At 72.5% G+C, this 49,575-nt stretch carries 45 protein-coding genes (1 of these 45 only partly in view); 28 read left to right on the forward strand and 17 right to left on the reverse strand.

Annotated features, from left to right (window positions below):
* On the forward strand, nt 1-645 hold the 3' portion of the coding sequence (locus AAD528_RS07665; RefSeq protein WP_345751480.1) for a TetR/AcrR family transcriptional regulator. The gene continues 9 nt to the left of window position 1, outside the view; 645 of the gene's 654 nt are visible here — the last part of the coding sequence; its start codon lies off the left edge, out of view; its stop codon occupies nt 643-645.
* Between the two features lie 96 nt (nt 646-741).
* On the opposite strand, the gene AAD528_RS07670 is transcribed toward AAD528_RS07665, so the two are convergent.
* From AAD528_RS07670 to AAD528_RS07680, 3 genes are all read right to left on the reverse strand, one after another.
* A complete protein-coding gene (locus AAD528_RS07670) occupies nt 742-1,740 on the reverse strand; it encodes an o-succinylbenzoate synthase (RefSeq protein ID WP_345751481.1) in 999 nt (332 codons plus the stop codon).
* A gap of 130 nt (nt 1,741-1,870) precedes the next feature.
* Nucleotides 1,871-3,037, reverse strand: coding sequence for an MFS transporter (locus tag AAD528_RS07675; RefSeq protein ID WP_345751482.1), 1,167 nt, complete (start codon nt 3,035-3,037; stop codon nt 1,871-1,873).
* Between the two features lie 4 nt (nt 3,038-3,041).
* Complete coding sequence (locus tag AAD528_RS07680; protein WP_345751483.1) at nt 3,042-3,536, reverse strand: GNAT family N-acetyltransferase; 495 nt, start codon at nt 3,534-3,536, stop codon at nt 3,042-3,044.
* A 71-nt stretch (nt 3,537-3,607) separates the two neighbouring features.
* On the opposite strand from AAD528_RS07680, the gene AAD528_RS07685 reads away from it, so the two are divergent.
* On the forward strand, nt 3,608-4,423 hold the full coding sequence (locus AAD528_RS07685) for an LLM class F420-dependent oxidoreductase (protein ID WP_345751484.1): 816 nt from the start codon (nt 3,608-3,610) through the stop codon (nt 4,421-4,423).
* Between the two features lie 64 nt (nt 4,424-4,487).
* On the opposite strand, the gene AAD528_RS07690 is transcribed toward AAD528_RS07685, so the two are convergent.
* Nucleotides 4,488-4,937 (reverse strand): DUF4188 domain-containing protein, encoded by a 450-nt coding sequence (locus AAD528_RS07690; protein ID WP_345751485.1) that lies wholly within the window; start codon nt 4,935-4,937, stop codon nt 4,488-4,490.
* 99 nt (nt 4,938-5,036) lie between these two features.
* Here AAD528_RS07690 and AAD528_RS07695 point away from each other — a divergent pair, with 99 nt between their 5' ends.
* The 3 genes from AAD528_RS07695 to AAD528_RS07705 all read left to right on the forward strand — a co-directional run bounded on the left by AAD528_RS07695 (nt 5,037) and on the right by AAD528_RS07705 (nt 7,865).
* Entirely contained in the window at nt 5,037-5,648 is a 612-nt protein-coding gene (locus tag AAD528_RS07695) for a MerR family transcriptional regulator (protein WP_345751486.1), read from the forward strand.
* A 167-nt stretch (nt 5,649-5,815) separates the two neighbouring features.
* On the forward strand, nt 5,816-6,727 hold the full coding sequence (locus AAD528_RS07700) for a 1,4-dihydroxy-2-naphthoyl-CoA synthase (protein WP_345751487.1): 912 nt from the start codon (nt 5,816-5,818) through the stop codon (nt 6,725-6,727).
* Nucleotides 6,728-6,731: 4 nt separating this feature from the next.
* A complete protein-coding gene (locus tag AAD528_RS07705) occupies nt 6,732-7,865 on the forward strand; it encodes an AMP-binding protein (protein WP_345751488.1) in 1,134 nt (377 codons plus the stop codon).
* A gap of 33 nt (nt 7,866-7,898) precedes the next feature.
* On the opposite strand, the gene AAD528_RS07710 is transcribed toward AAD528_RS07705, so the two are convergent.
* From AAD528_RS07710 to AAD528_RS07720, 3 genes are read right to left on the reverse strand one after another with little or no spacing between them, the layout of a single operon-like run.
* Nucleotides 7,899-9,005 (reverse strand): PQQ-dependent sugar dehydrogenase, encoded by a 1,107-nt coding sequence (locus AAD528_RS07710; RefSeq protein WP_345751489.1) that lies wholly within the window; start codon nt 9,003-9,005, stop codon nt 7,899-7,901.
* A gap of 52 nt (nt 9,006-9,057) precedes the next feature.
* A complete protein-coding gene (locus AAD528_RS07715; RefSeq protein WP_345751490.1) occupies nt 9,058-9,522 on the reverse strand; it encodes a MarR family winged helix-turn-helix transcriptional regulator in 465 nt (154 codons plus the stop codon).
* A 35-nt stretch (nt 9,523-9,557) separates the two neighbouring features.
* Nucleotides 9,558-11,480, reverse strand: a complete 1,923-nt coding sequence (locus AAD528_RS07720) for an FAD-dependent monooxygenase (RefSeq protein ID WP_345751491.1) — start codon at nt 11,478-11,480, stop codon at nt 9,558-9,560.
* A gap of 231 nt (nt 11,481-11,711) precedes the next feature.
* Between AAD528_RS07720 and AAD528_RS07725 the strand changes: the two genes are divergently transcribed.
* Nucleotides 11,712-12,671, forward strand: coding sequence for a 1,4-dihydroxy-2-naphthoate polyprenyltransferase (locus AAD528_RS07725; RefSeq protein WP_345751492.1), 960 nt, complete (start codon nt 11,712-11,714; stop codon nt 12,669-12,671).
* Nucleotides 12,672-12,813: 142 nt separating this feature from the next.
* Here the strand turns inward: AAD528_RS07725 and AAD528_RS07730 are convergent, their stop codons facing one another.
* Nucleotides 12,814-13,188, reverse strand: coding sequence for a DUF4229 domain-containing protein (locus tag AAD528_RS07730; protein WP_345751493.1), 375 nt, complete (start codon nt 13,186-13,188; stop codon nt 12,814-12,816).
* Nucleotides 13,189-13,270: 82 nt separating this feature from the next.
* Between AAD528_RS07730 and AAD528_RS07735 the strand changes: the two genes are divergently transcribed.
* Both AAD528_RS07735 and menD read left to right on the forward strand, forming a co-directional pair.
* Nucleotides 13,271-13,675: a PLD nuclease N-terminal domain-containing protein gene (locus tag AAD528_RS07735; protein ID WP_345751494.1), complete on the forward strand. Its 405-nt coding sequence runs from the start codon at nt 13,271-13,273 to the stop codon at nt 13,673-13,675.
* The gene (gene menD / locus AAD528_RS07740) at nt 13,638-15,356 is read left to right on the forward strand and encodes a 2-succinyl-5-enolpyruvyl-6-hydroxy-3-cyclohexene-1-carboxylic-acid synthase (RefSeq protein WP_345751495.1); all 1,719 of its coding nucleotides are present in this window, start codon (nt 13,638-13,640) and stop codon (nt 15,354-15,356) included. Before AAD528_RS07735 ends, menD begins: the two co-directional genes overlap by 38 nt.
* A 5-nt stretch (nt 15,357-15,361) precedes the next feature.
* Here the strand turns inward: menD and AAD528_RS07745 are convergent, their stop codons facing one another.
* Entirely contained in the window at nt 15,362-15,811 is a 450-nt protein-coding gene (locus tag AAD528_RS07745) for a hypothetical protein (protein WP_345751496.1), read from the reverse strand.
* 60 nt (nt 15,812-15,871) lie between these two features.
* Between AAD528_RS07745 and AAD528_RS07750 the strand changes: the two genes are divergently transcribed.
* The 3 genes from AAD528_RS07750 (at nt 15,872) to AAD528_RS07760 (ending at nt 19,352) form a co-directional block, all read left to right on the forward strand.
* Nucleotides 15,872-16,738 carry a polyphosphate kinase 2 family protein gene (locus AAD528_RS07750; RefSeq protein WP_345751497.1) on the forward strand — a complete coding sequence of 289 codons (867 nt, stop codon included), beginning with the start codon at nt 15,872-15,874 and terminating at the stop codon, nt 16,736-16,738.
* A gap of 246 nt (nt 16,739-16,984) precedes the next feature.
* On the forward strand, nt 16,985-18,109 hold the full coding sequence (locus tag AAD528_RS07755; RefSeq protein WP_345751498.1) for a glycerate kinase: 1,125 nt from the start codon (nt 16,985-16,987) through the stop codon (nt 18,107-18,109).
* A 1-nt stretch (nt 18,110) separates the two neighbouring features.
* A complete protein-coding gene (locus tag AAD528_RS07760; protein ID WP_345751499.1) occupies nt 18,111-19,352 on the forward strand; it encodes an FAD-binding protein in 1,242 nt (413 codons plus the stop codon).
* Nucleotides 19,353-19,505: 153 nt separating this feature from the next.
* Here the strand turns inward: AAD528_RS07760 and AAD528_RS07765 are convergent, their stop codons facing one another.
* A complete protein-coding gene (locus AAD528_RS07765) occupies nt 19,506-20,762 on the reverse strand; it encodes an isochorismate synthase (RefSeq protein WP_345751500.1) in 1,257 nt (418 codons plus the stop codon).
* A gap of 85 nt (nt 20,763-20,847) precedes the next feature.
* On the opposite strand from AAD528_RS07765, the gene AAD528_RS07770 reads away from it, so the two are divergent.
* The 4 genes from AAD528_RS07770 (at nt 20,848) to AAD528_RS07785 (ending at nt 24,724) form a co-directional block, all read left to right on the forward strand.
* The gene (locus AAD528_RS07770) at nt 20,848-21,387 is read left to right on the forward strand and encodes a DUF402 domain-containing protein (RefSeq protein WP_345751501.1); all 540 of its coding nucleotides are present in this window, start codon (nt 20,848-20,850) and stop codon (nt 21,385-21,387) included.
* Nucleotides 21,384-22,208, forward strand: coding sequence for a class I SAM-dependent methyltransferase (locus AAD528_RS07775; protein ID WP_345751502.1), 825 nt, complete (start codon nt 21,384-21,386; stop codon nt 22,206-22,208). Before AAD528_RS07770 ends, AAD528_RS07775 begins: the two co-directional genes overlap by 4 nt.
* Complete coding sequence (locus AAD528_RS07780; protein ID WP_345751503.1) at nt 22,205-23,263, forward strand: polyprenyl synthetase family protein; 1,059 nt, start codon at nt 22,205-22,207, stop codon at nt 23,261-23,263. The genes AAD528_RS07775 and AAD528_RS07780 overlap by 4 nt, the downstream gene beginning before the upstream one ends.
* A gap of 90 nt (nt 23,264-23,353) precedes the next feature.
* Nucleotides 23,354-24,724, forward strand: a complete 1,371-nt coding sequence (locus AAD528_RS07785) for an FAD-dependent oxidoreductase (protein ID WP_345751504.1) — start codon at nt 23,354-23,356, stop codon at nt 24,722-24,724.
* Nucleotides 24,725-24,818: 94 nt separating this feature from the next.
* Here the strand turns inward: AAD528_RS07785 and AAD528_RS07790 are convergent, their stop codons facing one another.
* Entirely contained in the window at nt 24,819-25,121 is a 303-nt protein-coding gene (locus AAD528_RS07790; RefSeq protein ID WP_345751505.1) for a hypothetical protein, read from the reverse strand.
* A gap of 351 nt (nt 25,122-25,472) precedes the next feature.
* Here AAD528_RS07790 and AAD528_RS07795 point away from each other — a divergent pair, with 351 nt between their 5' ends.
* The 4 genes from AAD528_RS07795 to rhaS are packed head-to-tail and all read left to right on the forward strand — an operon-like array spanning nt 25,473 to nt 30,134.
* On the forward strand, nt 25,473-27,005 hold the full coding sequence (locus AAD528_RS07795; protein WP_345751506.1) for a sugar ABC transporter ATP-binding protein: 1,533 nt from the start codon (nt 25,473-25,475) through the stop codon (nt 27,003-27,005).
* Nucleotides 27,002-27,997 (forward strand): ABC transporter permease, encoded by a 996-nt coding sequence (locus tag AAD528_RS07800; RefSeq protein ID WP_345751507.1) that lies wholly within the window; start codon nt 27,002-27,004, stop codon nt 27,995-27,997. Before AAD528_RS07795 ends, AAD528_RS07800 begins: the two co-directional genes overlap by 4 nt.
* Nucleotides 27,994-29,043, forward strand: coding sequence for an ABC transporter permease (locus AAD528_RS07805; protein WP_345751508.1), 1,050 nt, complete (start codon nt 27,994-27,996; stop codon nt 29,041-29,043). The genes AAD528_RS07800 and AAD528_RS07805 overlap by 4 nt, the downstream gene beginning before the upstream one ends.
* Nucleotides 29,044-29,081: 38 nt before the next feature.
* Nucleotides 29,082-30,134, forward strand: coding sequence for a rhamnose ABC transporter substrate-binding protein (gene rhaS / locus AAD528_RS07810; RefSeq protein WP_345751509.1), 1,053 nt, complete (start codon nt 29,082-29,084; stop codon nt 30,132-30,134).
* A gap of 130 nt (nt 30,135-30,264) precedes the next feature.
* On the opposite strand, the gene AAD528_RS07815 is transcribed toward rhaS, so the two are convergent.
* Both AAD528_RS07815 and AAD528_RS07820 read right to left on the reverse strand, forming a co-directional pair.
* Complete coding sequence (locus AAD528_RS07815) at nt 30,265-31,872, reverse strand: DEAD/DEAH box helicase (RefSeq protein WP_375339594.1); 1,608 nt, start codon at nt 31,870-31,872, stop codon at nt 30,265-30,267.
* 236 nt (nt 31,873-32,108) lie between these two features.
* On the reverse strand, nt 32,109-33,020 hold the full coding sequence (locus AAD528_RS07820; protein WP_345751511.1) for a helix-turn-helix domain-containing protein: 912 nt from the start codon (nt 33,018-33,020) through the stop codon (nt 32,109-32,111).
* Nucleotides 33,021-33,176: 156 nt separating this feature from the next.
* Between AAD528_RS07820 and AAD528_RS07825 the strand changes: the two genes are divergently transcribed.
* The 5 genes from AAD528_RS07825 (at nt 33,177) to AAD528_RS07845 (ending at nt 40,326) form a co-directional block, all read left to right on the forward strand.
* Nucleotides 33,177-34,631 (forward strand): aldehyde dehydrogenase family protein, encoded by a 1,455-nt coding sequence (locus AAD528_RS07825; protein WP_345751512.1) that lies wholly within the window; start codon nt 33,177-33,179, stop codon nt 34,629-34,631.
* 92 nt (nt 34,632-34,723) lie between these two features.
* Entirely contained in the window at nt 34,724-35,869 is a 1,146-nt protein-coding gene (locus AAD528_RS07830; protein WP_345751513.1) for a sugar ABC transporter substrate-binding protein, read from the forward strand.
* Nucleotides 35,870-35,946: 77 nt separating this feature from the next.
* Nucleotides 35,947-37,428 carry a sugar ABC transporter ATP-binding protein gene (locus tag AAD528_RS07835; protein ID WP_345751514.1) on the forward strand — a complete coding sequence of 494 codons (1,482 nt, stop codon included), beginning with the start codon at nt 35,947-35,949 and terminating at the stop codon, nt 37,426-37,428.
* A gap of 46 nt (nt 37,429-37,474) precedes the next feature.
* On the forward strand, nt 37,475-38,503 hold the full coding sequence (locus AAD528_RS07840; RefSeq protein WP_345751515.1) for an ABC transporter permease: 1,029 nt from the start codon (nt 37,475-37,477) through the stop codon (nt 38,501-38,503).
* 41 nt (nt 38,504-38,544) lie between these two features.
* A complete protein-coding gene (locus AAD528_RS07845) occupies nt 38,545-40,326 on the forward strand; it encodes a M23 family metallopeptidase (protein WP_345751516.1) in 1,782 nt (593 codons plus the stop codon).
* Nucleotides 40,327-40,714: 388 nt separating this feature from the next.
* Here the strand turns inward: AAD528_RS07845 and AAD528_RS07850 are convergent, their stop codons facing one another.
* A complete protein-coding gene (locus AAD528_RS07850) occupies nt 40,715-41,731 on the reverse strand; it encodes a LacI family DNA-binding transcriptional regulator (RefSeq protein WP_345751517.1) in 1,017 nt (338 codons plus the stop codon).
* A gap of 58 nt (nt 41,732-41,789) precedes the next feature.
* Nucleotides 41,790-43,496 carry a glycoside hydrolase family 13 protein gene (locus tag AAD528_RS07855; RefSeq protein WP_345751518.1) on the reverse strand — a complete coding sequence of 569 codons (1,707 nt, stop codon included), beginning with the start codon at nt 43,494-43,496 and terminating at the stop codon, nt 41,790-41,792.
* 200 nt (nt 43,497-43,696) lie between these two features.
* On the opposite strand from AAD528_RS07855, the gene AAD528_RS07860 reads away from it, so the two are divergent.
* The 3 genes from AAD528_RS07860 to AAD528_RS07870 all read left to right on the forward strand — a co-directional run bounded on the left by AAD528_RS07860 (nt 43,697) and on the right by AAD528_RS07870 (nt 47,540).
* A complete protein-coding gene (locus AAD528_RS07860; protein ID WP_345751519.1) occupies nt 43,697-44,923 on the forward strand; it encodes a sugar ABC transporter substrate-binding protein in 1,227 nt (408 codons plus the stop codon).
* Nucleotides 44,924-45,030: 107 nt separating this feature from the next.
* Complete coding sequence (locus tag AAD528_RS07865; RefSeq protein WP_345751520.1) at nt 45,031-46,653, forward strand: ABC transporter permease subunit; 1,623 nt, start codon at nt 45,031-45,033, stop codon at nt 46,651-46,653.
* Nucleotides 46,653-47,540 carry a sugar ABC transporter permease gene (locus AAD528_RS07870; RefSeq protein ID WP_345751521.1) on the forward strand — a complete coding sequence of 296 codons (888 nt, stop codon included), beginning with the start codon at nt 46,653-46,655 and terminating at the stop codon, nt 47,538-47,540. Before AAD528_RS07865 ends, AAD528_RS07870 begins: the two co-directional genes overlap by 1 nt.
* A gap of 70 nt (nt 47,541-47,610) precedes the next feature.
* Here the strand turns inward: AAD528_RS07870 and AAD528_RS07875 are convergent, their stop codons facing one another.
* Together AAD528_RS07875 and AAD528_RS07880 are read right to left on the reverse strand one after the other, a co-directional pair.
* Nucleotides 47,611-48,234 carry a GntR family transcriptional regulator gene (locus tag AAD528_RS07875; protein WP_345751522.1) on the reverse strand — a complete coding sequence of 208 codons (624 nt, stop codon included), beginning with the start codon at nt 48,232-48,234 and terminating at the stop codon, nt 47,611-47,613.
* Between the two features lie 136 nt (nt 48,235-48,370).
* The gene (locus tag AAD528_RS07880; RefSeq protein ID WP_345751523.1) at nt 48,371-48,859 is read right to left on the reverse strand and encodes a YajQ family cyclic di-GMP-binding protein; all 489 of its coding nucleotides are present in this window, start codon (nt 48,857-48,859) and stop codon (nt 48,371-48,373) included.
* Nucleotides 48,860-48,968: 109 nt separating this feature from the next.
* Here AAD528_RS07880 and AAD528_RS07885 point away from each other — a divergent pair, with 109 nt between their 5' ends.
* On the forward strand, nt 48,969-49,460 hold the full coding sequence (locus tag AAD528_RS07885) for an FBP domain-containing protein (protein WP_345751524.1): 492 nt from the start codon (nt 48,969-48,971) through the stop codon (nt 49,458-49,460).
* Nucleotides 49,461-49,575 lie beyond the last annotated feature (115 nt).

Below are 49,575 nucleotides of genomic sequence, written 5' to 3' on the forward strand. Positions count from 1 at the left end.
CAGGATGCCGCGCTGCGACCGCAGACGCGCAGCCGCGAGAACACGCGCGCCCGGCTGCTCGACGCGGCCGCGCAGGTGTTCGCCGAGGTCGGCCTCGGCGAGACCTCCGTGGAGGCGATCTGCGAGCGTGCGGGCTTCACGCGCGGCGCGTTCTACTCGAACTTCGAGTCCAAGGACCAGCTGTTCGTCGAGCTCGCGGCGCGCTTCGCCAGCCGGCAGGTCGAGGGCGTGCGCGAGCGCGTGGCCGCCATGATCGAGTCCGGCCCCGACCTGCGCGGCGACCGGGACGACATGGTGGGACTGGTCGAGGCGCTCGATGTGCCCGGCGACGTGCGCCTGGGCGTGCTGCTGATGAGCGAGATCAAGGGCCGCGCCATGCGCGACGCGAAGACCGCGGAGGCCTACCTCGCGCAGGACGCGCAGATGCTGCGCGAGGTCGCGCAGCTGCTCGAGGAGATCGCGCAGGCCAAGGGGCTGCGGCTCGCGCTACCCGCCGAGGACGCCGCCCGCACCGTGCTGACCGCGTGGGAGGGCGCCGCCGTGCGCGCGATCGCCGCCGGCCTGCCCGAGCAGGCCCTGCTCGAGGCGCGTGCCAAGGAGGTGGGCCGCATCGCCCACCTCATCATCGAGCATCCCTCTCTCTAGAAGCGGTCGCTCTGGCGGGATCGGGCCCGCATCCGCTGCACGCTCGCTTCGCTCGCACGGGGGCAGCGCCCATATCCGGTCCTCGACCGGGCGGGACTACACCGCGCCGCGGCTCTCGAGCACCGCGTGGCAGCGCTGGATGCGGGCCATCCACCAGTCCCGGCGGTCCGCCGGCGCGGCGTGGGCGTCGAGCAGCGCGGGGTCCGGGGCGATCCGGCCGACCGGGATCGCGCCGCCGCGCGGGACGAGCGGATCCGCCACCACGTCCGCCGCCAGGAGCGACGCCGTGCCGAGGCCGCAGTCGAACTCCAGTGACGGCAGCGCCGCGGCCAGCGCCGCTCCCTGCGACAGGCCGATCGACGTGTCGAGCGCGCTGGAGACCACGGCCGGCAGCCCGGCCTCGGCGACGATCTCGAGCGCGCGGCGCACACCGCCGAGCGGCTGCGCCTTGACGACGATCAGGTCCGCGGCCTCCGCCCGCGCGACCGCGAGCGGATCCTGCGCCTTGCGCACGCTCTCGTCCGCCGCGATCGGCAGGTCCCAGCGGTGCAGGCGTTCGCGCAGCTCGGCGAGCTCGTCCACCGTGGCGCACGGCTGCTCGAGATACTCGAGGTCGAACTCCGCCAGCGCGTGCGCCGCGTGCTCGGCCTCGTCGACGTTCCAGCCGCCGTTCGCGTCGATCCGGATCCGTCCCTCCGGGCCCATGGCGGCGCGCACCGCGCGGACGCGGGCGATCTCGTCCGCGAGCGACTGACCCGCCTCGGCGACCTTCACCTTGACCGTGCGGCACCCGTCGTACCGCGCCAGCACGTCGGGCACGCGCTCGGCGGGCACGGCCGGCATCGTCGCGTTCACGGGGATCTCGGCGCGCAGCGGCGCCGGCTGCGCGACGTACGCGAAGTCGAGCGCGGCCGACAGCCAGGTCGCCGCCTCGTCGTCGCGGTACTCGACGAACGGCGAGAACTCGGCCCAGCCCTCCGGACCCTCGATCAGCGCGGCCTCGCGGTGCTCCACCCCGCGGAACCGCGTCGCGAGCGGCAGCGACACCACCCGCACGGTCGAGCGGATCTCCGGCAGCGGGGGCAGCGGCGTCATGGGCCCATCCTGCCGCGTCGGCGCCTGCACCGTCTGCACGACGCAGGAGGGCATGTGACGGGCGGGGCGGATGACGGCGCGTCGCGGGCGGACGCGGAATCCGCTCCTGCGTTGTGCAGACCGGGGCCGGTCAGGAGTCCGGATGCTCCCGGTCGTGGCGGGGGATGAGGGGCCAGGACGCGGCGGGGGCCAGGGCGAGCAGCGCGAACGCGAGCGGGTAGCCGACCAGGCCGATCAGGGCGCCGATGCCGGGGCCGACCACGGCGGCGGCGACGAACTGCCCGGTGTTCTGGATGCCCAGCGCCCGGCCCGACCACGCCGGGCCGGCGAACTCGGCCACCGACGTGAAGGCCGGGCCGTTGTCGGCGACCGACACGCACGTCGCCACGACGAACGCCACGGCGGCGGGCCCGGCCCACTCCAGCCCGGCGACGGCGGCCAGCGCCAGCAGCACGGCGACGCCGGCGATCGCGACGCGGCGCAGCACCTGCACGCGGCCGATCCTGTCCGACCAGACGCCCACGGCGATCCTGCCGAGCGCGCCGGCGAACTGCGCGCCGCCGACCAGCGCGCCCGCGGCCAGGGCGGGCCAGCGCAGCTCCGCCACGAGCCAGACCAGGCCGAACGTCGACAGCGCGAACTGCGGGACGACGAGCAGGATGGACACCGCGTGGATGCGCCAGAGGAAGCCGTGCCCGACGTATGGATTGGCGGCGCGCGGAACCTCGGCGGTGCGCGCCGGCCGGCGCGGATCGCGGATCCCGACGACGCACGCGATCGCGAGCACGCCTGTCAGGATCACCGACAGCAGGATGGCGCCGCCCAGGCCCGCCGCGGACGCGAGCGGCGGCACGGCGAGCGCCGCCACCGTGACGCCGAGCGGCTGCGCCATCTGCCGGATCCCCATCGCGAGGCCGCGCCGCTCGCGCGCGAACCAGCCCACGACGAGCCGCCCGCTCGCGGAACTCGCGCTGCCGGCGGCCATGCCGCCGAGCAGCAGGAACACGCCGAGCCACACGTACCCGTCGGCGAACAGCGCGCCGAGGGCCGCGCCGCAGCCGAGCACCAGCCCCGCGGTGATCGTGACGCGCTCGCCGATCCGGTCCGCCAGCGCGCCCCACGCCACGAGCGTGAGCACGAGGCCGAGGTTCGGGGCGCCCGCGAGCACACCGGCCTCGACCAGACTGAGGCCGCGCTCGCCGTGCAGGAGCGGGATCAGGAACGCCGGCGTCGAGACGAACACCGACCCCGCGAGCTGCGCGCCGATCGCGAGCGCGAGCTGGATCCAGGGCAGCACGCGCTCAGCCGGCGGCCAGCGCCGCCAGGGCGTCGCCGTCGAGGCGCTGCACGGTCCAGCCGTCCATGCCGACGGCGCCGAGCTGCCGGTAGAACCGGATGGACGGCTCGTTCCAGTCGAGCACGCTCCACTCGAAGCGGCCGCAGCCCCGCTCCGTGCACTCGCGGGCGAGGGCCCGCATCAGCGCGAGCCCGTAGCCGCGGCCGCGATGCGCCTCGCCGACCACGAGGTCCTCGAGGTAGATGCCGTTCAGGCCCGTCCAGGTGGAGTAGTTCAGGAACCAGATCGCGATGCCCGCGACCTCGCCGCCGTTCTCGACGACGTGCGCGAACACCGTCGGGTGCTCGCCGAACAGCGTCTCGTGCAGCATCTCGGGCGTCGACGTGACGGCATCCGGCTCGCGCTCGTAGACGGCGAGCTCGACGATCAGGGCGAAGATGCCGGGGACGTCGGCCGGAGTCGCGCGGCGCAGGATGGCGCCGTCCTCGAGAGTCTGCATCCCGCCAGCGTATCCAGGGCGGATCCCCGCGATCCGCCCTCGCCGCTCTCCCGTGCCCCTAGCCTGGCGCCATGGCAGACCTCTCCTTCGACACCGACCGCCCCGTGCGCCTCGGCGTGCAGCTCGCTCCCCAGCACCACGCGTCCTACGCGGTGATCCGCGACGCCGTGACGCGACTCGAGGACATGGGCGTCGACGTCCTGTTCAACTGGGATCACTTCTATCCGCTGTCGGGGGACCCGGACGGCACCCACTTCGAGGGGTGGAGCATGCTCGCCGCGTGGGCCGAGCAGACCGAGCGCGTCGAATTCGGCCCGCTCGTGAACTGCAACAGCTACCGCAATGCCGACCTCCAGGCGGACATGGCCCGCACGATCGACCACATCTCGAAGAAGGGCGGCGACACGGGCCGCTTCATCTTCGCGACCGGATCGGGCTGGTTCGAGCGCGACTACGACGAGTACGGGTACGACTTCGGCACGGCGGGGCAGCGACTGGACGCGCTCGCCGAGGCGCTGCCGCGGATCGAGGCGCGCTGGGCGCAGCTGAACCCGGAGCCGACGCGGGACATCCCGATCCTGATCGGCGGCAAGGGCGAGCAGAAGACGCTGCGCCTCGTCGCGCGGCACGCGGACATCTGGCACAGCTTCGTGCCGGCGGAGGGCCTGCCGGGCAAGTTCGACGTGCTGAAGCGCTGGGCGGAGACGGAGCAGCGCGACCTGTCGACCCTCGTGATCTCGAACGAGCTGAAGGGCCGCGGCGAGCAGGACGCGCGAGCGCTGTTCGACGCCGGTGTGCGCCTGTTCACCTTCGGCGTCTCCGGCCCGGAGGTCGACTTCGACGGCGTGCGGCGCTGGCTCGACTGGCGCGACGCCGTCAACGGCTGACGCGAGCGGGCATGCCGGTGCCGAGCGGGCATGCCGGTGCCGCTCGGGGGTCCGGATCGGCGGGTCAGGCGGCGTCGAAGCGCTGCCGCGCGCGATCGAGCCGCGCCGTGACGGGCTTCAGGCCGGTCGCGGCGCCGAGGCCCGTGGGCGGCATGCCCACGTAGATCGACTCCGCGCGCGACACCGCGAAGGTTTCGTGCCAGATGCCGACCGCGCCCTCGGCGCCGCGGGCGCGGTGGTTGAAGGCGGCCCACGCGGGGCGGTGATGCGCCCGCGGATCCGACGCGTACGCGTACAGCTTGTCGATGCTCGTCCAGTACTGCAGCACGGTGGGCGTGCGCGGGAAGCCGAACAGGCGGTGCCCGATCATGCCGGAGTCAGGGTCGCTCGCGAGCTCCCGGATCATCGACGGCATCGCCGTGAACGTCGGCCACCACAGGTCGGGGCGCGACCACCGATTGATGCGCATGCCGATCAGGAAGACGACCAGCTCGCCGTCGTGATCGTGGGTCATCCGCCCTGTGTGCGCGATCATCCGGCCGTCTCCTCGCATAATGGTGAGTGGAACTCTCCAATAATGGGGAGTTGCACTATCCAATGTCAAGGGGTGACGATGCGGATCTCCGAACTCGCGCGCGCGACGGACGTGCCGGTCGCGACCGTCAAGTACTACCTGCGCGAGGGCCTCGTGCCGCCGGGGCGGCTGACGTCCTCCACGCAGGCGCAGTACGACGACGAGCACGTCGCGCGGCTGCGGCTCGTGCGCGCCCTGCTCGGCCCGGCGCGGCTCACGATCGCGCAGGTGCGCGGGGTGCTGGCGGCGGTCGACGAGCCCGAGCCCGATCTGTTCGTCACCCTGGGACGCGCCCAGCACGCGACCGCCCCCGCGACGGAGGCGGCCGATCCGTCGCCGGCGCTCGCGCTGATCGCGCGCGCCGGCTGGGACGTCGACCCCGCGGGACCCGAGGTCGCGCAGGTCGCGGACGCGCTCGCGGCCCTCGACGCCGCGGGCTTCGCGATGCCGGGCGCGAACGTCGACGCGTATCTCGAGGGCGTCGGGCGGATCGCCGCGTCGGAGATCGACAATCTGCCGGAGGGCTCCGCGGCCGAGGCCGTCCGCTATGCCGTGCTCGGCACGATCCTGATCGAGCCGCTGCTGCTCGCCCTGCGCCGCGTCGCCCACCAGCACGCCGCCCGGCGGCGCCTCGGGGGGCCGTCATCGTAGGTCATGTCCCACCTGCGGCCCGAATCCGCGCGACGAACGGGCGCGAAGTGGGACGCGACCGGGCGGGAACCGGCGGGAAGTGGGACATGACTCGCGGGAGTCAGTCGCGGGGGTGCCGGAGCGGCGAGCTCCTGCTTGCATATCAGGGGCGGGAATAGTCTGGAGCGGTGACCGACACCTTCGTCTCCGACCTGTTCGACGCGTCCGAGTGGGATGCCGCCCCGGGATCCGAGGCGTACCGGGACATCACGGCGCACGTGTCGAAGGACGGCCGGATCGCGCGCATCGCGTTCGACCGCCCCGAGGTGCGCAACGCGTTCCGACCCGCGACGGTCGACGAGCTGTACCGCGCGCTCGACACCGCGCGCCAGGATCCGCGGATCGGCGTGGTGCTGCTGACGGGCAACGGGCCGAGCCCGAAGGACGGCGGCTGGGCGTTCTGCTCGGGCGGCGACCAGCGGATCCGCGGCCGCGACGGCTACAAGTACTCGTCCGACGAGGGCGCCGTGACCGACTCGGCGCGCGCGGGGCGCCTGCACATCCTCGAGGTGCAGCGGCTCATCCGGTTCATGCCGAAGGTCGTGATCGCGGTCGTGCCCGGGTGGGCGGCGGGCGGCGGGCATTCGCTGCACGTGGTGTGCGATCTCACGGTCGCGTCGGCCGAGCACGGCCGCTTCAAGCAGACCGACGCGGACGTCGGGTCCTTCGACGCCGGATACGGATCCGCATACTTCGCGCGTCAGATCGGCCAGAAGCTCGCGCGCGAGGTGTTCTTCCTCGCGGAGGAGCATTCCGCGCAGCGCATGTACGAGATGGGCGCCGTCAACCGGGTCGTGCCGCACGCCGAGCTCGAGCGCGAGGCGATCGCGATGGCGCGGGTGATCCTCACGAAGTCGCCCACGGCGATCCGGATGCTGAAGTTCGCCTTCAACGCGGTGGACGACGGCCTGCCAGGCCTGCAGGTGTTCGCGGGCGAGACCACGCGCCTGGCCTATGGCACCGACGAGGCCGTCGAGGGCCGCGACTCGTTCCTCGAGAAGCGCGAGCCCGACTGGTCGCCCTTCCCCTGGCACTACTGAGCACATGAGGCTCGAACGGCTCGACGGCGACGACCCGCGCGCGGTGCTGCGGGCGCTGCGCGCGGCGCTCGGCGCGGGACCCGCGGTGGCGCTCGGCGCCGCCGGGGAGCTGCCGGAGGAGGTGCCCGCTGGGACCGCGGTGGTGGTGACGACCTCCGGATCCAGCGGCGTGCCGAAGAGCGTGATCCTGTCGCGCTCGGCGCTGACCTCGAGCGCGCTCGCGACGGCCGATCGGATCGGCTCCGGCCAGTGGCTGCTGGCGCTGCCGGCCTCGTACGTCGCGGGCGTGCAGGTGCTGGTGCGCTCGCTCGTGCAGGGGACCGAGCCGGCGATCCTGTCCGGGCGGTTCTCCGCCGCGGCCTTCGCGCATGTCGTCTCCGGCATGCACTCCTCGCACGGCGGAGAGCGCGTGCCGACGTACACCTCGCTCGTGCCCGCGCAGCTGCAGGCGCTGGTCGACGCGGCGGACGAGGACCGGGGCGTGCGGGCCGCCCTGGCGTCGTTCGAGGCGATCCTGATCGGCGGGCAGGCCCTGCCGATCGCGCTGCGCGAGCGCGCCGCGGTTCACGGGGCGCGGATCGTCCGGACCTACGGATCGAGCGAGACCTCAGGGGGCTGCGTCTACGACGGCGTGCCGCTCGACGGCGTCCGCGTCGCGACGGTGGACGGCGAGCTGCGGATCGCCGGGCCGACCCTCGCCGAGGGCTACCTCGGCGACGCGGAGCTGACGGAGCGGATCTTCGTGCGCGACGCGGACGGCGCCCGCTGGTATCGCACGGGCGACGCGGGGGCAGTCGAGGACGGCGTCGTGCGCGTGACGGGGCGGATCGACAACGTGATCGTGTCGGGCGGGATCAACGTCTCGCTCGACCGCGTCGAGCGGGTGGCGCGCGAGGTGCTGGATGCCGTGGTGGTCGGCGCGCCGGACGAGCGCTGGGGCGAGACCCCGGTGCTCGTCGCGCGGCGCGCGGACGCGACGGATCCGGATGCCGCGCTCGCCGCGGTGCGCGACGCCGTCGGCGCCCACGTCGGCACGGCCGCGCGACCCAGCCGGATCCTGCTCGTCGACGAGATCCCGCGCCTGTCCTCGGGCAAGCCCGACCGCCGGGCGCTGGAGCGGCTCGCTCGCGGGGGCTGAGGCCGGGGTCGTCTCTGCTCGCCTGCGGCTCGCTCAGCGACCGGTGGGCAGCTCGATGCGGATGATGCGGTCGTCGTCCGGCCCGGGGTCGCCGCGGCCGTCGGTGTTGTTGGTGAGGATCCAGATGCCGCCGTCCGGCGCCGCGGCGACGTCGCGCAGCCGGCCGAACTCGCCCGTGTGCAGTTCGATGCCCTGCTCGGGCGCCGCGACCGTCATGGCGCGCAGGCGCTCGCCGCGCAGGTTCGCGATCAGGATCGCGTCGTCCACGATCGCCATGCCGCTCGGGCTCGCCTCCGAGGTCGCCCACTGCAGCAGCGGATCCTCGAAGCCGCGGTCGCGCCCGCCGGCGCCCTCGACCTCCGGCCAGCCGTAGTTCCGGCCCGCCACGATCCGGTTCAGCTCGTCCCACGTGTTCTGCCCGAACTCGGTGGCGTACATCGTGCCGTCCGAGGACCACGCGAGACCCTGCACGTTGCGGTGCCCGAGCGAGTACACGAGCGATGCCGGATCCGGATTGCCCGGAGCCGGATCGCCGTCCGGCGTCATGCGCAGGATCTTGCCGCCGAGCGATGCGGGATCCTGCGCGTTCGACGGATCGCCCGCGTCGCCCACGCCCGCGTACAGCATGCCGTCGGGACCGAACGCGAGCCGGCCGCCATTGTGGTTCGATCCGGCGGGCAGGCCGTCGAGGATCGTCTCGGCCGCGCCGAGCGCACCGCCCTCGAGCGCGAAGCGCTGGATGCGGTTGCCGTCCGGGCCCGTGGAGTACGCGTAGAGCCGCCCCTCCTCGTCGAACGCGAGGCCGAGCAGGCCGCCCTCTCCGCCGTGCACGACGCCGTCGACCACGCCGATCCCGTGCGTGGATCCGTCGTCGGCGAGACGCAGGATCCGGCCCGAGTCGCGCTCGCTCACGAGCACGAGGTCACCCGAGCGGGCGATCGACCAGGGCGCCTGCAGGCCTCGCGCGACCACCTGGGGGGCGGACTGCTCGGGCGGCGGAGCGGCGGCGTCCGTCGGGGTCGCGGCGGGATCAGTCGGCGACGGGACGGGCAGCGCGGTCGGGCCGGGGTCAGGCGGCGCGCAAGCCGAGAGCGCGAGCGCGGCGAGGAGCGCCGCCGCTGCCGCCGCCCGTGCCGTCATGAGGCCACCGTAGGCCGCGGGGCGGGGCGGGGCGAGGGGCGGGTCGCCGGGCTCAGTCCCCCGACAGGAGACCCTGGCGCTGCGCGCCGGCGAGCATCGTCCGCAGCATGCGGCGCAGCTCGCCGCGGTCCTCGCGGGAGAGGTCCCCGGCCATGACGGTCTCGAGGCCGTCGACGCGGGGTCGCAGCTCGGTCACCGTGGCGCGGCCGAGACGCGTGAGCCGCAGCACGTTGCGGCGGCGGTCGGCCGGATCCATGGCGCGCTCGATCAGGCCACGCCGGGTCATCCGGCTCACGAGATCGGCGATCGTGGAGCGATCGAGGTCGAGCTCCGCGCCCAGCGTCGCCTGGCTGAGACCGGGCAGGCGCTCGAGCACCGTCAGCACGGCGTACTGCACGCTCGTGACGTCGCGGGAGACGTCGCGCTGCCATGCCGCCAGGTGCATCTGCTGCGCGCGCCGCAGCAGATGCCCGAGGTGCCGCAGCGGCTCCGGCGCGTCGTCGATCGGGTGTTCCACCCGTTCATCCTGCCTCAGCAGCGGGCCCGCGCCCGTCACGCGATCGCGGCGGCGGCCGGGGTGAGGATGCGGTCGAAGAACGCCGCGAGCTCCTCGTATCCGTCCAGCGGCAGGACGTGCGCGATGTACTGGTCGGGGCGCACGACCACGAGGGCGCCCGTCTCGCGGTCGACGCCGCGAGCGCGGAACACGTCGATGTCCGCGGTCGCCGCCGACCCGACCGGCGCGGCCGTGTACGCCTTCTCGTAGTCGACCAGGCCGAGCGCCCCGTTCCGCGGCCGCAGGATCTCGGGGAGCGCCGTGAAGTCGATGTCGTGCAGATGCGCCTGCAGGATGCCGCGCACGTCGAAGACCGCATCGACGTCGTCGCCGTCGCGACGGAACCGCACGACGGGGGAGGACGGATCCGTCGCCAGCCAGTACGCGAGCGCGCGCAGCCGGGTCTCGTCCCGGTCCCCGAACGCGTACAGGCGCCAGCGACCGTCGGCCTCGTGCGCGTGGCCGAGCTCGACCAGGCGGCCGTCGCCGACCCGCACGACCGGCGCCGAGTGGAAGCGCGTGCCGATCTCGAACCCGGTGGCGAGGGCCTGGTGCGTGCCCTCGCCCGTGAGCGACGAGGGCGAGTAGCGCGCCGCGACGCCGGCCGTGTAGCGACCCTGCCGCGTCCAGTACTCGGCGAGCTCGGCGGGCGAGACGCCGCCGCGCTCCGGGTGATCCGGATCCTTCGCGGGCTGCGCCAGCATGGCCGACCACTCCTTGTCGAAGTCGATCAGCTCCTGCGCGATCGGGCGGCGCTCGGCGTCGTAGGTCTCCAGCAGCGCCTCGGGCGCGCGGCCCGTGAGCACCGCGGCGAGCTTCCAGCCCAGGTTGAACGCGTCCTGCATCGACACGTTCATGCCCTGGCCCGCCTTGGCCGAGTGCGTGTGGCAGGCGTCGCCCGCGATGAACACGCGGGGCGCGCGGTCGCGCCCGGCGGCGTCGTCGAAGCCGTCCGCGATGCGCTGCGCGACCTCGTACACCGAGGACCACACGGTCTCGCGCACGTCGAGCGAGTACGGATGCATCACGCCGTTCGCGACCTCGACGATCTGCGCGGCCGACATCGCGCGCAGGCGCTCGCGGTTCTCGTCGGTGACGGTGCCGAGGTCGACGTACAGCCGCGCGAGGCGTCCGCCCTCGCGGGGGATGATCAGGATCGAGCCCCGCCCGTCCGACTGGATCATGGTCTTGTAGCGCAGGTCGGGGAAGTCGGTGTCGGCGAGGACGTCCATGACGCCCCACGCGTGGTTCGCCGCGTCGCCCGACAGCGAGCGGCCGATCGCCCGGCGCACGCCGCTGCGGGCGCCGTCGGCGCCGACCACGTAGCGGGCCCGGATCGAGCGGGTCCGGCCGGTCGCACCGTGGGCGTCGTGATGTGCGAGCGTGACGGTCACCGGGGCGTCGTCGTCCGGCGTCTCGAGCGACTCGAAGGCCCAGCCGTAGTCGGGCTCGAGACGCGAGGGCTGCTTCCGCATCGACTCGAGCAGATAGTCGTGCACGCGCGCCTGGTTCATGATCACGTGCGGCATCTCGCTCAGGCCGTCCTCGACGTCCTGCACGCGGCTCGTGCGCACGATGTCACGCCGATCGGCCGGATCCGGCTGCCACATGATCGTCTCGTTGACCCAGTACGACTCGGCGAGCAGCTTCTGCGCCACGCCGAACGCCTGGAACATCTCGACGGAGCGGCACGCGACGCCGTCGGCCTGACCCCGCAGCAGCGGCCCGGTGCGGCGCTCGACGATGCGGGTCCGGATCTGCGGGAACCGCGCGAGCTGCGCCGCCAGAACGAGCCCGGCGGGACCGGTGCCGACGATCAGCACGTCGACCTCGTCGGGCAGGCCCGGCTGCCATCGGTCGGCGGCCGCGGGCGCGACGGTCGGGTCGCCGGGGTGGTAGCCGTGCTGGAAGTACTGCATCGGGATCTCCCTCGATCGCCTGCTCGCGCTCGTCGCGAGGGCCCCAGCGTATTACTCAGTACCCCAACGATGCAAGCGAAGGTGCTCCATCCACGGACACAACGCAGGACGGATTCCGCCACCCGGGCGTGACATCCACGGGACCCCGGGGACCGGTCGCCGGCGGGCGGATCCGGATCCTGCGCTGTGCGGACGAGGGGGACGGGATCCCGCTCGGTAAACTCGGGAATCGTGGCGAAGCGCACCAGCACCCGAGGCATCAGCGGCAACCCGGCCAAGCGCAGCTCCGCGCGCACGGCGGCGTCGCCGACCGCGGCGCCCGTGACGCTGGGGGACTGGATCGGCGCCGCGCGGCTGCGCACGCTGCCCCTCGCGGTCGCCCCGGTCGTGATCGGCACGGGCGCGGCCATCCTGGTCAGCGGCCTGTTCCACTGGGTGCTGGCGCTCGCGTGCCTCGCGGTCGCGGTGACGCTGCAGATCGGCGTGAACTTCGCCAACGACTACAGCGACGGCATCCGCGGCACCGACGCGCACCGCGTCGGGCCCGCCCGCCTCACGGCCTCGGGACGCGTGCGGCCGCGCACCGTGCTCATCGCCGCGTTCGCGTTCTTCGCCCTGTCGGCCGTCGCGGGGCTCGCGATCACGATCCGCACGCAGCAGTGGTGGTTCATCGTGGTCGGCCTCGTGTGCATCGTCGCGGCGTGGTTCTACACGGGCGGCCGGCGGCCGTACGGCTACAACGCGCTCGGCGAGGTGTTCGTCTTCGTCTTCTTCGGCCTGGTCGCGACGCTCGGCACCACGTGGGTGCAGGCGCTCGCGCTGCCCCAGGAGGCGTGGGTCGGCGCGATCGGCGCCGGCCTGCTGGCGTGCGCCGTGCTGCTCGCCAACAACCTGCGCGACATCGACCAGGACCGCCGTGTCGGCAAGCGCACGCTCAGCGTGCTGATCGGCCGGCGCGGCACGCAGATCCTCTACACGGCGTTCATTGTGCTCGCGTTCGGGACGTCGTGGTTCCTGGCGTTCTTCTACCCGATCGCGTGGATGGCGTCGCTGGCGCTGCTCGCGGCGGGCCCGGCGATCCTGATCGTCTGGACCTACCGGCAGCCGCGCGAGCTCGTCACGGCCCTGGCGCTGACGTCGCTGACCGCGCTCGGCTATGCGGGCTTCCTGTTCTGGAGCTTCGCGGGGTGAGGTTGCCCGGCATCTGGTGCGGTCGACGTGCAGGACGCCGCGATCCGACCCGGTGCGAACGAAGTGAGCGTTGAGCGAAGCGAATGCCGACCATCTCGAGAACGAGACATTCAGGGGATGGAGCGTCAGCGACAGCCTTCGATCACGAGTCCCGGCGCGGAGCGTCGGGCGAGCGATCGATCACGTTCTCCGCACGGCCCCGCGAAGCGGGAGGAGAATGCATGGCGCGGTCGTTGGCCTCGTCCTCGAGCTCGTCCTCGATTTCGCGCTCGGTGCGGGCCCGGGGCGCGGTCTCGGCGGCCTCGCGGCGCGCGGCGAGCGACTGGGACACGTCGCCCAGCGGGCGGCGGAGGAACAGCACCGAGATGCTCAGGCCGATCAGCGCGGAGAAGATCGCGGCCAGCCACCACAGGTCGTGGAACGCCGGCAGCAGCATCATCAGCCCGAACGGCACCAGGAACGCCGCGAGGCGCAGCACCGAGTAGACGAGGAGCGAGACACCGGCCGACTTCTTCACGTCGACCAGCCTAGATTCGCCGCCTGAACGCCCGCCGCGTCAAGCCCATCCCGTGCCCGTCCGGCGCGCCTAGGATGAGGAGGTGGCACGCCTTCTCATCGTTCTCGGCATCGCCGCGGTCGTGTTCTGGGTCTTCAGCATCGTCGACTGCGCGGTGCAGTCGCCGTCGCGCCATCGGGGCGTCTCGAAGGGCGCGTGGATCGCGATCGTCGTGCTGATCCCGGTGCTGGGAGGCATCCTCTGGTTCGTGCTGGGGCGCGCGCGCAAGCAGCCCCCGGGACGCGTCGTCGCCCCGGACGACGACCCGAACTTCCTCGGCACCCTCAAGGGCGTGAGCGACCAGGACGAGCGGATCCGCCTGCTCGAGGAGGAGCTCGCGCGCCTGGACTCGGAGACCGACGAGCAGCCGAAGCCCGGCGACGACGAGAAGCCGGACGAGCCGAACGGCGATGACGACCCCCGCGGACGCCGCGGCGGGACGCTCTGACGTGAGCCGCGGCACCGGCGCCTCGCCGGCGAGCGACGCGGCGGCCGCGCTGCTCGACGAGCTCGTCGGCCAGGGCGTGCGTCACATCGTCGTCAGCCCCGGCTCGCGCTCCCAGGCGCTCGCGCTCGCGGCGGCGGCGCTCGAGCGGGCGGGACGCGTCCGGCTGCACGTGCGGATCGACGAGCGCGTGGCCGGCTTCACGGCGCTCGGCATCGGCCGCGAGACCCGCGTGCCCGCCGTCGTGATCTGCACCTCCGGCACGGCGGTCGCGAACCTGATGCCGGCCGCGCTGGAGGCGTCTCATGCGGGCGTGCCGCTGCTGCTGCTCACGGCCGACCGGCCGCCCGAGCTGCGCGGGGTGGGCGCGAATCAGACGACGACGCAGCCCGGCATGTTCCGCAATCTGCTCTTCGCGGACGACCTGCCGACGCCGGAGGGGACGGCGGGCGAGCTGGACCACGTGCGCGAGACGGCCGCGGAGGCGTATGCGCGGGTGACGCGGGGACCCGAGCAGGGCGTCGGTCACCTGAACCTGCCGTATCGCGAACCGCTCGCCGGATCGCTCCCGGCGTGGTTCGAGGCGGGCGAGTCGCGGGCGGGGGCGCCGGCGCGCGCGCCGGAACCCGGTGACCCGCTCACGCTGTCACAGGGCATGCGCACCGTGGTGATCGCAGGCGCCGACGCGGGCCCCGCGGCCGAGGAGACCGCGCACGCCGGCGGCTGGCCGCTCATCGCCGAGATCGTGAGCGGCGCCCGCTTCGGCCGGCAGATCGTCCACGGCTACCGCGCGCTGCTGCGCGATCCCGCCCTGGGCGGTCGCATCGAGCGCGCCGTGGTGTTCGGTCACCCGACGCTGTCCCGCGAGGTGACGGCGCTCCTGTCGCGCGCCGACGTCGAGGTGATCGCCGTCGCCGGCCCGGGCGAACTGCTCGATCTCAACCACGAGACGATCGGAGCGCCGTCCGTCACCGTCGAACCGGGCGATCCGGATCGCGAGTGGCTTGGATCCTGGATGCGCGCGTCCGCCGCGCAGGCCGTCGACCTGGACGCCCCCGCACCGGATCTCGACGGGCTGACGTCGAAGGATCCGCTCGCCCGCGCGCAGGCGACCCGCGCCGAGCTCGCGGCCATCCGGCGTCCGCTCGACCGGGAGCAGCTGGCCGCCGCGGTGTGGGCCGCGACCTGGCCGCACGACCGGCTGATGTTCGGGTCGTCGCGCCTCGTCCGCGTCGCCGACGCGGTGCTGCCCGGCAAGCGCGTGCCGGTGCACGCCAACCGCGGGCTCGCCGGCATCGACGGCACGATCTCCACCGCGCTCGGCATCGCTCTCGCGAGCCAGGACGCCGACCGCCCGGGCGTCACGCGCGTCCTGCTGGGCGACCTGACGCTGCTGCACGACGTCGGCGCGCTGCTGCTGCCGGTCTCGGAGGAGCATCCGCGGATCCAGCTGATCGTCGCGAACGACGGCGGCGGCACGATCTTCGACGGCCTCGAGGTCGCCGCGCTCGCCTCGCGCGACGACATGGATCGCGTGCAGTACACGCCGCAGTCCGCGGATATCGCGGGGCTCGCGGCCGCGTACGGCTGGGAGCACACGCGCGTCACCACCCGCTCGGCACTGGACCAGGCGCTCATCACCCCCGGCGCGCGCCGCATCATCGAAGTCCCGCTCGAGCGCTGACGCGCTCACGCGCGCACGGCCCGCGCCGCGATCAGGGACACCGGGACGTGCCCTGCGGCGAGCACGAGCGCCGCGAGCGCGATCCACGGATTCGCGAGCCACGCCCCGGCGGCCAGGAACGCCAGCACCGGCAGCACGGCCATCGGCACGGGCACGCGCCAGAGCGGCCGGTACAGCAGCTCGGCGGTGCGGCCGCCGCGCAGATAGCGCGCCCACAGGGCCCAGTACGGGATGACGGCGGTCGCCACCGCGAGCGACCACCACGGCGCGATGCGCCCCGGGGCGACGATGACCGGCATCACGAGGCACAGCGCCTGGCCCGCACGCTCGAGCACCCCGAGCCACCGCGGCGGCCGCGCGTCCGGCAGGCCGTCGCGCGGCGGATGGCGGATCAGCAGCAGGCTCGGCGCGAGCACGGCGACGCTCACGATCAGCCCGAGCGGCGAGAACCCCATCCCCGCACGGTAGCCAGCGACCCTCGCGAGAGGAAGGATCCGAGTGGTTGACTGTCCGCCATGATCGCCCAGAGTCAGGTCAAGTGGAACCAAGACGCGCTGCGGGCCCTGCGCGTGACCAGGGGCTTCCGGCTCGAGGACGTCGATCCCCGCTCGACCCCCGGCTACGACGGCGACAAGCACCACGGCGAGGTCGACCTGCGGGCCGGGCTGGATCAGCTCGCCCAGTACCAGGAGCGGCTGTACGCCGCCAGCCGCGGCGGCACGGCGACGGATGCCGTGCTGCTCGTGCTGCAGGCGATGGACTCCGCCGGCAAGGGCGGCGTCATCCGGCACGTGGTGGGAGGCGTCGATCCGCAGGGCATCCAGCTGGCGGCGTTCAAGGCGCCCACGGAGGAGGAGCTCGCGCACGACTTCCTGTGGCGCATCGAGAAGCGACTGCCCGGTCCCGGCCTGATCGGGGTGTTCGACCGCTCGCACTATGAGGACGTGCTGATCGGCCGCGTCCGCGGGCTCGCCGAGCCGCGGGAGATCGAGCGGCGGTACGGCGCCATCGTCGACTTCGAGCGCCGCCTCGCCGACCACGGCACCCGGATCATCAAGGTCATGCTGCACATCTCGCCCGAGGAGCAGGGCGAGCGACTGATGGACCGCCTCGAGCGCCCCGACAAGCACTGGAAGTACAACCCCGGCGACGTCGACGAGCGCGCCCGCTGGGGCTCCTACATGGACGCTTACCAGACCGTGCTCACGCGCACCTCGACCGACGAGGCGCCCTGGTACGTCGTGCCCGCGAACCGCAAGTGGTTCGCGCGCCTGGCCGTGCAGGAGCTGCTGCTCGAGACCCTCGAGGCCATCGACCCCCAGTGGCCGAAGGCCGACTTCGACGTCGAGCACGAGAAGGCCCGCCTGAAGGCCACGCTGTAGTTCTCGAGGTCCCGCGGCGCGGCTGCGGCTGCGGCTGTCGCAGCCACCTGCGAACGAAGTGAGCGTGGAGCGCAGCGACTGCCGACCATCCCGACAACGCGACGTCCGCCCCGGATGGAGCCCTGCGACAGCCATCGATCGCGAGCGCCCGCGCTTGCGCGGGTCGAGCGATCGATCTCGCTCCCATGCACTACCCGCGAAGCGGAAAAGAGAACGCACTACCCGCGAAGCGGCAGAATAAAGAGGGTGAGTCTCCGCGTCGTCATCGCCCCCGACAGCTTCAAGGGCACGTGCGCCGCGGCCGACGCCGCGCGGGCGCTCGCGGATGGGTGGTCGAGCGCGCGACCCGGCGACGAGGTCATCCTGCGGCCCATGGCCGACGGCGGCGAGGGCACGCTCGACGCGTTCGCGACCGCCATCCCGGACGCGCGGCGCATGCCCGTGCGGGTCACCGGTCCCGCGGGGCTCCCGATCGACGCGTCGTGGCTGCTGCTGCCGCCCGGCGAGGGGACGCCCGGCGGCACCGGTGTCGTCGAGCTGGCCTCCACGTCGGGCATCGAGCTGCTGCACGGGGATCTCCGCGGGCGCGACGCGTCCACGCTCGGCTTCGGGCAGGCGATCCGCGCGGCCGTGGATCACGGCGTCTCGCGGCTGGTCCTGGGCATCGGATCCAGCGCGTCCACCGACGGCGGGATCGGCGCCCTCACGGCGCTCGGCGCCCGCTTCACGGACGCGTACGACCTGTCCATCCCGCCCGGCGCGGCCGGTCTCGAGGAGCTGGTGAAGGCCGACCTCACGCGCCTGCGGCCGGCACCGGACGTGCTCGTGCTGACGGACGTCACCAACCCGCTCACGGGGCGCCGGGGTGCCGCGGCGGTCTTCGGTCCGCAGAAGGGCCTCGACGCCGATGGCGTCGCGCGCGCCGATGCGGGACTCGTGCGCCTCGCGGCCCTGCTGGACGCGGATCCGGACGCTCCCGGCGCGGGGGCCGCGGGCGGCACCGGATTCGGCCTGCTCGCCTGGGGCGCGCGACTCGCGGGTGGCGCGGCGGAGATCGCGGCGCTGACCGGCCTGCCCGACGCGATCGCGGGCGCGGACCTCGTGATCACGGGCGAGGGGTCGTACGACGGGCAGTCGGCGGACGGCAAGACGCCGGCCTTCGTGACCGGGCTCGCCCGCGACGCGGGCGCTCGGGCGGCGATCGTCGCCGGCCGCATCGCCGGGGACGCCGACACCGCGGGCCTCGAGGTGGTCTCCCTCACCGCGCTCGCCGGCTCGCCCGATGCGGCCATGGCGGATCCGCCCAGGTGGCTGCGCGAGGCGGGCACGCGGATCGCCGCCGGCGCCGATGACGAGCGGAAGGACGCCTGACATGGAGCTGACGAACTGGGCGGGCAACGTCCGCTTCCGGGCGAGCCGGATCGCGAACCCGGCGACCGTGGACGACGTGCGGGAGATCCTGACCGGCCCCGGCGGAGTGCGGGCGCTGGGATCCGGGCACTCGTTCAGCCTGATCGCGGACACCGACGCGACCCTCGTCTCCACCGCGGGTCTCGTGTCGGAGCCGCGTGTCGATCCGGACGCCCGCACCGTCACGATCGGCGCGGGCGTGCGATACGGCGATCTGGCTCGGGCGCTCGAGGCGCAGGGCTGGGCGCTGTCGAACCTCGCCTCGCTGCCGCACATCTCCGTGGGCGGCGCGATCGCCACCGGCACGCACGGATCCGGCGACGGCGTCGGCACGCTCTCGTCCGCGGTCGCGGCGATCGAGCTGGTGACCGCGACGGGCGACGTCCTGACGCTGCGCCGCGGCGACGCCGCGTTCGACGGCGCGGTCGTCTCGCTCGGCGCCCTCGGCATCGTCACGGCGGTGACGCTCGACATCGAACCGTCGTTCGAGGTGCGCCAGAGGCTGTACGAGCGCCTGCCGCTCGAGACCGCGCTCGCGCACTTCGACGCGCTGATGGGCGCCGCCTACAGCGTGAGCCTGTTCCTGCGGTGGACGGATCCGGATGTCGTCGACCAGGTGTGGACGAAGTCGCGCGGCGAGGACGCGCCCGCGATCCCGGGGGACCCGGCGCCCGCGACCGAGTCGCTGCACATGCTCGCGGGCGTCTCGCCCGAGGCCTGCACGCCCCAGCTCGGCGTGCCGGGACGCTGGCTCGACCGGCTGCCGCACTTCCGGCTGAGCCACACTCCCTCCAGCGGCGCCGAGCTGCAGTCCGAGCACCTCGTGCCGCGCCGTCACGCGGTCGCGGCGATCCGCGCGATCCGGGAGCTGGCGGACGACATCGCCCCGCTCATCCAGGTCACGGAGATCCGGTCGATGCGCGCCGACTCCCTGTGGCTGAGTCCGGCGTACGAGACCGACGCGGTGGGCCTGCACTTCACGTGGCTGCCGGACCAGCCGGCCGTCGAGGCCGTGGTCGCGAAGATCGAGGCCGCGCTCGCGCCGTTCGCGGTGCGCTCGCACTGGGGCAAGCTCTCCGCCATGACCGCCGCCGCCCGCGCCGCGGTGTGGCCGCGCCTGGCCGACTTCGCCGCGCTCAGCCGCGAGCTCGACCCCGAGGGCCGCCTCCGCAACCCGTACCTGGGCTTCCTGGACGAGCTGTAACAGGCACGAAGGCCATTGGAGACTTCGGGTCCCTGTGCGAGCGAAGCGAGCGTGCCGCGAAGCGGCCGACCAGCGCGTGGATGGAGCGCCAGCGACAGCCATCGAGCGCGAGCGCCGGCGCGAAGCGTCGGCCGAGCGATCGATCACGCGCGGCTAAGCGAGACTGTCCACGATCGGGCGGAACTTCACCCTCGTCTCGAGCAGCTCGGCCTCGGGGATGCTGCCGGCGACGATGCCGCCGCCCGCGTGGGCGACGACCGCGCGGGTACCGTCGCCGGGCGCGCCGAACTGCGCGCAGCGCAGCGCGATGGCCCACTCGCCGTCGCCGTCGCCGTCGATCCAGCCGACCGGGCCCGCATAGCGGCCGCGGTCGAAGGGCTCGATGCGACGGATCGCGGCCATCGCGGCATCGCGCGGGGTGCCGGCGACAGCCGCCGTCGGGTGCAGCGCGCGCACCATGTCGAGCGCGCTGGATCCGTTCGACAGCGTTCCCTCGACATCCGTCGCGAGGTGCCACAGGTTGGGCAGCTTGAGCGTGAAGGGCTGCTCGGCCGCGGCCAGCGCCGACGTGTGCGGGCGCAGCGCGTCGACCACCGACCGCACGGCGTACTCGTGCTCGTCGACGTCCTTCGGGCTCGCGGCGAGCTCGGCGATGATCGCGGTGTCCTCGTCGGCGTCCGCGCCGCGCGCCCGGGTGCCGGCCAGCACGCGCGCCGTGACCTCGCCGCCGCGCACCGTGACGAGCGTCTCGGGGCTCGCGCCGATGATCCCGCCGACCGAGAACGTCCACGTGTCGGGGTAGCCGCTCGCGAGCGCGCGCACCAGGCGGCGCAGGTCCGCGTCGGCGGGCACGGTACCCGCGACGTCGCGCGCGATCACGACCTTCTGCACCTCGCCGGCCTCGATGGCCGCGAGCGCCGCGCGCACCGCGTCGCCGTGCGCGGCGGGGTCCATGCGCCCGGGCCCGAGCGTGGCCGACCAGTGGGAGCCGTACTCCGTCGGCGGCGGTTCCGGCGCCGGATCGGCGCCGGCCCGGCGGATCCGGGTGATCCAGGATCGCCCGCGGCGGCGCCCGAGGATCATCGCCGGCACGGTCAGCGTGCCCGGGAGGGCGGATGCCGGGTCGAACGGGAGCGCGCCGAATGCGACGAGTCCCGTGCCCGGCAGGCGCACCTCGTCGTCGACCTCCGCGGCCGCGGACACCGCGCGCCACCGCGCGGCGAGCTTCGCGATCTGCTCCGGACCCGAGGCGCTCGCGTTCCAGAGCGCGTGCCGCGCGCCCACCAGCAGATCGCCGCGCCGCTGCCACGCGGTCGGCCACGCGGGGTCGGCCCACAGCAGCGGATCCTCGACCGGATCGGTCTCCCGGGTCTCCACGAGCAAGCGCGGCACGTCGGGCGAATCGGTCACCCCGTCAGCCTAGTTCCGCCGGTCGGGGCCCTCGCCCGGCGGTCGCTCGACGTCGAGCGACCTCGGCCCGCCTAGGCTCGAGCCCATGCGCCTCGCTCCCGGAACCCCGCTCGACTTCCGCTGGCGGAAGTGGGACGGGTCCCCGCACTGGGAGCACGAGTGCGTGTACCTCGGATCGGACGAGTGGGGCGACTGGGTCGGCCAGCGGATCGGATCGCACAGCTTCCGTCCCGGTCGGGAGGTCACGCTGCGCTCGCCGAGCGTCATGATGCTGCCCGCCGGCCGGCAGGACCACGTGCTGACCTTCAACGGCTCGCCCGAGCTCACGCGCGTGTACATCGACGTGGCATGGGATGTGCGGTGGCCGGAGGGGGGCCTGCCCACCGCGATCGACATGGATCTCGACGTCGTCCGGCGCCTGGACGGGCGCGGCGTCTACATCGACGACGAGGACGAGTGGCAGGAGCACCGCGTGCTGTACGGCTATCCGCCCGACGTGGTCGAGGCCCTCGAGGCCACCGCACGCGACCTCGAGCGCCGCGTGCGCGCGCTCGAGCCGCCGTTCGACGAGGCCACGGCCGACCGCTGGCTCGGCGCGCTGGCGCGCCTAGACTCGAACGCGTGACTCCCCGCGCCGGAAGCCCCGAGCCCAACCGCGCCGACCTCGGCAAGGACCCGGCGCGCGTGAGCGGCATGTTCGACCAGGTCGCCGCCAAGTACGACGTGACGAACACCGTGCTGAGCGTCGGCAACGACCGCCTGTGGCGCGTCGCGACCACGCGCGCCGTCGCGCCGAAGCCGGGGGAGCGCATCCTCGACCTCGCGGCCGGAACGGGCGCATCCTCCATCTCGCTCGCCCGCGGCGGCGCGCGCGTGGTCGCGGCCGACTTCTCGCCCGGCATGATCGCCGAGGGACGCCGCCGGCACGGCGCCGTCCGCAACCTGGAGTTCGTCGAGGCCGACGCCACCGCGCTGCCCTTCGGCGACGGCGAGTTCGACGCCGTGACGATGTCCTTCGGCCTGCGCAACGTCAAGCAGCCGCGGCAGGCCCTCGCCGAGCTGCTGCGCGTCACCCGGCCCGGCGGCCGCCTCGTGATCTGCGAGTTCTCGCACCCGCCCGTGCCGGCGATCCGCGGTCTCTACCGCTACTACAACGACCGCGTCCTGCCCCGCATCGCCCGCGTGGTCTCCTCCAACACCGAGGCGTACGACTACCTCAACGAGTCGATCAAGCAGTGGCCGGATCAGCCGACGCTGTCGTCCTGGATCCGCGACGCCGGATGGGGGGACGTCGCGTATCGCGACCTCAGCTTCGGCATCGTCGCGCTCCACCGTGCTGTGAAGCCGGCGCAGCCGGACGCCGTGAAGCCGGCGGAGCCGAAGTCCTTCGACGCCGAGACGGGCGACGACCGGGGCGCGGGCGCCGCCGGTAGGCTGGACGCGTGACCCCCCGACCGACGACGGGCTCGTCCGTGGCGAGCCGATTCGGCCTGAGCGAGCGCGTGTTCGCCGGACCCGGATCCAAGCGGCTCATCGGCCTGATCGAGGAGGGCCTGGTGTCCGTCGAGGCGCGCCTCGCGGAGGAGCTGCGCTCGACCGACGCCCTGGTCGACGCCACCAGCCGCTACCTGTACGAGGCGGGCGGCAAGCGCGTGCGCCCGATGCTCACGATGCTCGCCGCGCAGCTCGGCAACGGCGCGGTCCCGGCCGTGATCGACGCGGCCACGGCGCTCGAGCTCACCCACCTCGGATCGCTGTACCACGACGACGTCATGGACGGCGCCGACCGCCGCCGCGGTGTCGCGAGCGCCCATCAGGTGTGGGGCAACAGCATCGCGATCCTGACCGGCGACCTGCTGTTCTCGCGCGCGAGCCAGATCATGGCGCGTCTCGGCGATCGAGCCATGGCGCTGCAGGCCGACACGTTCGAGCGTCTCGTGCTCGGCCAGATGCATGAGACCGTCGGCGTGCAGCCGGGCCAGGATCCCATCGCGTTCTACATCCAGGTGCTCGCCGACAAGACCGGATCGCTCATCGCCGCGTCGGTGCAGGCGGGCGCGATCTTCTCGGACGCCGACGAGCGCTACCGCGAGCCGCTGCGCGTCTACGGCGAGAAGGTCGGCGTCGCGTTCCAGCTGCTCGACGACGTGATCGACCTGTCGGCCGACGCCGCCGAGACCGGCAAGGTGCCGGGCACCGATCTGCGCGCGGGCGTGCCCACCATGCCCTACCTGCTGCTCGCCGCCGCCGGCGACCCCGAGGCGCAGGCGCTGACCGCGCGCATCGACGACGGCGTCGCGCGGATCGGCGCGGGCGAGGACTCCGCGATCCTGGACGAGCCGCTCGCCGAGCTCCGCGATCATCCGGCGACCGCGCGCACGCGCGAGCTCGCGCTGACGTGGACGCGCGAGGCGATCGACGCGCTCGCTCCGCTGCCGCGCGGGGGAGTGCGCGAGGCGCTCGTCCGCTTCGCCGAGTCGCTCGTCGACCGCAGCAGCTGATCCTCGCCCGGATCCGTCCAGGATCAGCGGGCAGACTCATGAGATGCATCCGGGCCCGACGGCCCGACAGCACCGCCTGAAAGGGAACCAATGACCAAGCTGAGGCTGGCCATCGTCGGCGCGGGACCCGCCGGCATCTACGCCGCGGACATCCTGCTGAAGACCGAGCGCAGGTTCGACGTGTCGATCGACCTGTTCGAGCACCTGCCCGCGCCGTACGGGCTCGTGCGCTACGGCGTGGCGCCCGACCACCCGCGCATCAAGGGCGTGATCGGCGCGTTGCGGGAGGTGCTCGACCGCGGCGACATCCGCCTGTTCGGCAACGTGCGCTTCGGCGAGGACATCACGCTCGACGATCTCCGCACGCACTACAACGCCGTGATCTTCGCGACCGGCGCGGTGCGCGACGCCGACCTCGCGATCCCGGGCATCGACGCCGAGGGGTCCTACGGCGCGGCCGACTTCGTGAGCTGGTTCGACGGCCACCCCGACGTGCCGCGCACGTGGCCGCTCACCGCGCCGTCCGTCGGCGTGATCGGCAACGGCAACGTCGCGCTCGACGTCTCGCGCATCCTCGCCAAGCACGCGGTCGATCTGCTGCCGACGGAGGTGCCGCAGAACGTGTACGAGATCCTCGAGGCCTCGCCCGTCACCGACGTGCATGTGTTCGGCCGCCGCGGGCCCGCGCAGGTGAAGTTCACGCCGCTCGAGCTGCGCGAGCTCGGCGAGCTGCGCGACGTCGACATGGTCGTGTACGACGAGGACTTCGACTACGACGAGGCGTCCAAGGCGGCGATCGAGACCAACAAGCAGGTCAAGGTCATCGACCGCGTGCTGCAGTCGTGGCGACAGCGCGACTCGGCGAACAACGCCGGCGGCACGGCCTCGCGCCGCCTGCACCTGCACTTCTGGGCGAAGCCCGTGGAGGTGAAGAAGGACGAGCAGGGCCGTGTGGCCGCGCTCGTCTACGAGCGCACGAAGCCGGACGGACAGGGCGGCGTGGTCGGCACCGGCGAGCTGCGCGAGGTGCCGATGGGCCAGCTCTACCGTGCCGTCGGCTACTTCGGCTCGCCGCTCCCGGGCGTGCCGTTCGACGAGCGCCACGGCGTCATCCCGAACCACGAGGGCCAGGTGCTCTCGCAGGACTCGAACGACCGCATCCCCGGCATGTACGCCACCGGCTGGATCAAGCGCGGGCCCGTGGGCCTGATCGGCCACACCAAGTCCGACGCGATGGAGACCATCCAGCACGTGGTCAACGACCAGGGCTCCTGGTGGCAGCCCGCCGACCCGTCGGAGGACGCCATCCCGGCGCTCCTCGCCGAGCGCGGAGTCGCCTGGACCGACCTCGACGGCTGGCATCGCCTCGACGAGCACGAGGTCGCCCTCGGCGCCCCCACGGGCCGCGCGCGCATCAAGGTCGTCCCGCGCGACGAGATGATCCGCATCTCCCGCGACTGATTCGCGCTCCGCTGACGAGACGTCACCCAGGCCATGAGACCTCAGCGGTCCGCTGAGGTCTCATGGTGGTGATGCGTCTCGCCGGCCCTCGGCGTCACCGTCCGAAGAGGGGCGACATCGGGTCGAACGCGCGCAGGCCGAACAGGAGCCAGCCGCCGCCCCAGAGCGCTCCGGCCGGGATCGCGGCGAGAAGCCGGACCCACGCGCTTCGCGCCCACGGGACGAGCTGCACCGCGAGCAGGAGGAGCAGGCCTCCGCCGGCGCACAGGAAGATCGCGAACGGGATCTCGTCGTAGGCGACGTACTGCGGCGAGTAGCAGCCGACGCCGCACAGGCTGAACGCCGCCAGGGCCAGCATGGGGAACGAGAGCGCCGACGCGACGGGGACGGTCCACAACAGGTGCAGGGCGGAGCGCCCTCGCCTGCCGGCTCTGGATCGCTCGGCCGACACCATTCCCTGCGCTCCCCTCGCCGCGAGACGGCCGCCTCGACCCGAGCGTTCGGTGATGCCCCGTGCTCGAGGTCTCGGATCTCGCGGTCACGCTATCGCAGGAGACGTCCCGACGAGGGCGGGCGCTTCGCCGTCCGGCGCGCCGCGGGGAGGCGTCCGCGTGCTTCCGCGCGAGGAACCGCTTTCACGAGAAACGGTCGTCCGGCGACGTTGACGGGCCGCGGAATGTGTGCGCTACCATCCATTTGAACCGTTTCAAATCGGATCCGGAAGCTCGAGGAAGAGAGTCCCCGCGACATGGCCGCCGCACCTGCCGATTCGCCCGTGACCGCTCCGCTGCTGCGCCTGGCGGACGTCACGAAGACGTTCGGCGCGGTCGTCGCCCTGCGCGCCGGCAGCCTTGAGCTGCGCGAGGGGTCCATCCACGCGCTGATCGGCGAGAACGGCGCGGGCAAGTCGACCCTCGTGAAGATCATCGCGGGGCTGTACCAGCGCGACTCGGGCGCGTTCGAGCTCGCCGGCGAGGCCGTCGACTTCGGCGGCACGGCCCAGTCCAAGGCCGCGGGCATCGCCGTGATCTACCAGGAGCCGACCCTGTTCCCCGACCTCTCGGTCGCCGAGAACGTCTTCATGGGTCGCCAGCTCACGAACCGCCTCGGCGGCATCGACCGCCGCGCGATGCGCGAGGAGGTGCTGCGGATCTTCGATCGCCTGGGCGTGCGGATCGATCCGGATCGCGTCACCGAGGGCCTCTCGATCGCCGACCAGCAGATCATCGAGATCGCCAAGGCCATCTCGCTCGACGCGCGCGTGCTGATCATGGACGAGCCCACCGCGGCCCTCAGCGGCGTCGAGGTCGAGCGGCTGTTCGCCGTCGCACGGAGCCTGCGCGACGAGGGTCGCGCGCTGCTGTTCATCTCGCACCGCTTCGACGAGGTGTTCGCCCTGTGCGACACCGTCACGGTGATGCGCGACGGCGCGTACGTGGCGACGACCCCGATCGCCGACACCACGGTCGACGACCTCGTGCGCCAGATGGTGGGGCGCGACGTGACCGACCTCTACCCGAAGCTCCCCGCCGAGATCGGCGACGTGGTGCTCGAGGTGGAGGGGCTCACGCGCGCCGGGGTCTTCCGCAACGTCTCGTTCACGCTGCGCGCGGGGGAGATCCTGGGCCTCGCCGGCCTGGTCGGCGCCGGGCGCAGCGAGGTCGCACGCGCGGTGTTCGGCGTCGACCGCTACGAGTCCGGATCCGTCCGCCTGCTCGGCCGCGCCCTGCCGAAGGGCGACGCGCGCGTCGCGACGGCGCGCGGCGTGGCGCTCGTGCCCGAGGACCGCCGCCGACAGGGGCTCGTGCTCGACCAGAGCGTCACGCGCAACACGGCCCTCGCGATCCGCGGACGCCTGGCGCGCTGGGGCCTGATCTGGGAGGGCCGCGAGACCGCCGCCTCCCGCGAGTGGGCTACGCGGCTCGAGGTCAAGACGACCGCGCTCGACACCGAGGCCGGCACGCTGTCGGGCGGCAATCAGCAGAAGGTCGTGCTCGGCAAGTGGCTCGCGACGGATCCGAAGGTGCTCATCATCGACGAGCCCACGCGCGGCATCGACGTCGGCACCAAGGCCGAGGTGCACCGCCTGCTGTCTCAGCTCGCCCAGCAGGGCATGGCGATCCTGATGATCTCGTCGGAGCTGCCCGAGGTGCTCGGCATGGCCGATCGCGTGCTCGTGATGCGGGAGGGCCGGATCACGGGAGAGTTCGCCCGCCAGGACGCGACGCCGGAGGCCGTCATGCACGCGGCCACCGCCGAGGCGACGGAGGTCGTGCGATGAACGGCGCGCTGGGGCGGATCCTGACCGCGCGCGAGACGGGCATCGTGCTCGCGCTGCTGATCGTGATCGCGGTCGCGACGGCCGCGAACCGCTCGTTCGTGTTCTCGGGCGACGGATGGCGCGACCTGCTGCTCACGCCGTCGCTTCTGCTGCTCGTGGCCGTGGGCCAGGCGGTCGTGATCGTCACGCGCAACGTCGACCTCTCGGTCGGGTCGGTCGTCGGTCTGACCGCCTACCTGACCGGGCGGCTGTTCATCGACGTGCCGGGCATCTCGCCGATCCTGGTGTTCCTCGCCGGCCTCGCGCTCGGGGCCGTGCTGGGCCTCGTGAACGGCGCGCTGGTCGCCTACGCCAGGGTGCCGGCGCTCGTGATCACGCTGGGCACCATGTACGTCTACCGCGGCGTCAACGTGTGGTGGACCGGCAGCGACCGGATCAACGCGTCGGATCTGCCGCGCGACTTCCGCGGGCTCGGGACCGGGCTGCTCGGGCCGATCCCCTACCTCACGCTCATCGCGGTGCTCGTGCTCGTCGTCGCCGGGTGGTACCTCGGCACGCGCCGCTCGGGGCGCGAGCTCTACGCGATCGGATCCGACCCCGCCGCGGCGCACCTCTACGGCCTGCCCGTGACCCGGCGGATCCTGACCGCTTTCGTCGTCTCCGGTGCGCTGTCGGGCTTCGCGGGCGTGCTGTTCGCCGCGCGGTACGGCACGGTCGCCTCGAATGCGGGCTACGGCTGGGAGCTGCAGGCGATCGGCGCCGCGGTGATCGGCGGCGTCGCGATCGCGGGCGGCGTCGGCACGGTGTGGGGCGCGGCCATCGGGGCGTTCCTGCTGCTCACGATCAACCGGGCCCTGCCCATCATCGGCATCGACGACTTCTGGCAGCAGGCCGTGGTCGGCGCGCTGATCATCGGCGCGATCGTGCTGGATCGCGTGCTCGCGGTCCGCCGGCACCGACGACTCATCGCCCAGCGAGAGGAGCGACGATGACCGCCACCGGAGTCCTCACCACCGTGGTCACCACGAGCACCCCGGCGCACGCGCATCCGCTCTGGCGCCGGTGGCTCCTCACCCGCGAGGCCGCGATCATCGCCCTGCTCGCGATCGTCGTGATGGTCGCGCTCGCGACCGTGCGCAGCTTCGACAGCCCGCTCACGCTCACGTACCTGCTGCGCGACATCGCGCCCATCCTGCTCATCGCGCTGCCGATGACGCTCATCATCGTCACCGAGGAGATCGACCTGTCGGTCGCGAGCATCCTCGGCCTGTCGAGCGTGCTCACGGGCGTGCTGACCGCCGCGGGCGCGCCGTTGCCCGTCGCGGCGCTCGTCGCCATCGTGGCCGGCGCCGTGTGCGGCGTGATCAACGGATTCCTCGTCACGGTCGTGGGGCTGCCCTCGCTCGCCGTCACGATCGGCACGCTCGCGCTGTTCCGCGGCATCGCGGTGGGCCTGCTCGGCACGACCGCCATCACGGAGTTCCCCGAGTTCTGGACCGATCTCGCGAAGTCCCTGATCCCGGGGACTCCCATCCCGGCCATCATGATCCCGTTCGCCGTGCTCGCGATCGCGTTCGCGATCCTGCTGCACTTCACGCCGTTCGGTCGCGCGCTCTACGCGATCGGGCTGAGCAGGGAGACCGCGCACTTCTCCGGCATCGACGTCGCCCGCACGAAGTTCACGCTGTTCGTGCTGAGCGGCGCCGTGTCGGGCTTCGCGGGCGTCTACTTCACGCTGCTGTACAGCAACGCCCGCGGCGACAACGCCACCGGGCTCGAGCTGCAGGTGATCGCCGCGGTGCTGCTCGGCGGCGTGTCGATCTTCGGCGGCCGCGGCGCCCTGCACGGCGTGATCGCGGGCGTGCTGCTGATCGGCACGCTCGGCAGCGCCCTGCGCCTCGCGGGCGTCAGCGGCGAGGTCATCAACATCATCACGGGCGTGCTGCTCATCCTGTCGGTCGTCTCCGCGGCCGTGCTGGCGTGGGCGCGCGGCCGGCGGGTCGCCGCGATCGGACGGCGGCGCCTGCGACGCACCTAGTTCCACCCCCCTGCAAGTCACCAAGGAAGGCAACAACGATGTTCACGTTCCGCAAGTCACGCGCCCTGCTGGGCGCCGCGGCGCTCACGATCGGCGTCGCGCTGGTCGCCACTGGATGCTCCGGCGGCGGCACCACCGAGGGCACGGCCGGCGCCGGGGAAGGGGACGGCGGCGGCGAGGCCATCACCGTCACGTTCCTGCCCAAGAACCTCGGCAACCCGTACTTCGACACGTCCAGCACGGGCGGCAAGGCGGCCGTCGAGTCGTTCGGCGGCACGTTCGGGGAGGTCGGCCCCACCGAGGCCAGCCCGACCTCGCAGGTGCAGTACATCCAGACCGCCGCGCAGCAGGGCGTGAACGCGCTCGTCGTGTCGGCCAACGATCCCAGCGCCCTGTGCGACGCGCTCGACGAGGCGCGCACGGCGGGCACGAAGATCGTCACGTTCGACTCGGACACCGACCCCGAGTGCCGCGACCTGTTCATCAACCAGGCCACGGCCGAGGGCATCGCCAAGGCGCAGGTCGACCTGATCGCCGAGCAGATCGGCGACGAGGGCGAGATCGCGATCCTGTCCGCGTCGGCGAACGCCACCAACCAGAACGCGTGGATCGACCTGATGGAGGCGGAGCTCGAGGCGAGCCACCCCGACATCGAGCTGGTCGACACGGTCTACGGCGACGACGACGACCAGAAGTCGTTCGACCAGACCGCGGCGCTGCTGCAGTCGCATCCCGATCTAAAGGGCATCGTCTCGCCCACCACGGTCGGCATCGCCGCGGCGGCGCGCTACCTGTCGACATCGGAGTTCAAGGGCGAGGTCGCGCTGACCGGTCTCGGCACGCCGAACCAGATGCGCGAGTACGTCGAGGACGGCACCGTCACCGCGTTCGCGCTGTGGAACCCGGAGGACCTCGGCTACCTCGCCGCGTTCGCGGCCCAGGCACTGGTCGACGGCACGATCACCGGCGAGGCCGGCGATTCGTTCGAGGCGGGCGATCTCGGCGAGTTCACGGTCGAGGAGGACGGCGTCGTGCTGCTCGGCGACCCGTTCGTGTTCGACGCGGACAACATCGGCGACTTCGACTTCTGATCGGGGACGCAGGAGAGCCCGGCCCCTCAGGGGGTCGGGCTCTCTTCCGCGAGAACACGTGCTGTCAGCGAGGACATGCCGAATCTGCGCAGATAAGGCGTGGCGTCGCTGAGAGGACGTGTTCTCGAGGTCAGCGGGAGGTGCCGGGCGCCGAGGCGCGACGCGGGCCGCGGCGACGCTGCGGGGCCGGGTTGCCCGAGCCGCCGTGGGCGCTGCCGCCGTGCGCGCTTCCGCCGTGGGCCGGGCGCTGCGCGGGCTGACCGGCGGACGTGCTGTACATCGCTGCCGAGCCGCTGCGCGTCGAGCCCTGGCCCTGACCCTGGCGCTGGCCGCCCTGGCCGCGACCGCCCTGGCCGCCGGTGCGCTGGCCGTCGCGCTGCGACTGACCGCGACCCTGACCCTGACGGGCCTCGGCGCCGTTGCCGGAGCCGCCGCCGCGAGCCGCGCGCTTACGGCGGGCGTTGGCGCCCTGCGACTGGCCGCCGCCCGTGGAGCCCTCGGCCGGGGCGTTGCCCGCGCCGGGGCCGCCCGGGCGCGGGGTGACGTGCGGGGCGACCTCGCCCACGAGGGCGATGACCGCGGAGTGGTTCGCCGTGACGTGCTGCGGCTTCACCTGGATCGCCGCGCGGCGCAGCAGGATCTCGGTGTCCTTGCGCTGCGACGGCACCATGAGCGTCACGACGTCGCCCGCGGCGCCGGCGCGCGCGGTGCGGCCCGAGCGGTGCAGGTACGCCTTGTGCTCGGCCGGCGGGTCGACGTGCACGACGAGGTCGATGCCGTCGACGTGCACGCCGCGGGCGGCGACATCGGTCGCGACGAGCACCTTGACCGCGCCCGACGAGAAGTCGGCGAGGTTGCGGTCGCGGGCGTTCTGCGACAGGTTGCCGTGCAGATCGACCGCGGGGATGCCCGCGGCGGTGAGCTGGCGGGCCAGCTTCTTCGCCTGGTGCTTCGTGCGGGTGAAGAGCATGCGACGCGTGCTGCCGGAGGCGAGAGCCTTGATGACCTCGGTCTTCAGCTCGGTGCTGGAGATCTCGAACACGTGGTGCGTCATGTCGGCCACGGGGGACTCGGCCGAGTCGATCGCGATGTTCTCGGGGTTCGGCAGGAAGCGCTTCACGAGCTTGTCCACGCCGTTGTCGAGCGTGGCCGAGAAGAACATGCGCTGGCCGCCCGCCGGCGTCTTCGACAGGATGCGCGTGACGCCGGGCAGGAAGCCCAGGTCGGCCATGTGGTCGGCCTCGTCGAGCACGGTCACCGCGATGCGGTCCAGGCGCACGACGCCCTGGCCCATGAGGTCCTCGAGGCGGCCGGGGCACGCCACGACGATGTCGACGCCGCGCGCGAACGCGGCCTCCTGCGGCTTCTGCGAGACGCCGCCGAACACCGTGGTGACGGTCAGGCCCACGGCCTTGGCGAGCGGCTCGATCGTGCGGGTGATCTGCGTGGCGAGCTCGCGCGTCGGTGCGAGCACGAGCGCGGCGGGGCTGCCGGCGCGGCGGCCGAGGCGTGCGGCGGCGAGGCGCGCGACCAGCGGGATCGCGAACGCGAGCGTCTTGCCCGATCCGGTCTTGCCGCGGCCAAGCACGTCGCGGCCGGCGAGCGTCGACGGCAGCGTCTCGCGCTGGATCGGGAACGGGGTGGGACGCTCCATCTCGACGAGCGCGTCGACGAGAACCGAGGGGACGCCGAGGTCGGCGAAGGAGGGGGTCTGCTCAGGAGCAGAGGTCATGTGCATTGTGCTTTCGGATGACCCGGCCGGGAGCGCGCATGAGCGCGGGCGCAGGGGAGCGCGGGGCCGGTGGGAGGCGAACTCGGCGGATGCCGGATCCGTTCGCCGCGGCAGGAAGACGGGTCGTCAGCCGGATGCATCCGGCGAGCCCTGGCCTCCGGAGAGGCCTGTCGAGACACGACGATGCGCCCGAGACTCGGACGCACCATCAGTCTAGCACCTCCGGCCGAGCCAGGGCCGTGTCAGCAGTCGGCGCGCCACTCGCGGGGTGTGACGCCGTAGCCGCGGCGGAACGCGCGCGTGAAGGTCGTGGCGTCGTCGAAGCCCGAGGCGTATCCGATCTGCTCGATCGTGCGGCGCTCGACCGGGTCTCTCAGCATGCGCGCCGCCGCCTGCAGTCGCTGCTGGCGCAGGAAGGACGCCGGTGACTGCCCGACCTGCTCGAAGGCCTGGTACAGCCGGCGGCGCGAGACGAGGTGCCGGCGGGCGACCTGGTCCATGTCGAGCCCGGGATCGTGCGCGTTCGCGCGCAGGTGCTCCTGCACGGCGTGACGCAGCCCGCCCGACGTGCGCGGGACCGCCGCGCCTTCGCCGAACGACGCTCGGATCATCGTGCGGGCGAGGTCGCGCGTCACGTGCGCGGCGTCGGCCCGGGAGTCCGGCACGATGCTCTCGACGTACGAGAAGAGGTTGTGCACGGCGACGGCCCTGCGCCCATGCGGCACCGCGAGACGCGCGAGGGTGGTCTCGAGCATGCGGGCCGGCACATCCAGCGACGTCCGCGACATCTGCAGGATCAGGTGGCGCTGATCCGGCCAGGAGTAGTCGAGGCGGTACGGGCGGTTGGTGGCGTAGAGGATGACCGAGCCGGGCACGATGGCGGCGGACCGCCCATCCTGCGACACGCTTCCGCGCGACGAGAGCTGCAGCGAGATGTGCACGTCGTCGGTCTCGGCCCGGCGCGCGAGCCGCCCGGTGTGCTCCGCGATCAGGCCGCACTCGGTGACGCGGGAGACCGAGAAGCGGTCGTCCACCACCGTGTGCTCCATGCGCGCGCGGAATGTGTCTTCGAACCCGGCGCACTGCAGGGGCACGAAGAACCCGCTCACGACCGACTCCCAGTCGTCGGCGCTCTCAGCCTCGAGAACTTCCACGTTCGCCTCCACGTTGATCCGTGAGCGTATCCGGCACCCTCACCCCGGTCAATTCGGCTCCCCGGCGCGTGCACAAAACGCCGGATCGGCGCGATCCGGGCGCCCCTACAGTTCGTCTGAGCCCGTCGCAGCCGACGGGTGGAAGAGGGAGTGACGATGACGTTCTTCGCACAGCAGGACTGGGACGGCCGGGGCTACATCGCCGGCTGGACCGAGCTCGCCGGCACCACGACCGTGACGTCGCCGTCGACCGGCGCGCAGCTCGCGACCGTCGGCTTCGGCAGCGCCGCAGACCTGGACGACGCCGTGGGCCGCGCGGCGGCTGCGCAGCGCGACTGGGCGGCCCGGCCGGCAGAGGAGCGCGCCGCCGTGATGCGACGCGCCGCTGCGGTCCTGGAGGCGAACACGGACGTGCTCGCGCGCTGGCTCGTCGACGAGGCCGGATCCGGTCAGGGCAAGGCCGCGTTCGAGGCGGGCCTCGTGGTCGGCGAGCTGCACCACGCCGCCGCGACCGCGCTCATGCCGTACGGCCAGCTGCTGCAGTCGGTGCATCCGCGCCTGAGCCTCGCGCGCAAGCGTCCGGTGGGCGTCGTCGGCGTGATCTCGCCCTTCAACTTCCCGGCGATCCTGGGCTCGCGGTCGATCTTCCCGGCGCTCGCGCTCGGCAATGCCGTGGTGCTCAAGCCGGATCCCCGCACGAGCGTCGCCGGCGGTCTGCTCTTCGCCGCGGTGCTGGAGGAGGCGGGCCTCCCCGCCGGCCTGTTCGCGGTCGTCCCGGGCGCTGCGGACGTCGGATCCGCGCTCGTCGACCACCCGGACGTCCCGGTCATCTCGTTCACCGGATCGACCGCCGCCGGACGGATGATCGGCGAGCGTGCGGGACGCCTGCTCAAGCGCGCGCATCTCGAGCTCGGCGGCAACAACGCCATGATCGTTCTGCCGGACGTCGACGTCGCCGCTGCCGCGTCGGCCGGCGCGTGGGGATCGTTCCTGCACCAGGGTCAGATCTGCATGACGACCGGACGCCACATCGTCCACGCGGACATCTACGACGAGTACGTCGGCCTGCTCGCCGAGAAGGCGCGGGCGCTGCCCGCCGGCGACCCCGCTACGGGCACCCCGCTCGGGCCGATCATCGACCGGCGACAGCGCGATCACGTGCACGAGATCGTGCGCGAGTCGGTGGATGCCGGCGCGCAGCTGCTCGCCGGCGGCGAGTACACCGACCTCTTCTACCAGCCGACCGTGCTGGGCGACGTGCGACCCGGCCACCGGGCGTTCACCGACGAGATCTTCGGCCCGGTCGCGCCGGTGCTGCGCTTCGAGGACATCGACGAGGCCGTCGACCTCGTCAACGCCACCGAGTACGGGCTGTCGGTCGCGATCCTGTCGGGCGACGCGTTCCGCGCGTTCGAACTCGGCGACCGGATCCCCAGCGGCATCCTGCACATCAACGACCAGACGGTCGACGACGAGCCGCAGGCCCCGTTCGGCGGCACCGGCTTCTCCGGCACCGGCGCGCGCTTCGGCGGGCACGAGGCCAACATCGAGGCCTTCACCGAGACCCAGTGGGTCACGGTGCAGTCGCAGATCCAGCGCTACCCGTTCTGAGCCCCGCCGGTCGGCGGGCGCATCACTGCGCCGATCGGCTCACCACCCGAATCACCCGACACAGCAACACCCGAATGAAAGGACGTGCGACGATGCGCGGACAACGAATGCGAGGGCTGCAGGCCGCGGCTCTCATCGCCACGGGGGCGTTCGCCCTCACGGCCTGCTCGAACTCGGCGACCCCGGCCGAGACAGCGGGTCCCGACGACGCGGCCGGCGGCGCCGACACCGCGGCGGCCGAGGAGTTCCTGGCTCCCTGGATGGGCGAGGGCGACAAGAACCTGCTGATCGACGAGCCGCTCGAGGCGCCGGTCGAGGAGGGCACGCACGTCGTCTACCTCGACGTGGGCACCCCGGTCAGCGCGGTGATGTGGCAGAACCTCCAGGCTCCCGCCGAGCTCCTGGGCCTGAAGCTCGAGCGCGTCGAGGTCGGTCGCGATGCCCAGAGCATCAACGCGGCGATGAACACGGTCGTCGAGCTCGCTCCGGACGGCGTGATCAACATCACGCTCGACCCGATCTTCTTCGAGCCGCAGATCGAGCAGCTGAACGAGCTCGGGATCCCGATCGCGAGCGGCTCCGTGATGAACACGGTCGAACACGGGCTGCCCGAGGCGTTCAACGGCCCCGAGTGGATGACGACCAACGGCGGCGTGCTCGCCGCGGCCGCCGTCGCGCGCTCGGGCGGCGCGTCGGAGTTCGTCTTCTACAACGTGCCCGAGTTCCCGTTCTCGGCCCTCGAGCTCGAGGGCGCCCAGGACAAGCTCGCCGAGCTGTGCCCCGACTGCACGCTGCGCGTCGTGGACATCCCGATCGCGGAGCTCGGCTCGACGGCCGCCGACCGCGTGGTCAGCGACCTGCAGGCGAACCCGGACACCGAGTACTTCATCGCCGCGGTGGACGAGGTGCAGATCGGCCTGCCTCAGAAGCTGAGCCTGGCCGGCCTCGACACCAAGGGCATCGCGATGTGGACGGCGCCGCCGAACTACGAGCAGATCACGGCGGGCGACCAGGACGCGACGCTGTCGGTCGACCTGAACCTCATGATGTGGACCGTGCTCGACCAGCTGCTGCGCGAGATGGGCGGCCAGGACTACGAGTGGCCCGACGTCCAGACCCGCGCCGCCACGCTGACCCGGATCACGGACCAGGCGAACGCGCCCGAGGACCCGGTGACGGGCTATGTCGCGATCGAGGACTACCAGGACCGGTTCGCCGCGAACTGGCTGGCCGAGTGACGGAATGGGGAGGCCCGACCCTGCGGCCTCCCCATTCCCTCCGGACCCGAAACTTCGGCCCCGAACAAGGAGCATCCATGTCCGACGTCGCACCCCTCCTGCGCGTCACCCACCTCGTCAAGGCCTTCCCGAGCCTCATCGCGCTCGACAGCGTGAGCCTTGACGTCGGCCCCGGCGAGATCGTCGCCGTGCTCGGTCACAACGGCTCCGGCAAGTCGACGCTCGTCAAGGTGCTGGCCGGCGCGTACACGGCCGACGGCGGCACGGTCGAGCTGGCCGAGGGCACCGAGCTGCACTTCATCCACCAGGACCTCGCGCTCGTCGGGCAGCTGTCCGCCGCGGAGAACCTGGCGCTGGTGAAGGGGCAGGGGGCCGCGGCTGCGGCGCCCGTGCGTCGGGCCGCAGAGCGCGGGCGCACGCGCGAGCTCATCTCGCGCTTCGGCCCCGTCTTCGACGTCGACGCACCCGTGCGCTCGCTCACGCCCGCGCAGCGTGCGGTCGTCGCGATCAGCCGCGCGCTCGACGGCTGGGCGCATCCGGCGAACGTGATCGTCCTGGACGAGTCGACCGAGTCGCTGCACCGCAGCGAGGTCGAGACGCTGTTCGACGCCGTGCGGCGCCTCGCGGCCGACGGCGCGGGCGTCATCTTCGTCTCGCACCGCCTCGACGAGGTGCTGAGCCTCGCGCACCGGATCGTCGTGCTGCGCGACGGACGCAAGGTCGCCGACGAGCCGGTCGCGGGGGTCGACCACGCCCGGCTCGTGGAGCTGATCACCGGATCCGCGGCCTCGGCGGTCGCCGGATCCCACGTCGGCACGGGTCGCGAGGACGCGGACCCCGTGCTCGCGGTGCGCGGCCTGCGCGGCGCGACGGTCGAGCACCTCGACGTCACGCTGCGCCCCGGCGAGGTCGTCGGCGTCGCCGGCGTCCTCGGCTCGGGCCGCGAGGCCGTGCCCTCGCTGCTGTACGGCGCGGCCGACGCGACGGCCGACGAGTTCTCCGTCGCCGGATCCGGGCACGCGCGGCGCAGTCCCGCCAAGAGCCTGCGCAGCGGCGTGGCCTTCGTCCCGGCCGACCGCGGGCGCCTGGGCGCGGTGCGCGACATGACCGCGCGCGAGAACGTCACGCTGCCTCAGCTGCGCACCCTCACGGGACCGCTCGGCGCGATCTCCGCGCGCCGCGAGCGCGCGGAGGCGCGGGGGCTCATGGCCGAGTACGACGTGCGCCCCGCGCTGCCCGAGCAGAGGTTCTCGCTGTTCAGCGGCGGCAACCAGCAGAAGGTCGTGATGGCCCGCGCGCTGCGCGACGATCCGTCCGTGCTGCTGCTCGACGAACCCACCCAGGGCGTCGACATCGGCGCCAAGGCGGCGATCTACGAGGCGATCGAGCGCGCCGCCGCGGCGGGCACCGCGGTGCTCGTGAGCTCGTCCGACGCCAAGGAGCTGCTGCGCCTGTGCGACCGCGTGATCGTGATGCGCGAGGGCCGGGGCGTCGCCGAGCTGAGCGGCGCGGATCTCACCGAGCACCGCCTGGTCAGCGAGGGCTACGGCCTCGCCTGACCACCCGAACCCGATACCCGAACCATCCCCGGCCGAGGAGGCCCCCGTGAGCACCAGCCGCAGCGACATCCTGCGCGCCCTGTCGTTCCGCAACATCAGCGCGGTCTACATCTTCATCGTGATCTTCGCGGTCTTCGCGATCTGGATCCCCGACAGGTTCCTGCAGCCCGGCGTGTGGCGCTCGCTGCTCGACGCCGAGGCGCTCACGGGCCTCGCGGCGATCGCGGCGCTGATCCCGCTCGTCGCCGGGTCCCTCAACCTCGCCGTCGGCGCGCAGGTGGGCTTCTCGGCGATCCTGTCGGCGTGGTTCCTGTCGAAGGCGGGCCTGCCGATCGCGATCCAGCTGCCGGTCGTGATCCTGTCCGGCGCCCTCATCGGCCTCGTCACGGCGCTCGTGATCACGCGTCTCAGGGTCGAGCCGATCATCGCGACGCTCGGCATGAGCTCGATCCTGCTCGCCGGCATGGCGTGGGTGTCGGGCAGTCAGCAGATCCTGGATCTGGGGCCGGACTACCGGATGATCGCGACGACCCAGTGGGGCGGCGTGACGGTGCCGGTGTACATCCTGTTCGTGGTCGCCGCCGTCACCTGGTACGTCCTGGAGCGCACCCCGGCCGGTCGTCGCATGTACGCGGCCGGGTACAACCCCGAGGCCGCGCGCCTGGCCGGGGTGGGCGTGGAGGGCCTGCGGATCTGGAGCCTCACGGCCGGAGGGGCGATCGCCGCGCTCGCGGGGGCGCTGCTGACCAGCCGCATCAACGCGGGCGATCCCACGGTCGGACCGAGCTTCCTGCTGCCGGCGCTGACCGCCGTGTTCCTCGGCTCGACGCAGTTCAAGGGCGGGCGCTTCAACGTGTGGGGCACGATCGTCGCGATGTACGTGCTCGCGGTGGGCATCAAGGGTCTGCAGCTGGCGGGATCCCCGCGCTGGGTGAACGACCTGTTCTACGGACTCGCACTGCTGCTCGCCGTGGCCCTGTCGCAGTGGGAGAGCACGTCCCGCCGCGGCTCGGCCGTCGGCCGGGTGCTGAGGGGCATCCGGCGGCGCGGGGCGGAAGCGCCCGCTCCGCGGTAGCGGGTGCCGGGTTCGGGGGTCCTGACCATACGCTGAGGGTCATGCGTGCCGTCACCCCCCTCGCGTCCGCGGTCGCGGCCCTCGCCGCGATCCTGCTCGTCCCCGCCCCCGCGCTCGCCGCCGGCGGCGAGGTGGGCGGCTTCGGCGACGACTACTTCCTCAACGACACGTGGACGGGCACGGCGAACCGCGCCTACGACTACGGGCTCCCCGGCGACGGCGCCCTCGTGGGCGACTGGAACGGCGACGGTGCCGACACGCTCGCGGCCCGCCGCGGCCGGGCCTACCTGTTCGCGGACAAGCACGGCGCGGAGGCGCCGTCGAGCGTCGCGCTCTACGGGCGCGACGGCGACGTCACGCTCGTCGGCGACTGGAACGGCGACGGCAGGGACACGCTCGCGGTGCGGCGCGGCCGAACGTATTACATCAACGACAAGCTGGCCGGCGGCGAGGCGAGCAGCATCGTCGTCTACGGCCGCGAGGGCGACGACGTGCTGATCGGCGACTGGGACGGCGACGGCAAGGACACGATCGGCGTGCGTCGGGGCAACGTGTTCCACCTGCGCAACAGCCTCACCGGCGGCGAGGCCGACGTGCGCGTGCCCTACGGACGGGCGGATGACCGTGTGTACGTCGGCGACTGGGACGGCGACGGCATCGACACGATCGGCGTGCGCCGCGACGCGACGTACTTCATCAAGAACGACTTCCGCGGCGGCGAGGCCGACCGGCGGCTGGTCTACGGGCGCGCGGGCGACGCGACGCTCGTGGGCGACTGGAACGGAGACGGGTCCGACACCCTCGGCGTGCGGCGCGGCACCAGGCCCGCCGCCTCGACCGCATCCTGGGCCGACGGCACGTACGGCGCGTTCGCCGCGACCACCACGAAGGGTTCCAAGAACGCCACGGTCACCGTGCCGTCGCGCGCACGACGCGGGGCCATCACGATCGCCTCGGCCGACCGCAACCTCACGCTCGACGCCGTGCGGGCGGACGGCTCGACGCAGCGGCTGCTGTCGGGCCTCGCGAGCGCGCGCACCGTGCTGTGGGGGGATCCCGCGAAGGGCGACGTCCGCTCCATCCGCGTCACGTCGCGCGGGTCGTGGGTCCTCACCTCCCACCCGGTCAGCTCGCTCGAGGAGCTCGAGGCCGCGGCGGACGGCGCCGAGGCGTACCTCTACAGCGGCGCCGGCGGCGCCGTGCGCTCGACCGGCGGCGGAGCGCGGATCGACCAGCTCGCCTCGACCGTCCCCGCCAAGGGCGCGCAGGCGATCCTGTATCCCGACCGGAGCAGCGCCGCGCTCGCCGCCGGCGCCGCGAGCGGGAAGCTGCTCGCGGGACCCTCGGTCGCGACCGTGTCCGCGTCCGGCGCGTGGAAGCTCGCGCTCCCCGCCCTGCCGCAGGCACCCGCGGGCATGGCGCAGCCGACATCGGTCAAGAAGTCGACCGTCCTGTTCCCGCTGCGCCCGCCGTACCGGATGAGCCGCACGGTGACCGCGACGCACGAGGGGGCCGACCTTCTGGCGGCGGCCTGGTCGCCGGTGTACGCCGTGGCGGATGGCGTCGTGCACTTCGCCGGACCCTCCGGCGGGGCCTACGGCAACCTCGTCACGGTGAACCACGTGGTCGACGGCAAGAAGGTCGAGACGCGCTCGGCGCACCTGATCAACACGCCGCCCGTCGTCAAGGGACAGCGCGTGTCCGCCGGGCAGATCATCGGCTACGTCGGCCAGACCGGCAACGCCACCATAGACCATCTGCACATCGAGGTGCGCGTCGCCGGCAAGATCGTCGACCCGATGAAGTGGCTGCCGGCTTCCTAGAAACGTCTCGCACGCGCTCGGGCGGCGCTTCGCGCCGCCGCTCGGCGAGCGAGGGCGCTGTCGCTTCGCTCCATCGCCGGCAGCGCTTCGCGCTGCGGGGTCGCTTCGCTCCACGCTCGCTTCGCTCGCACAGGGAGTCGGGTGCGCGGCACGCTCGCTTCGCTCGCACAGGGGGTCGGGTGCGCGGCACGCTCGCTTCGCTCGCACAGGGGGTCGGGTGCGCGGCACGCTCGCTTCGCTCGCACAGGGGGTCGGGTGCGCGGCACGCTCGCTTCGCTCGCACAGGGGGTCGGGTGCGCGGCACGCTCGCCTAGCTCGCACAGCGCAGGGCTCGCAGACGGGCTTGTCGTGCGTGCTGTCCTGATCGCGCGGGGATCGCGCGCTTTGCTCAGTCCCGGGGGCGGGAGGTCGAGGAGCGCACGCGCAGCTCGAACGGCAGGGGGGTGTCCGAGACCGGGGCGTCGTCGCCCCGCGGCTCGAGCTGCGCCATCAGGATGTCCACGGCCAGCGCGCCCTGCGCGGCGGGGAACTGCGCGATCGTGGTGAGGCCGAAGAAGTCGGACATGTCGTGGTCGTCGACGCCCACGATCGAGACGTCGAGCGGCACGTTCAGGCCGAGGTCGCGCGCGGCGAGCAGGGCGCCGAACGCCATCTCGTCGGAAGCCGCGAAGATCGCCGACGGCCTGTCCCGCAGGGGAGCGCCCAGCAGCTGCTTGGCCGCGCGGTAGCCGCCCTGCACCGTGAAGTCGGCGTTCGCGATCCGGTGCTCCGAGATCGGCAGCCCCGCGTCGCGCATCGCGACCTCCCAGCCCTGGCGGCGCTTGGTGGGCAGGTGGAAGTCCGCGTCCGAGGCGACGTCGCCGCCGATCAGGCCGATCCGCGTGTGCCCCAGGCCGATCAGGTGCTCGGTCGCGAGCTCAGCCACCGCCACGTCGTCGATCGCGAGCGTGCGCACGCCCGGGATCGGGCCGCCGACGCCCACGAGGGGCTTGCGCAGCTCGTGCAGCCGCGCGACCTCGGGCTCGGTCAGCTCGAGCGACACCGCGATCACGGCGTCGACGCGCTGGCGCAGCAGGAAGTGCTCGAAGACCGTGCGGCGCTCGCCGCCGTCACCCGCGAGGTTGTACAGCGTCACGTCGTAGCCGGAGCGCATCAGCCTCTGCTGCGCGCCCTCGAGCACGGTCGTGAAGTACCAGCGGCTGAGGAACGGCAGCACGATGCCGACGTTGCGGGTGCGGCCGCTGGCGAGGCTCGACGCGGCCTGCGAGACCACATAGCCGAGCTCGCCCGCGGCCGCCAGCACGCGCTCGCGGGCCGCGGCCGAGACGTGGCCGCGGCCCGAGAGGGCCCGGGACACGGTCGCCGTGGACACGCCTGCCAGTCGTGCCACTTCTGCGATGCTCATGTCCCGCGCGCTCCTCTGCGAGCTGAAGACGGGGCCCGGATGGGCCCCGTCCGATGGATCAGTCCTGGATCAGCCAGACCGCCGCGTCGCCGGGCAGAGTCAGCGCTCCGTCGCCATCCTCCCCGAGCGGCGCGCTCGAGACGAGCACGCGTCCCGCCGGGAGCGTCACGGGCCAGGGGCCCGTGTTCGCGACCACGGTGACGGGGCCGCTGCGGAACGCCACGGTCTCGCCGCCGAAGCCGTCGATCCACGAGTGCTCGGCCTCGCCGAGCGCGAGCTCGCGGCGCAGGCGCAGCAGCGTGCGGTAGAGGTTCAGCGTCGACTCGGGGTCGCCGTGCTGGCGGTCGCGCGCGAGCTCGGCCCACTCGGCCGGCTGCGGCAGCCACGCGGCGCCGGAGCCGTTGAAGCCGTACGCGGGCGCGTCGCCCTCCCACGGGATCGGCACGCGGCAGCCGTCGCGGCCATACCGCTCGCCCTGCGTGCGGAACCACGTCGGATCCTGGCGCGCGTCGTCCGGCAGCTCGACGACCTCGGGCAGGCCGAGCTCCTCACCCTGGTACAGGTACGCGGATCCGGGCAGCGCCAGCATCAGCGTCGTCGCGGCGCGCGCGCGGCGCAGGCCCGCGACGGCGTCGGGCTTGCCGGGGGAGAGCGGCCCGATGCCGTGGCCCTGCGGCGCGTCGGCGCCGAGCGCGAGGCGGGAGGCGTGGCGGATCACGTCGTGGTTCGACAGCACCCACGTGGTGGGCGCGCCGACGCCGCCGAACGCCGCGAACGACTCGTCGATCACGTGGCGCAGCACGCCGGCGTTCCACTCGGACATCAGGTACGGGAAGTTGAACGCCTGGTGCATCTCGTCGGGACGCACCCACTGCGCCGACTCGGCCGCCGTCGGGAGCCAGGCCTCCGCGCACAGCGCGCGGTCGCCGTCGTACTCCTCGAGCAGCAGGCGCCAGTCGCGGTACACCTCGTGCACGCCGTCCTGGCCCCAGTACGGGACCGGCTCCTGGCCGCCCATCGAGTCGGCGTTCTCGGCCGGCACGTAGTCGGGCAGCCCGTCCTGCTTGACGAGGCCGTGGGCGACGTCCACGCGGAAGCCGTCGACGCCGCGGTCGAGCCAGAAGCGCAGGATGCGGCGGAACTCGTCGCGCACCTCGTCGTTGGACCAGTCGAAGTCGGGCTGCGACGAGTCGAACAGGTGCAGGTACCACTGGCCGGGGCGGCCGTCGGCCTCGGTCACGCGGGTCCACGCCGGTCCGCCGAACACGGACTGCCAGTTGTTCGGCGGGATCTCGCCGTGCTCGCCCTTGCCGTCGCGGAACATGTAGCGGCCGCGCTCGAGGCTGCCGGGGGTGGCGGCCAGGGCGGCCCGGAACCACTCGTGCTGGTCGGAGGAGTGGTTGGGGACGAGGTCGACGATCACGCGGATGCCGCGCTCGTGCGCGGACTCGAGCATCGTGTCGAAGTCGGAGAGCGTGCCGAACAGCGGATCGACGTCGCAGTAGTCGGAGACGTCGTAGCCGGCGTCCTTCTGCGGGGAGGTCATGAAGGGCGAGAGCCAGATGGCGTCGATGCCCAGGTCCTGCAGCGCGTCGAGGCGCGACGTGATGCCGGGAAGGTCGCCGATGCCGTCGCCGTTCGCGTCGGCGAAGGAACGGGGATAGATCTGGTAGATCGCCGCCGTGCGGTACCAGGGCGTACCGGAGGCGTCGACCTCTCGCTCGAGCCCGATTCGGGTGGGGCTCAGGGTGGAGGCGGGAGTCATGGGATGAGACTCTAAGCGATCCGCGCCGGATCTGGAAACGCTTGCAACCTGCGCCCCCGAGAATCAGCATCACGGTTGCGTATCGAAGGTCGAACCGCCCAGAAGGCGCGTTTTGCGGATCCGAATGGAGCATGTATACCTGTAACCGCTTGCAGAAACCGGCGAAGCTGCTGGTTCCATGACAGAGAGGCACAACACCAATGAAGGTGAACAGCAAGGGCCGCCTGGTCGCGGCCTTCGCGATCGCGACGACCCTCGGTCTCGCCGGTTGCTCGTCCACGTCCGCCCCGCAGGGCGAGGCATCCGCCCCCGCGGAGGGCTCGGGAGACGCCGCGTCGTCGCTGACCGTCTGGGTCGATGCCGAGCGCGTGGACGCCCTGCAGGGCGCAGCCGACGCCTACACGGAGAAGACCGGCGTGAAGGTCGAGCTCGTCGGCAAGGACAACGCCGACATCAAGGACGACTTCATCCAGCAGGTCCCGACGGGCGAGGGCCCCGACATCACGATGGGCGCCCACGACTGGCTGGGCGAGCTCGCCACGAACGGCGTCGTCGCGCCGCTCGAGCTGGGCGACGCCGCCGAGGGCTTCCTGCCCGTCGCGCTGGACGCCTCGACCTACGAGGGCACCGTCTACATGCTCCCCTACGCGGTCGAGAACATCGCCGTGCTGCGCAACAAGGCGCTCGTCCCCGACGCGCCCGTCTCCTTCGACGACATGGTCGCCAAGGGCGAGTTCGTGGTCGAGCAGGGCGCCGAGGGCAACCCCTACCACCTGTACCCGTTCCAGACCGCGTTCGGGGCCCCCGTCTTCGGCACGAACGAGCAGGGCTACGACCCGACCGACCTGCAGCTCGGCAGCGCGGGCGGCGAGGAGTTCGCCACGTGGCTCGCCGGCCAGGGCAAGAACGGCACGGGCGTGTTCAACACCGACATCGACGGCGACATCGCCAAGCAGTCGTTCATCGACGGCGACGCGGCCTTCTGGCTGACCGGCCCGTGGAACGTCGGCGCCGCGATCGACGCGGGCATCGACGTCGCGATCGACCCGGTCCCGAGCCCGACCGACAAGCCGGCCTCGCCGTTCGCCGGCGTCAAGGGCTTCTTCGTCTCGGCCGAGTCCGACAACAAGGTCGCCGCGAACGACTTCCTCGTGAACTACCTCGGCTCCGAGGACGCGCAGCTCGCGCTGTTCGAGGCGGGCAACATCCTCCCGGCGCTCTCGGCCGCGGCCGAGTCGGCCTCGTCCGACCCGATCATCGGCGGCTTCGCCAAGGTGGGCGAGCAGGCCGTGCCGATGCCGGCCATCCCGGCCATGGGCTCGGTGTGGCAGTACTGGGGCATCGCCCAGGCCGAGATCATCAACGGCGCCGATCCCGTCGCGACGTGGCAGAAGCTGGCGTCCGACGTGCAGGCGGCCATCGGCTGATCGAAGCCCTGACGACCGCCCGGGGCGGGTGAGCAGCGCTCCCCGCCCCGGGCGGTCCCACCTCCCGCGCGCCCGCGGGCACCATCTCTTCGCACGAGCAGGAAGCCATGATCGACACTGAGACCCCGGCGGCCGACCCGGTCGCCGATCCGCGCCGCATCCGCCGTCGGCGGCAGGCGCAGGACATCGCCGAGCGCGCGGGCGGCGGCATCCGAGCGCTGATCCTGAAGCTCGTGCTGCTGGGCATCGTGGACGCGATCGCGGTGTATGCGGTCCTGGTCCTGATCGGCTTCCAGCAGTGGGTCGTGATCGGCGTGGTCGTCGCCGTCGCGGCGATCGTGAACTGGATCTACTTCTCGCGCCGCACTCTGCCGGCGAAGTACCTGACGCCCGGCGTCATCTTCCTGTGCCTGTTCCAGGTGTTCGTGCTCATCTACACCGGCTACGTCGCGTTCACGAACTACGGCACCGGGCACAACGGCACCAAGGATCAGGCCGTCGCCTCGCTGATGGCCTCCGCGCTGGAGCGCGTGCCCGACTCTCCCACCTACCCCGTCACGGTCGTGGAGCAGGGCGGCGCGCTCGGCCTGCTCGTCACGACGCCCGACGGCGAGGCCCTCGTCGGCACGACCAAGCAGCCGCTCGAGCCCGTGCCGGACGCGGCGTTCGAGGGCGAGAAGGCGGTCTCCGCCCCCGGCTGGGACAGCCTGCAGTTCGCGCAGGTGCTGCAGCGGCAGGGCGACGTCGCCGAGCTGTCGGTGCCGTTCTCCGAGGATCCGAACGACGGCGCGATCCGCACGCCCGACGGGACCAGCGGCTACCTCTACACGTCCGCCCTCGAGTACGACGAGGCCGCCGGCACGCTCACGGACAGCACGACGGGCGCGGTGTACCGCGACACCGGGGTCGGCGCGTTCACGGCCGAGGACGGCACCCAGCTGCTGCCCGGCTGGCAGATCACGGTCGGCTTCGACAACTTCGTCCGCGCCGTCACGGATCAGCGGCTCGCCGGCCCGCTCGTCTACGTCACGCTGTGGACCTTCGCGTTCGCGCTGATCTCGGTCGCGGGGACGTTCTTCCTCGGCCTGTTCCTCGCGATCACGTTCAACAACGCCCGCATGCGCAGCCGCTCGGTCTACCGCGTGCTGATGATCCTGCCCTACGCGGTCCCGTCGTTCCTGTCCGCCCTGGTGTGGGCGGGCATGATGAACCAGAGCTTCGGCTTCCTGAACCAGGTGATCTTCGGCGGCGCCGACATCCCGTGGCTGACGGATCCGATCATGGCGAAGGTGTCGATCCTGATCGTGAACCTGTGGCTGGGCTTCCCCTACATGTTCCTGGTGTGCACGGGAGCGCTGCAGTCGATCCCGGATGAGCTGCAGGAGGCCGCGACCGTGGACGGCGCGCGCCCCTGGGCGATCTTCCGCCTGATCAAGCTGCCGCTGCTGCTCGTGAGCGTCGCGCCGCTGCTGATCGCGTCGTTCGCGTTCAACTTCAACAACTTCAACGTGGTCTACATGCTCACGGACGGCGGGCCGCGCGACTCGGCGGCCCCGATCCCGGTCGGGCACACCGACATCCTGATCTCGATGGTCTACAAGGTGGCCTTCACGGGCCAGACGCGCGACTACGGTCTCGCGAGCGCCTACTCGATCATCATCTTCATCGTGGTCGCGGTGATCTCCGTGATCGCGTTCCGCCGCACCAAGTCGCTCGAGGAGCTGAACTGATGACCGCCGTCGCAGACATCCCCGTCCGGCGCCGCTCGTTCGGCCGCTGGTTCGCCGACCTCGGCTGGCGGCACGTCGTGGGCGTGATCGTCACGGCATTCGCGCTGCTGCCGATCGTGTTCGTGATCTCGAGCTCGCTGAACCCCCACGGCACGCTGACCGGATCCAATGCGCTGTTCTCCGCGATCGGCTTCGACAGCTACATCCGGATCGTCTCCGACCCGAAGGTGCCGTTCCTCGCCTGGTTCGGCAACACGCTGCTCATCGCCGGCATCACGGCGATCCTCACGGTGTTCCTCGGCGCGCTCGCCGCGTACGCCTTCTCGCGCATGCGGTTCACGGGTCGCCGCTTCGGCCTCATCACGATCGTGGTCGTGCAGATGTTCCCGCAGCTGCTCGCCGTGGTGGCGATCTTCCTGCTGCTCAGCGCGATCGGCGACTGGTTCCCGGCCATCGGCCTGAACAGCCGGATCGGCCTGATCCTCGTCTACCTCGGCGGCGCGCTGGGCGTGAACACGTACCTGATGTACGGCTTCTTCAACACCGTGCCGCAGTCGATCGACGAGGCAGCCAAGATCGACGGCGCGAGCCACGTGCGCGTGTTCTTCACGATCATCCTGCGCCTGGTCGCCCCGATCCTCGCCGTCGTGGCGCTGCTGTCGTTCATCGGCAGCGTGAACGAGTTCGTCGTGGCCTCGGTCGTGCTGATCGACACCGAGAACCAGACGCTCGCGGTCGGCCTCACGAAGCTGGTGTCGAATCCGCGCTACGCCGACTGGAGCGCGTTCTCCGCCGGCGCCGTCATCGCCGCCCTGCCCGTCGTGGCGCTGTTCCTCTTCCTGCAGAAGTACATCGTGGGCGGGCTCACCGCCGGCGCCGTGAAGTGACCTCCGGCACGAGAGAGGCGCGGGATCCGTCGTGGATCCCGCGCCTCTCGTCGTATCGGACGCGCCCGCGTCAGAGGCCGAACTGCGCCCGCACGAGACGCTCGGCGGCGTCCTCGTCGCGGACGCGGATGGCCTCGCGCAGCTGCGCGTAGTTCTCGCGCAGCTCGCCGTCGGTGGCGACCGGGCCGACGTGGCGGAGGTTCCGCTCGAGCGCGAGCTCGAGGTCCTCCAGGGGTCGGCTGTAGACCGTCTCGGTCGAGTTCGACGTGATGTACCGAGAGAACGCGATGCGCGCGGCGATCGACGCCTCGGCGTCGCCGAGGGCCGCCTCCATGTCGTCCAGCAGGGCGAGTGCGCGATCCGCCTGCTCGTCCGTGAACGACGGCAGCGTGGCCCGGATCTCGATGCCGCACTTGTAGCCGGCGTACGCGAGGGAGGCCTGCACGATCTCGTCCGTGACGATCGTGACGCGCGTGAAGCGGCTCGGCATCATCTCGATGAGGCCGATGCGCTCCAGGCGCTGCAGGGCCTCGCGGATCGGCATGCGCGAGACGTTCAGCTTCTCGGCCAGCTCGGAATCGCGGATCCGCTCACCCTGCTCGAGGGTGCCATCGATGATGGCGGCGCCCAGGAACTGGAAGACCGTGTCCGCCAGCAGCTGCTTGCCCTTGTCGATCGGCGTCAGCCCGCTCATTCAACTCCCGCCAGGTTCGTGACATCGCGCGGGGGAGCGTGCCGCGCACGCCGATCACGCCCGCGGCGATCGGATCGCTCCATGCTACGCGAGCGCGCGGCGCGACAGCCGGGCTCGGCCCGCCCGCTGGGCCTCGTCAGCGGTAGTTGATGAACTGCAGGTCGATGTCGAGGTCCGCGGCCTTGAGCACCCGGATGACCTCCTGCAGGTCGTCGCGGCTCTTGCTCGAGACGCGCAGCTCGTCGCCCTGGATCTGCGACTTCACGCCCTTGGGCCCCTCGTCGCGGATGACCTTGCCGATCTTCTTGGCGTTCTCCTGCGAGATGCCGTCCTTGAGGCTCGAGACCAGCTTGAACTCCTTGCCGCTGGCCGTCGGCTCGCCCGACTCGAGGCTCTTCAGCGAGATGCCGCGCTTGATGAGCTTGGACTGGAACACGTCCAGCACCGCGTTGGCGCGCTCCTCGCTGTTGGCGGTGATCAGGATCTGCTCGCCGCTCCACGCGATCGACGCACCGGTGCCCTTGAAGTCGTAGCGCTGCTCGACCTCCTTGCGCGCCTGGTTCAGGGCGTTGTCCGCCTCCTGCTTGTCGACCTTGGAGACGATGTCGAATGAGGAATCAGCCATGCGCGTCAGCCTAGTGCCGCGGTGCGCGGCGACCGAGGCCCCGTGCGGGCGCGAGATTCGTAGAATCTTCGAGGGAGTCGGCGATCGCCGGCCACATCCGGGAGGTTGCATGCGCGCACTTACGGAAGCAGAGATCCGCGCGTCGTTCGTCAACGCGGAGAAGACCGATGCGTCCGTCATCGCCCTGCCGCACGACTTCCTGCTCACGGAGTGGGATCATCTCGACTTCTTCGCGTGGCGCGATCCGCGCTCGCGCAGCCGCGGCTACATCGTGGCCGAGGTCGGCGGCGAGGTCACAGGCGTCGTGCTGCGCGCCGCGGACGGCGCGTCGCAGGCCCGTTCGGCGTTCTGCAACATCTGCCGCACCATGCAGCCGGGCAACCAGGTGGCGCTGTTCACCGCGCGCAAGGCCGGCAGCGCCGGGGAGCACGGCGACAGCGTCGGCACCTATATGTGCGCGGATCTCTCCTGCCACGAGAACGTGCGTCTCGCGATGCCGCTCGCCCCGAACGAGTACCGCGGCAGCGTCGATATGAAGATCGACGGTACCAAGCGCCGCACGCGTGAGTTCGTCGAGCGCGTGCTGGCCCAGGCCGCGTGACGACGGGCGCCACACCCGGCGAGGGGCGATTTCGGTCCACGGCCGCGTGCGGGTAGCATTGTCACTTGCGTCTCCGGTTGGCTGGAAAAGTCAGTCGGGTGCGCCTGGCAAGTTG

Source organism: Microbacterium rhizophilum, assembly GCF_039605615.1.
Lineage (GTDB): Bacteria > Actinomycetota > Actinomycetes > Actinomycetales > Microbacteriaceae > Microbacterium > Microbacterium rhizophilus.

Bases quoted from the DNA above. Each gene is read 5' to 3' on its own strand.
- AAD528_RS07670 (WP_345751481.1), bottom strand. From the start codon at position 1,740: ATGACGCCGCTGCCCCCGCTGCCGGAGATCCGCTCGACCGTGCGGGTG.
- AAD528_RS07680 (WP_345751483.1), bottom strand. From the start codon at position 3,536: ATGCAGACTCTCGAGGACGGCGCCATCCTGCGCCGCGCGACTCCGGCC.
- AAD528_RS07685 (WP_345751484.1), top strand. From the start codon at position 3,608: ATGGCAGACCTCTCCTTCGACACCGACCGCCCCGTGCGCCTCGGCGTG.
- AAD528_RS07690 (WP_345751485.1), bottom strand. From the start codon at position 4,937: ATGACCCACGATCACGACGGCGAGCTGGTCGTCTTCCTGATCGGCATG.
- AAD528_RS07695 (WP_345751486.1), top strand. From the start codon at position 5,037: ATGCGGATCTCCGAACTCGCGCGCGCGACGGACGTGCCGGTCGCGACC.
- AAD528_RS07705 (WP_345751488.1), top strand. From the start codon at position 6,732: ATGAGGCTCGAACGGCTCGACGGCGACGACCCGCGCGCGGTGCTGCGG.
- AAD528_RS07710 (WP_345751489.1), bottom strand. From the start codon at position 9,005: ATGACGGCACGGGCGGCGGCAGCGGCGGCGCTCCTCGCCGCGCTCGCG.
- AAD528_RS07720 (WP_345751491.1), bottom strand. From the start codon at position 11,480: ATGCAGTACTTCCAGCACGGCTACCACCCCGGCGACCCGACCGTCGCG.
- menD (WP_345751495.1), top strand. From the start codon at position 13,638: ATGACGACCCCCGCGGACGCCGCGGCGGGACGCTCTGACGTGAGCCGC.
- AAD528_RS07745 (WP_345751496.1), bottom strand. From the start codon at position 15,811: ATGGGGTTCTCGCCGCTCGGGCTGATCGTGAGCGTCGCCGTGCTCGCG.
- AAD528_RS07750 (WP_345751497.1), top strand. From the start codon at position 15,872: ATGATCGCCCAGAGTCAGGTCAAGTGGAACCAAGACGCGCTGCGGGCC.
- AAD528_RS07760 (WP_345751499.1), top strand. From the start codon at position 18,111: ATGGAGCTGACGAACTGGGCGGGCAACGTCCGCTTCCGGGCGAGCCGG.
- AAD528_RS07770 (WP_345751501.1), top strand. From the start codon at position 20,848: ATGCGCCTCGCTCCCGGAACCCCGCTCGACTTCCGCTGGCGGAAGTGG.
- AAD528_RS07785 (WP_345751504.1), top strand. From the start codon at position 23,354: ATGACCAAGCTGAGGCTGGCCATCGTCGGCGCGGGACCCGCCGGCATC.
- AAD528_RS07795 (WP_345751506.1), top strand. From the start codon at position 25,473: ATGGCCGCCGCACCTGCCGATTCGCCCGTGACCGCTCCGCTGCTGCGC.
- AAD528_RS07800 (WP_345751507.1), top strand. From the start codon at position 27,002: ATGAACGGCGCGCTGGGGCGGATCCTGACCGCGCGCGAGACGGGCATC.
- AAD528_RS07805 (WP_345751508.1), top strand. From the start codon at position 27,994: ATGACCGCCACCGGAGTCCTCACCACCGTGGTCACCACGAGCACCCCG.
- rhaS (WP_345751509.1), top strand. From the start codon at position 29,082: ATGTTCACGTTCCGCAAGTCACGCGCCCTGCTGGGCGCCGCGGCGCTC.
- AAD528_RS07815 (WP_375339594.1), bottom strand. From the start codon at position 31,872: ATGCACATGACCTCTGCTCCTGAGCAGACCCCCTCCTTCGCCGACCTC.
- AAD528_RS07825 (WP_345751512.1), top strand. From the start codon at position 33,177: ATGACGTTCTTCGCACAGCAGGACTGGGACGGCCGGGGCTACATCGCC.
- AAD528_RS07830 (WP_345751513.1), top strand. From the start codon at position 34,724: ATGCGCGGACAACGAATGCGAGGGCTGCAGGCCGCGGCTCTCATCGCC.
- AAD528_RS07835 (WP_345751514.1), top strand. From the start codon at position 35,947: ATGTCCGACGTCGCACCCCTCCTGCGCGTCACCCACCTCGTCAAGGCC.
- AAD528_RS07845 (WP_345751516.1), top strand. From the start codon at position 38,545: ATGCGTGCCGTCACCCCCCTCGCGTCCGCGGTCGCGGCCCTCGCCGCG.
- AAD528_RS07850 (WP_345751517.1), bottom strand. From the start codon at position 41,731: ATGAGCATCGCAGAAGTGGCACGACTGGCAGGCGTGTCCACGGCGACC.
- AAD528_RS07855 (WP_345751518.1), bottom strand. From the start codon at position 43,496: ATGACTCCCGCCTCCACCCTGAGCCCCACCCGAATCGGGCTCGAGCGA.
- AAD528_RS07860 (WP_345751519.1), top strand. From the start codon at position 43,697: ATGAAGGTGAACAGCAAGGGCCGCCTGGTCGCGGCCTTCGCGATCGCG.
- AAD528_RS07865 (WP_345751520.1), top strand. From the start codon at position 45,031: ATGATCGACACTGAGACCCCGGCGGCCGACCCGGTCGCCGATCCGCGC.
- AAD528_RS07870 (WP_345751521.1), top strand. From the start codon at position 46,653: ATGACCGCCGTCGCAGACATCCCCGTCCGGCGCCGCTCGTTCGGCCGC.
- AAD528_RS07875 (WP_345751522.1), bottom strand. From the start codon at position 48,234: ATGAGCGGGCTGACGCCGATCGACAAGGGCAAGCAGCTGCTGGCGGAC.
- AAD528_RS07880 (WP_345751523.1), bottom strand. From the start codon at position 48,859: ATGGCTGATTCCTCATTCGACATCGTCTCCAAGGTCGACAAGCAGGAG.
- AAD528_RS07885 (WP_345751524.1), top strand. From the start codon at position 48,969: ATGCGCGCACTTACGGAAGCAGAGATCCGCGCGTCGTTCGTCAACGCG.